The organism is Burkholderia sp. BCC0506 (genome assembly GCF_902833145.1).
Lineage (GTDB): Bacteria > Pseudomonadota > Gammaproteobacteria > Burkholderiales > Burkholderiaceae > Burkholderia.
This window is the reverse complement of the sequence record NZ_CADFEN010000017.1, coordinates 1-57,671: the sequence shown is the minus strand read 5'-3', so window position 1 is coordinate 57,671 and position 57,671 is coordinate 1. Positions and strand designations below refer to the sequence as shown.

43 protein-coding genes (1 of these 43 running past the window's edge) are annotated in these 57,671 nt (G+C 67.0%); 22 read left to right on the top strand and 21 right to left on the bottom strand.

What is annotated here, in order from left to right; genetic code table 11:
- From HWX62_RS30245 to HWX62_RS30230, 4 genes are all read left to right on the top strand, one after another.
- Positions 1–155: the final stretch of an MFS transporter gene (locus HWX62_RS30245; protein WP_175932754.1), read on the top strand. The gene continues 1,264 nt to the left of window position 1, outside the view; the window shows 155 of its 1,419 coding nt (coding positions 1,265–1,419); the start codon falls outside the window, past its left edge; it ends in the stop codon at positions 153–155.
- A gap of 391 nt (positions 156–546) precedes the next feature.
- On the top strand, positions 547–1,845 hold the full coding sequence (locus HWX62_RS30240; protein WP_175932755.1) for a hypothetical protein: 1,299 nt from the start codon (positions 547–549) through the stop codon (positions 1,843–1,845).
- Between the two features lie 160 nt (positions 1,846–2,005).
- Positions 2,006–3,118, top strand: a complete 1,113-nt coding sequence (locus HWX62_RS30235; RefSeq protein WP_175932756.1) for a porin — start codon at positions 2,006–2,008, stop codon at positions 3,116–3,118.
- A gap of 8 nt (positions 3,119–3,126) precedes the next feature.
- The gene (locus tag HWX62_RS30230; RefSeq protein WP_175932757.1) at positions 3,127–4,179 is read left to right on the top strand and encodes a nucleoside hydrolase; all 1,053 of its coding nucleotides are present in this window, start codon (positions 3,127–3,129) and stop codon (positions 4,177–4,179) included.
- A 29-nt stretch (positions 4,180–4,208) separates the two neighbouring features.
- On the opposite strand, the gene HWX62_RS30225 is transcribed toward HWX62_RS30230, so the two are convergent.
- Positions 4,209–5,120, bottom strand: a complete 912-nt coding sequence (locus HWX62_RS30225; protein WP_175932758.1) for a LysR family transcriptional regulator — start codon at positions 5,118–5,120, stop codon at positions 4,209–4,211.
- A gap of 94 nt (positions 5,121–5,214) precedes the next feature.
- Between HWX62_RS30225 and HWX62_RS30220 the strand changes: the two genes are divergently transcribed.
- Positions 5,215–6,564 (top strand): NCS2 family permease, encoded by a 1,350-nt coding sequence (locus HWX62_RS30220; RefSeq protein ID WP_175932759.1) that lies wholly within the window; start codon positions 5,215–5,217, stop codon positions 6,562–6,564.
- A gap of 44 nt (positions 6,565–6,608) precedes the next feature.
- Positions 6,609–7,709 (top strand): adenosine deaminase, encoded by a 1,101-nt coding sequence (add, locus tag HWX62_RS30215; protein ID WP_175932760.1) that lies wholly within the window; start codon positions 6,609–6,611, stop codon positions 7,707–7,709.
- Positions 7,710–7,743: 34 nt separating this feature from the next.
- On the opposite strand, the gene HWX62_RS30210 is transcribed toward add, so the two are convergent.
- Both HWX62_RS30210 and HWX62_RS30205 read right to left on the bottom strand, forming a co-directional pair.
- Complete coding sequence (locus HWX62_RS30210; protein WP_175932761.1) at positions 7,744–9,975, bottom strand: transglycosylase domain-containing protein; 2,232 nt, start codon at positions 9,973–9,975, stop codon at positions 7,744–7,746.
- A gap of 124 nt (positions 9,976–10,099) precedes the next feature.
- Positions 10,100–11,608, bottom strand: a complete 1,509-nt coding sequence (locus tag HWX62_RS30205; protein WP_175932762.1) for a PLP-dependent aminotransferase family protein — start codon at positions 11,606–11,608, stop codon at positions 10,100–10,102.
- Positions 11,609–11,729: 121 nt separating this feature from the next.
- On the opposite strand from HWX62_RS30205, the gene HWX62_RS30200 reads away from it, so the two are divergent.
- A complete protein-coding gene (locus HWX62_RS30200; RefSeq protein ID WP_175932763.1) occupies positions 11,730–12,368 on the top strand; it encodes an FMN-binding negative transcriptional regulator in 639 nt (212 codons plus the stop codon).
- A 53-nt stretch (positions 12,369–12,421) separates the two neighbouring features.
- On the opposite strand, the gene HWX62_RS30195 is transcribed toward HWX62_RS30200, so the two are convergent.
- A complete protein-coding gene (locus HWX62_RS30195) occupies positions 12,422–13,003 on the bottom strand; it encodes a thioredoxin family protein (RefSeq protein WP_175932764.1) in 582 nt (193 codons plus the stop codon).
- 233 nt (positions 13,004–13,236) lie between these two features.
- Between HWX62_RS30195 and HWX62_RS30190 the strand changes: the two genes are divergently transcribed.
- Together HWX62_RS30190 and HWX62_RS30185 are read left to right on the top strand one after the other, a co-directional pair.
- Positions 13,237–13,977: a response regulator gene (locus HWX62_RS30190; RefSeq protein ID WP_175932765.1), complete on the top strand. Its 741-nt coding sequence runs from the start codon at positions 13,237–13,239 to the stop codon at positions 13,975–13,977.
- Complete coding sequence (locus HWX62_RS30185) at positions 13,974–15,296, top strand: ATP-binding protein (protein WP_175932766.1); 1,323 nt, start codon at positions 13,974–13,976, stop codon at positions 15,294–15,296. Before HWX62_RS30190 ends, HWX62_RS30185 begins: the two co-directional genes overlap by 4 nt.
- 18 nt (positions 15,297–15,314) lie before the next feature.
- On the opposite strand, the gene HWX62_RS30180 is transcribed toward HWX62_RS30185, so the two are convergent.
- The 3 genes from HWX62_RS30180 to HWX62_RS30170 all read right to left on the bottom strand — a co-directional run bounded on the left by HWX62_RS30180 (position 15,315) and on the right by HWX62_RS30170 (position 17,328).
- Positions 15,315–16,049: a metallophosphoesterase family protein gene (locus HWX62_RS30180; RefSeq protein WP_175932767.1), complete on the bottom strand. Its 735-nt coding sequence runs from the start codon at positions 16,047–16,049 to the stop codon at positions 15,315–15,317.
- 97 nt (positions 16,050–16,146) lie between these two features.
- Complete coding sequence (locus HWX62_RS30175; protein WP_175932768.1) at positions 16,147–16,683, bottom strand: GNAT family protein; 537 nt, start codon at positions 16,681–16,683, stop codon at positions 16,147–16,149.
- 12 nt (positions 16,684–16,695) lie between these two features.
- Positions 16,696–17,328, bottom strand: coding sequence for a LysE family translocator (locus HWX62_RS30170; protein WP_175932769.1), 633 nt, complete (start codon positions 17,326–17,328; stop codon positions 16,696–16,698).
- 301 nt (positions 17,329–17,629) lie between these two features.
- Here HWX62_RS30170 and HWX62_RS30165 point away from each other — a divergent pair, with 301 nt between their 5' ends.
- Together HWX62_RS30165 and HWX62_RS30160 are read left to right on the top strand one after the other, a co-directional pair.
- Entirely contained in the window at positions 17,630–18,823 is a 1,194-nt protein-coding gene (locus HWX62_RS30165; RefSeq protein ID WP_175932770.1) for a porin, read from the top strand.
- 492 nt (positions 18,824–19,315) lie between these two features.
- The gene (locus HWX62_RS30160; protein WP_175932771.1) at positions 19,316–21,241 is read left to right on the top strand and encodes an SMP-30/gluconolactonase/LRE family protein; all 1,926 of its coding nucleotides are present in this window, start codon (positions 19,316–19,318) and stop codon (positions 21,239–21,241) included.
- 9 nt (positions 21,242–21,250) lie between these two features.
- Here the strand turns inward: HWX62_RS30160 and HWX62_RS30155 are convergent, their stop codons facing one another.
- The gene (locus HWX62_RS30155) at positions 21,251–23,419 is read right to left on the bottom strand and encodes a TonB-dependent siderophore receptor (protein ID WP_175932772.1); all 2,169 of its coding nucleotides are present in this window, start codon (positions 23,417–23,419) and stop codon (positions 21,251–21,253) included.
- Positions 23,420–23,820: 401 nt separating this feature from the next.
- Between HWX62_RS30155 and HWX62_RS30150 the strand changes: the two genes are divergently transcribed.
- A complete protein-coding gene (locus tag HWX62_RS30150; RefSeq protein WP_175932773.1) occupies positions 23,821–24,267 on the top strand; it encodes a hypothetical protein in 447 nt (148 codons plus the stop codon).
- A gap of 266 nt (positions 24,268–24,533) precedes the next feature.
- Here HWX62_RS30150 and HWX62_RS30145 read toward each other — a convergent pair whose 3' ends face one another.
- Together HWX62_RS30145 and HWX62_RS30140 are read right to left on the bottom strand one after the other, a co-directional pair.
- Positions 24,534–25,499 carry a PDR/VanB family oxidoreductase gene (locus HWX62_RS30145; protein ID WP_175932774.1) on the bottom strand — a complete coding sequence of 322 codons (966 nt, stop codon included), beginning with the start codon at positions 25,497–25,499 and terminating at the stop codon, positions 24,534–24,536.
- Positions 25,496–26,575 (bottom strand): aromatic ring-hydroxylating dioxygenase subunit alpha, encoded by a 1,080-nt coding sequence (locus tag HWX62_RS30140; RefSeq protein ID WP_175932775.1) that lies wholly within the window; start codon positions 26,573–26,575, stop codon positions 25,496–25,498. Before HWX62_RS30140 ends, HWX62_RS30145 begins: the two co-directional genes overlap by 4 nt.
- 200 nt (positions 26,576–26,775) lie before the next feature.
- Here HWX62_RS30140 and HWX62_RS30135 point away from each other — a divergent pair, with 200 nt between their 5' ends.
- Entirely contained in the window at positions 26,776–27,264 is a 489-nt protein-coding gene (locus tag HWX62_RS30135) for a MarR family winged helix-turn-helix transcriptional regulator (protein ID WP_175932776.1), read from the top strand.
- A 55-nt stretch (positions 27,265–27,319) separates the two neighbouring features.
- Here the strand turns inward: HWX62_RS30135 and HWX62_RS30130 are convergent, their stop codons facing one another.
- Complete coding sequence (locus HWX62_RS30130; RefSeq protein WP_175932777.1) at positions 27,320–28,066, bottom strand: TetR/AcrR family transcriptional regulator; 747 nt, start codon at positions 28,064–28,066, stop codon at positions 27,320–27,322.
- Positions 28,067–28,236: 170 nt separating this feature from the next.
- On the opposite strand from HWX62_RS30130, the gene HWX62_RS30125 reads away from it, so the two are divergent.
- The 6 genes from HWX62_RS30125 to HWX62_RS30100 all read left to right on the top strand — a co-directional run bounded on the left by HWX62_RS30125 (position 28,237) and on the right by HWX62_RS30100 (position 36,554).
- The gene (locus HWX62_RS30125) at positions 28,237–29,418 is read left to right on the top strand and encodes an isovaleryl-CoA dehydrogenase (RefSeq protein WP_175932778.1); all 1,182 of its coding nucleotides are present in this window, start codon (positions 28,237–28,239) and stop codon (positions 29,416–29,418) included.
- A 31-nt stretch (positions 29,419–29,449) separates the two neighbouring features.
- Positions 29,450–31,057 (top strand): carboxyl transferase domain-containing protein, encoded by a 1,608-nt coding sequence (locus HWX62_RS30120; RefSeq protein WP_175932779.1) that lies wholly within the window; start codon positions 29,450–29,452, stop codon positions 31,055–31,057.
- Positions 31,058–31,076: 19 nt separating this feature from the next.
- Positions 31,077–31,862, top strand: a complete 786-nt coding sequence (locus tag HWX62_RS30115; RefSeq protein ID WP_175932780.1) for an enoyl-CoA hydratase/isomerase family protein — start codon at positions 31,077–31,079, stop codon at positions 31,860–31,862.
- A gap of 36 nt (positions 31,863–31,898) precedes the next feature.
- Complete coding sequence (locus tag HWX62_RS30110; protein ID WP_175932781.1) at positions 31,899–33,899, top strand: acetyl/propionyl/methylcrotonyl-CoA carboxylase subunit alpha; 2,001 nt, start codon at positions 31,899–31,901, stop codon at positions 33,897–33,899.
- Between the two features lie 294 nt (positions 33,900–34,193).
- Positions 34,194–34,397 carry a hypothetical protein gene (locus tag HWX62_RS30105; RefSeq protein ID WP_175932782.1) on the top strand — a complete coding sequence of 68 codons (204 nt, stop codon included), beginning with the start codon at positions 34,194–34,196 and terminating at the stop codon, positions 34,395–34,397.
- A 42-nt stretch (positions 34,398–34,439) separates the two neighbouring features.
- On the top strand, positions 34,440–36,554 hold the full coding sequence (locus tag HWX62_RS30100; RefSeq protein WP_175932783.1) for a phospholipase C, phosphocholine-specific: 2,115 nt from the start codon (positions 34,440–34,442) through the stop codon (positions 36,552–36,554).
- A gap of 87 nt (positions 36,555–36,641) precedes the next feature.
- Here the strand turns inward: HWX62_RS30100 and HWX62_RS30095 are convergent, their stop codons facing one another.
- Entirely contained in the window at positions 36,642–37,961 is a 1,320-nt protein-coding gene (locus tag HWX62_RS30095; protein ID WP_175932784.1) for a galactosyl transferase GMA12/MNN10 domain protein, read from the bottom strand.
- Between the two features lie 405 nt (positions 37,962–38,366).
- Here HWX62_RS30095 and HWX62_RS30090 point away from each other — a divergent pair, with 405 nt between their 5' ends.
- The 3 genes from HWX62_RS30090 (at position 38,367) to HWX62_RS30080 (ending at position 41,564) form a co-directional block, all read left to right on the top strand.
- Entirely contained in the window at positions 38,367–39,509 is a 1,143-nt protein-coding gene (locus HWX62_RS30090; protein ID WP_175932785.1) for a DUF2827 domain-containing protein, read from the top strand.
- Positions 39,510–40,272: 763 nt separating this feature from the next.
- Positions 40,273–41,076, top strand: coding sequence for an EAL domain-containing protein (locus HWX62_RS30085; protein WP_175932786.1), 804 nt, complete (start codon positions 40,273–40,275; stop codon positions 41,074–41,076).
- A 71-nt stretch (positions 41,077–41,147) separates the two neighbouring features.
- On the top strand, positions 41,148–41,564 hold the full coding sequence (locus HWX62_RS30080) for a hypothetical protein (protein WP_175932787.1): 417 nt from the start codon (positions 41,148–41,150) through the stop codon (positions 41,562–41,564).
- A 24-nt stretch (positions 41,565–41,588) separates the two neighbouring features.
- On the opposite strand, the gene HWX62_RS30075 is transcribed toward HWX62_RS30080, so the two are convergent.
- The 9 genes from HWX62_RS30075 to HWX62_RS30035 all read right to left on the bottom strand — a co-directional run bounded on the left by HWX62_RS30075 (position 41,589) and on the right by HWX62_RS30035 (position 57,306).
- A complete protein-coding gene (locus tag HWX62_RS30075) occupies positions 41,589–42,725 on the bottom strand; it encodes a DUF2827 family protein (protein ID WP_175932788.1) in 1,137 nt (378 codons plus the stop codon).
- A gap of 28 nt (positions 42,726–42,753) precedes the next feature.
- Positions 42,754–43,221, bottom strand: coding sequence for a DUF4019 domain-containing protein (locus tag HWX62_RS30070; protein ID WP_175932789.1), 468 nt, complete (start codon positions 43,219–43,221; stop codon positions 42,754–42,756).
- Positions 43,222–43,247: 26 nt separating this feature from the next.
- Positions 43,248–44,402, bottom strand: a complete 1,155-nt coding sequence (locus HWX62_RS30065; protein WP_175932790.1) for a DUF2827 domain-containing protein — start codon at positions 44,400–44,402, stop codon at positions 43,248–43,250.
- Positions 44,403–44,416: 14 nt separating this feature from the next.
- Positions 44,417–45,562, bottom strand: a complete 1,146-nt coding sequence (locus tag HWX62_RS30060; protein WP_175932791.1) for a DUF2827 domain-containing protein — start codon at positions 45,560–45,562, stop codon at positions 44,417–44,419.
- A gap of 385 nt (positions 45,563–45,947) precedes the next feature.
- On the bottom strand, positions 45,948–46,616 hold the full coding sequence (locus HWX62_RS30055) for an OmpA family protein (RefSeq protein WP_175932792.1): 669 nt from the start codon (positions 46,614–46,616) through the stop codon (positions 45,948–45,950).
- A 122-nt stretch (positions 46,617–46,738) separates the two neighbouring features.
- Complete coding sequence (locus tag HWX62_RS30050) at positions 46,739–54,244, bottom strand: YadA-like family protein (protein WP_175985307.1); 7,506 nt, start codon at positions 54,242–54,244, stop codon at positions 46,739–46,741.
- A gap of 960 nt (positions 54,245–55,204) precedes the next feature.
- Positions 55,205–56,107, bottom strand: a complete 903-nt coding sequence (locus HWX62_RS30045; RefSeq protein ID WP_175932793.1) for a ferritin-like domain-containing protein — start codon at positions 56,105–56,107, stop codon at positions 55,205–55,207.
- Between the two features lie 95 nt (positions 56,108–56,202).
- A complete protein-coding gene (locus HWX62_RS30040; RefSeq protein ID WP_006480563.1) occupies positions 56,203–56,421 on the bottom strand; it encodes a hypothetical protein in 219 nt (72 codons plus the stop codon).
- A 234-nt stretch (positions 56,422–56,655) separates the two neighbouring features.
- Positions 56,656–57,306 (bottom strand): NAD(P)H-dependent oxidoreductase, encoded by a 651-nt coding sequence (locus HWX62_RS30035; protein ID WP_012339459.1) that lies wholly within the window; start codon positions 57,304–57,306, stop codon positions 56,656–56,658.
- Positions 57,307–57,671 lie beyond the last annotated feature (365 nt).

Here is a 57,671-nt window from a genome sequence, read left to right as displayed (position 1 = left end):
TCTTCTCGTCGTTCGTGATCGCGGCCGTGCTGCGGGGCTTCGGCACGTTCGGCGTGTTCGCGTTCATCGCGGGCGCGATGGTGATCGTGATGGCTGCGATCGGGTGGATGGGCCCACGCACGAAGGGCATTGCGCTGGAAACCATCTCGAAGTAGTCGGCCGATGCGCACGCGTGTCGTACAGTTGATGCGGCATGCGTGCGCTGTGGGCGGGTTTTGTTTCCGGATCGCCGGGTCGTCAAAATGTTTTGTGATGCGAATCAACCGGGCGGCACGCTCGACCGGATGAAACGCGCTAGCCTTCAGCCGTGCGCCGAAAACATCCAACGCGCAAGCGTGACACGCAACGAACACGCAAGCGGCAACGAGTTGAAACAAAGCGTGACGAAGCGCAATTCCGCCGTGAAATCGCGGTTTTCGTCGCTGCCGATTCGTGCATCGACGAGTAAAATGGGGGGCCTGACGACTCATTAGCCGCCATCGGAGCGCCCGCGTTGCAACAGCGAACGGCTCCGCCGCGAAGAGGCGTCGGCGCCGGGCGCACGCGATGCGCCGGACGTGTCGATGGCTTGCGCGGAAGATGCGCCGCTCGCACCAGCAGCATGCGGCGGCCGGATCGGCCGATGGCTTCGAACGTATGATTCTTGCCCATTTGGCGCGGCGCTTTGCGAAGCCGCGTTGCCTCAGCCGTGCAGTCGCCGCATACGTGTGGCTCGCTGCCGCGGTGTCGATTTCCGCTCTCGCCGAACGACCTGCCTTTGCCGCGTCAGAGGCTCCGTCGTCCGCTCTGCAATCCTCATCTGTTGCGTCGCCTGCGTCGGCGGCCTCTCGTACGCAGCCGGCTTCGTCCGCGCATGCAGGGTCGGGTGCATCCGCCGCCGCGCCGACATCCGCCGCATCACACGCGAATCACGGGGACTCCGCGAGCGCGGCATCGGGTGCGTCGGCCGCTTCCGCAGCATCGGTTGCCGCGCCTGCATCGGCCGCATCCGGCACACCCGCGAGCGAGGCCGAGCCGCCTCCGCCGACCCCGCCGCGCCGGCATCCGCCGCTGTCGGCCGAAGAGGCGCAAGACGCGACGGCGCGCGCGCTCGACATGCGCAAGCGTTTCACGCAGGAAGTCACGCGACGCCTGAACGTGCCGGCGAGCGAGCAGCGCGCGTACGGCGAGCGGCTCCAGAAAGCGCTCGCCGACGCCGATCTCGGCGATCTCGCCGGCGAATACGTCGCGATGGTCGACCGCGCGCCGAACGTGCAGGCGCTGTTCGTCTACTTTCGTGCGACACCGGCCAATGCGTGGCTGATGATCGGCGCATCGCCGGTCGGCACCGGGCTGCCGGGCCAGTACGACCATTTTCTGACGCCGCTCGGCGTGTTCCATCATTCGCCCGACACGATGGATTTCCGTGCGGAAGGCACGACGAACGAGAACGGCATTCGCGGCTACGGCCGCCGCGACATGCGCATCTACGACTTCGGCTGGGTGGACGGCGAGCGCGGCTGGGGCAAGGGCGGCGTGTCGCCGATGCGCTTCCAGATGCATGCGACCGACCCCGACCGGCTCGAAGCGCTGCTCGGCATCCGCCACTCGAAGGGCTGCGTGCGGATTCCCGCATCGCTGAACACGTTCCTCGACCGGCATGGCCTGCTCGACGACGACTACCAGGCACGCGTCGAGGCCGGCAAGTCGCTGTGGGTGCTGCGTCGCGATCGCGACATCACGCCGATCGCGGGCCGCTACCTGGTCGTGATCGACAGCGCCCGCAAGACCCGCCCGGCCTGGTCGCCGTTGCCGGGGCGCGGCGCGTGGTCGAAGCTGCCGAAGAGCGGCGACACGGCGGACTGAGCGCCGTTCGTCGAGCACGGCAGGCGTGGAGATGAGAATAAATCCGTTTTATCCAGATATAAGGAAAGCAAACTTTTATTATCCGATCCGGGTTCGTATAGTCGAATCCAGTTTCGCGGAACCCTGCCGCGCCTGGCCCACCACCGACCACACGACCCGCATGAAAACTCTCTACAAGCTCGCTCCGCTCGCGATGCTCGGCGCCTTCGCGACCCATGCCTGCGCGCAAAGCAGCATCACGCTGTACGGCCTGATCTCGGCCGGCGTCGGGTTCGCGACGAACCAGGGCGGCAAGAACGCGTGGCAGGCGCTGTCCGGCACCAACCAGAACCCGCGCTGGGGGCTGAAGGGCAAGGAGGATCTCGGGCAGGGACTGTCCGCGGTGTTCCAGCTCGAGAACGGCTTCAACGTGATGACGGGCACGGCCGCGCAGAACGGCCGCGAGTTCGGGCGCATGGCGTACGTCGGGCTGGCCGATCGCACCTATGGCTCGCTGACCTTCGGCCGCCAGTACGACGCGATCCACGACTACATCGGGCCGGTGATCATCGCAAGCAACGGCGTGAACATCGGCGACAACGACAACGGCTACAACGACATCCGCGTGCAGCACTCGGTGAAGTACGTGAGCCCCGTCTACTACGGGCTGAAATTCACCGCGCTGTACGGCTTCAGCAATGCGACCGGTTTCGCGAACAACAGCGCGTACAGCTTCGGGCTCGGCTATGAGCGCGGCCCGCTGCGCTGGAGCGCGGTCTATGCGCAGTACAACCATCCGTACAGCGCGACGAACCAGGACGGCGCGATCGCGAACGACTACGCGTCGCCGCTGCTGATCTTCAGCAAGAGCGCGCTGTCGCCGGCCGCGTACGCGAGCCGGCAGCGAATCGCCGGCACGGGCGGCTTCTACACGATCGGCCGCGCGCAGTTCGCGGCGATGTTCACCGACGTGCGCTACGATTACCTCGATCATTCGCATCTGCACTTGCAGAACCTGGGCGTGAACGTCGTCTACACGATGACGCCGCAGCTCTTTCTCGGCGCCGCGTATGCGTTCACGAACGGCAAGTACGACGTGATCGACAAGCGGCCGAAATGGCATCAGGTGAACCTGCAGGCCGATTACTTCCTGTCCAAACGCACCGACGTCGCGCTGACGGTGATCGCGCAGCAGGCGGCCGGCGACGCGGATCATGCGCAGATTTTCGCGTATGCGCGTTCGACCGGCACGCGCCAGATGATGGCGACGCTCGGCGTCCGGCACGTTTTCTGAGCCCGACCATGACTCATCCGATCGCATCCCGCCGCACCTTCCTGAAACTGTCCGCCGCGCTGGCCGGCACCGCGCTGCTGCCCGAAACCGGCGCATTCGCGGCCGACGGCGACGCCGCGCGCCGCACGGTGATCATCGATACCGATCCGGGGCAGGACGACGCCATCGCGATCCTGTTCGCGCTCGGCGCGCAGGACCGGCTCGACGTGCGCGCGCTGACGGCCGTGGCGGGCAACGTGCCGCTCGACCTGACCGAACGCAATGCGCGGATCGTCCGCGACTGGGCCGGCCGCACGAAGACGCTGCCGGTGTATGCCGGCTGCCCGCGCCCGCTCGTGCGCGATCTCGTGACGGCCGCGAACGTGCATGGCAAGACGGGGCTCGAAGGCGTCGAACTGCACGAGCCGCGCGCGCCGCTCGCCGCCGGTCACGCGGTGTCGTACCTCGTCGACACGCTGAGCCGCGCGGCGCCGGGCAGCGTGACGCTGTGCGCGCTCGGCCCGCTGACCAACCTCGCGACCGCGCTGGTCGAGGCGCCGCAGATTCGCGCCGCGCTGCGCGAGATCGTGCTGATGGGCGGCGCGTTCTTCGAGCGCGGCAACATTACGCCGGCCGCCGAGTTCAACATCTACGTCGATCCGCAGGCGGCGGAAGTCGTGTTCGGCAGCGGCGTGCCGATCGTCGTGCTGCCGCGCGACGTCGCGGTGAAGGCGCCGATCACGCCGGCGCGCGTCGCGCCGTTGCGCGCGCTCGGCAATCGCTGCGGCGCGATCGTCGCGGACATCATGGATGCCGAACTTGCATACAACAGGAAGCGGCGCGGGATCGACGACGCGCCGATGTACGACCCGACGGCCGTCGGTTATCTCGTCGATCCGACGCTGTTCGGCGGACGCAAGGTGAACGTGGCGGTCGAGACGACCGGGCAGTGGACGCTCGGCGAGACGATCGTCGACTGGAACGGGCGCAGCGGCCGTGCGGCGAACGCGACGTGGATCAACGAGGTCGACGCGGACCGCTTCTACGCGACGCTCGTCGAGCGCATCGCGAAGCTGCCCTGAGCGCGGGGGGCCGGGCGCGGCGAACGGAATCAGATGTGCTTCGCGATCCACTCGCGGCATGCCCGCACGTGCGGGCCGCGATCGTCGGCGGCGAGCGAGATCAGCGAGATCGCGCGCGTGACGCGCGGTTTGTCGACGCGCAGCGCGACGAGTTCGGGATCGTGCAGATGCATCGTATAGAGACTCGGCAGTACGGCGATCGCGAGGCCATTGCGCGCGAGCGCATAGAGCGGCTCCGTGTATTCCATCCGGTACGCGACGTTCAGGCGCAGCTTTTCGGCGCCGCCGGTGCGATGCAGCGATTCGCTGACGCTGCCGCGCACGAACACCGCGAGTTCGCGATCGACGAGCTTCGCCCACGTGACGCTCTTCGCGCGGGCCAGCGGATCGTCGTGCCGCACGACGATCACGATTTCGTCCTCGAACAGTTGCCGGTAGCGCAGCGTGCCGTCGTCGCCGTCGGGTTCGCGCACGCCGATGCCGAGATCCGCGACGCCGTCGCGCACCGCTTCGACGAGCGCGCTGTTCGGCAGGTCGGTGAGCGTGAAGCGCAGCGTCGGGTGCGTGCCGCGCAGTGTGTTGAGCGCGGGCAGCAGGCGGCCCGCGACCGACGGAATGAACGCGATGCGCACGGTCTGGATGCGTTCGCCGATGAGCCGCGTCATGTCGTCGAAGGTGCCGCGCGCCTGGTTCAGCAGGCGTTCGGCGAGCGGCAGCACGGCCTCGCCCGCCGTGGTCAGCGTGAGCCGGTGCGCGGTGCGTGCGAACAGGCGGCCGCCGAGCAGGAACTCGATCTGTCGGATCGACGCGGTGAGCGCGGGCTGCGTGAGCGACAGCGACTGCGCAGCCTGCGTGAAGCTGCGTGCATGCGCAAGGACGACGAAATGCTGGACCTGCCGCAACGTGAGTGCGGGCAACAGCGACGAGCGATCGGACGACATCGGAACGGGACGGGCGGGATGCGGTACGCGGCAGTATAAGACCGTGCTGCACGAACCGACACAGGACAATATTCGGAATCACGGGAGAACCACCATGTCAGCGACTGACACGATACCGGCGCGTGCGCCGGCCAACTGGCTCGAGCGCCGCTTCGCGCTCGCCGCGCGCGGCACCAGCGTGCGCACCGAGACGATCGCGGGCGTCACGTCGTTTCTCGCGGCCGCGTACCTGCTCGTCGTGATTCCGTCGCTGCTCGCGACGGGCGGGATGGAGCGCGGCGCGGCGACCACCGCGACGATCGTCGTGTTCGTGCTGTTCACCGCGCTGATGGGGCTGTATGCGAACCTGCCGTTCCTCGTCGGCCCGGGTATCGGCGGCTCGGTGATCATCGGCGTGACGCTCGCGACGACCGAGCACGTCGGCTGGCAGACGGGCCTCGGCATCGCGTGCGTGTCGGGCGTGCTGTTCTTCCTGCTGACGATACTCGGCGCACGCGGCGTCGTGGTGCGGCTGATTCCGGTGCAGATCAAGCTCGGGCTCGGCGCGTCGATCGGGCTGTTCGTCACGATGCTCGGGCTGCGCAATGCGGGGATGGTCGTCGCGAACGCGAAGACGAACGCGTTCGCGCTCGGCGATTTCTCGCGGCCGGGTGCGCTTGTCGCGCTGATCGGCCTCGCGGTGGCGATCGTGCTGCAGGCGCGCAAGGTGCCCGGCGCGATCCTGATCGCGATTCTCGTCGCGGCCGCGGCCGGCGTGCCGCTCGGCGTCACGCGCCTGCCCGCGTCGTTCGTGTCGCTGCCGCACGGCATCGCGCCGATCGCGTTCAAGCTCGATATCGGCAGCGCGTTGAGCCTGGCCGCCGCGCCGTACCTGTTCGCGTTCTTCGCGGCGGAGTTCTTCTCGACGCTCGGCACCGCGCTCGCGGTCGGTGCGAAGGCGAACCTGCTCGACGAACAGGGCAACCTGCCGAACATCAACCGGCCGTTTCTCGTCGATTCGCTCGCCGCGACGCTCGGGCCGGTGTTCGGCATTCCCGCGCTGACCGCGCTGATCGAATCGGCGGCCGGCGTCGAGGCGGGCGGTCGCAGCGGCCTGTCGTCGCTGGCTGCCGCCGTGCTGTTCGCCGCGATGCTGCTGTTCGTGCCGGTCGCACTCGCGATCCCGAAGGAGGCCACCGCGCCAGCGCTGATCCTGATCGGGCTGTCGATGTTCGCGACGATTCGCCATACGCATTTCGACGACTTCACCGATGCGCTGCCCGTGATGTCGATGGTGCTGCTCACGCTGATGTCGAACAGCTTCGGCACCGGCATTGCAGGCGGGCTGCTGTGCTACGTGCTCGTCAAGCTGCTGGCCGGCCGCTGGCGCGACGTGTCGTGGGGGCTCGTCGTGCTCGCGATTCCGCTCGGCTATTACTTCTGGACCGTCGTGAAGCCGCACTGAGAGACGGCTTCGCGACGCAATGGCACTACCGAAACGAGACTGACATGAAGGCAACACCAGGCAACGTCCCGGCCGCCCGCACGGGCATCGACATCACGCCGGCCCATCGGGCCTTCTTCCACGCGCTGCCGAAGGTCGAGCTGCATTGCCACCTGCTCGGCGCGGTGCGGCACGACACGTTCGTCGCGCTCGCGCAGCGCAGCGGCGCGCCGATCGAGCGCGCGGAGATCGACGCGTTCTATGCGCGCGGCGAGAAGCCGGTCGGCGTGCTGCACGTGCTGCGCGCGCTCGACAAGTATCTGCTGACGCAACCCGACGATCTGCGTCGGATCGCATACGAGTATCTGGAAGACGCGGCCGCGCACAACGTGCGGCATGCGGAATTCTTCTGGAATCCGACGGGAACGGTGCGTGTATCGGGTATCGCGTATACGGACGCGCAGGCGGCGATCGTGACGGCGATCCGCGATGCCGCGCGTGATTTCGGGATCGGCGCGCGCCTGATTCCGAGCATCGACCGCGAGCAGGACCCCGACGAAGCGGTGGCGATCGTCGAGTGGATGAAGGCGAATCGCGCGGACGAAGTCGCGGGGCTCGGCATCGACTATCGCGAGAACGACCGGCCGCCGGAACTGTTCTGGAAGGCGTACCGCAACGCGCGTGCGGCCGGCTTTCGCACGACCGCGCACGCGGGCGAGTTCGGGATGCCGTGGCGCAACGTCGAGACGGCCGTCGATCTGCTGCAGGTGGACCGCGTCGATCACGGCTATACGATCGTCGACAACCCCGAGCTGTGCGCGCGCTACGCGGAGCGCGGGATCGTGTTTACCGTCGTGCCGACGAATTCGTATTACCTGCGCACGCTGCCGCCGGAGCAATGGGCCGCGCTGCATCCGATGCGCAAGATGCCGGGCCTCGGATTGAAGATTCATCCGAACACCGACGATCCGACGCTGCACAAGGTCAACCCGAGCGAGGCGTGGGAGCTGATGTTCAGCCATTTCGGCTTCACCGTGGGCGAGTTGAAGCAATTCATGCTGAACGGGATCGACGGTGCATGGGTCGATGACGCGACGAGGGCCGCGTGGCGCGCGGCATGGGCGCCGGAGTTCGATGCGCTCGCCGCAACGCTTGCGGCGGGCTGAGCGCATTTCCTGGCGGAACCCGCCGCCGTCGCGCTCAGCGGAACAACCTGAGCCAGTCGAACAGCCCTGAATGCTGCGGCGCGCGCCGCTTCGGCGCCGGCGCGCTGCGCGGCCGGAAGTCAGGCGAGAACTGCACGTGCGGATCGATCGCTCGCGCGCGCAGCGCCGCGTCGTAAAACGAGCCGACGATCGGCAGCGCGCTGTGCGCGCCCGCGCCCCAGTAGTCGCTGCGCAGCGTCACGCTGCCGTCGTCGAAGCCGACCCACGCGCCGGCCACCAGTTGCGGATGCATCAGGATGAACCAGCCGTCCGTGTTGTCCTGCGTCGTGCCGGTCTTGCCCGCGACGTCGATGCGAATCCCGTAGCGCGAGCGGATGTCCGCGCCGGTTCCGTAATCGACGACGCCGCGCATCGCGTCGACGAGCGTCTGCGCGGCGGCCACCGGCAACGCACGCTCGGGCGGCGCGCTGCCGAACGCGGCGAGCACCTTGCCGTCGCGATCCTCGATACGCGTGATCATCTGCGGCGCCACGTACACGCCGCGGTTCGCGATCGTGCCGTACGCGGACACCATTTCCTTCAGCGTGACGGGGCTCGTGCCGAGCGCGAGCGACGGCACCGCGTCGAGCGGACTGTCGCGCACGCCCATCGCGCGGGCGAGCTGCGCAACCTTCGCGGCGCCTTCATGCTGCATGACCTGCGCGGTGATGCGATTGCGCGACAGCGCCAGCCCGTCGCGCAGCGTCATCGGTTCGCCGGTCGGCGGTTCCGCATCGGTCGGCCGCCACACGGCGCGGCCGTCCACCGGGATCGCGACGGGGCGGTCGACGAACGTGTCGCCCGGCCGCATGCCGTCCGCGAACGCGGCGCCATAGACGAACGGCTTGAACGTCGAGCCCGGCTGGCGCCGCGCCTGTACCACGTGATCGAACGGCTCGCTGCCGAAGTCGGGGCTGCCGACCCACGCGCGGATCGCGCCGTTGCGCGGATCGATCGCGACGAAGCCGGCCTGCACCTGCGTCTTGCGCTCGCACAGCACCCGCACGAATTCGCGGTTCGCGCCGAGCTGCTTGACCGCGACCACGTCGGCGAGCCCGGCGTCGCGCGCCTGGCGATACTCGGGCGTCTGCCGGATGAAGCCGCGGAACAGGTCGTTGCGCAGCCCGCAGCCGGCCGGCCCGCGCCATGCGCTGTCGGCGATCGCCTGCAGCCGTTCGGTCTGCCGCGTCAACGCCTGCGTGGCCATCTCCTGCAACCGCGCATCGAGCGTCGTGCGTACGACGAGCCCGTCCGAGTAGAGATCGTAGTTGTTGCGGTCGGCCCACGCGATCAGCCACTTGCGCAGTTGCACCGCGAAATGCGGCGCGAGGCCCGGCTGCGCGGTCTGCGGTTCGAAGTCGACGCGCAGCGGCTGGCGTTGCAGTTTCGCGAGCTGTTGCGGCGACAGCATGCCCGTCTGCGCCATGCGGCCGAGCACGATGTTGCGCCGCTGGACCGCGCGTTCCGGATTCAGCACCGGGTTGTAGTAGCTGTTGCCCTTCAACATACCGACGAGCGTCGCGCTTTCCGCGAGGTCGAGCTGGTCCGCCGACTTGCCGAAGTAGGTGCGCGCGGCCATTTCGACGCCGTACGCGTTGTACAGGAACGGCACGGTATTCAGGTAGGTTTCGAGAATCTCGTCCTTGCTGTACACAGCTTCGATCTTGAACGCGGTGATCAGCTCCTTCACCTTGCGCGTGAGCGTCGGCGCGCGGCCGACTTCGTCGGGATACAGGTTGCGCGCGAGCTGCTGCGTGATCGTCGAGCCGCCCTGGCGGTCGCCGGAGAACGTATGCAGGCCGGCGGCGAGCGTGCGGCGCCAGTCGATGCCGTGATGCGCGTAGAAGCGGTGATCCTCGGTCGCGATCAGCGCGTCGACCATGTGCGGCGAGATCTGCTTGAGCGGCACCCATTCGCGGTTCACGGGCCGGAATTCGGCGATCAGCCGGCCGTCGGCCGACAGCACGCGCGCCGGGCGGTCGATGCGCGCCTTGCGGATGTCGCCGATGCTCGGCGTGAACGGCACGAACGCGAGCAGGACCAGCAGGCCCAGCACCGGGATCGCGGCGAGCGTCAGCGCGACGCCGCGCCGGGTGGGATGGCGCAGTCGATGCAGCGCGCCGGCACCCAGCGCGCGAAGGCGTGCGCGGCTCGCGGCGGCGAGCGGCGCGACCCGGGCGCGGCAACGGAGCCACGCGTGTCGGAGAAACGGCACGAAGCGATTCAAGGCGGCAGGAGCGCGGAGGGAAGACGCGCGATCCTAGCAAACGGAACCCCGGTGCCGATGGCCGAAACGGCCGTTTGCTTGCAGGATTTACAGACGATTACGTTTGTTGCCCGCCGACAACCTTTTACCGCGCGCGGGCCCGCGATTCCACCGACGAAACCACGTCCGCGAGCCGCTGCGCGGCCGCTTCCATCTGCGCGCGGCCGAATCCGCCGAAGCCGAGCACGAGCCCCGGCCGGGCCGTGCCGGGCGCGAACATCGGCGACACCGCGCGCACCGCGACGCCGGCCTGGGCCGCGCGCGCGACCACGTCGAGATCGTCGATGCCTGCCGCGAGCCACAGCACGACGTGCATCCCCTGGTCGCCCGGCTGCACCCACGCGCGCTCGCGCGGCAGCCGCGCGCCGAGCGTGTCGATCAGCAGCGCGCGCTGTTCCGCATAGACGCCGCGCACGCGGCGGATGTGGCGGTCGAGATGGCCTTCGGCGATGAACGCGGCGAGCACGTGCTGGTCGGCGGTCGGCGCGTGGCGATCCATCAGCACGCGCGCGCCGCAGAACGCGGGCACGAGATCGTCGGGCGCGATCACGTAGCCCAGTCGCAGCGACGGAAACAGGATCTTGCTGAAGGTGCCGAGATAGATCACGCGATCGGGCGCGAGGCCCTGCAGCGACGGGAACGGATAGCCTTCGTAACGCAATTCGCTGTCGTAGTCGTCTTCGACGATCCATGCGCGATGCGTGCGGGCCCATGCCAGCAGCGCATTGCGCCGCGCCATGCTGAGCGGCATGCCGAGCGGGTACTGATGCGACGGCGTGACGAACGCGGCGCGCGCATCGGGCGCGACGCGAATGCCGGCGTCGACGTCGAGGCCGTCGGCGTCGACCGGCACGCGCACCATCGCGTCGCGCCGCCCGGTGCTTTCGAGCAGCGCGGTGATGCCGCGATAGGCCGGATTCTCGACCCACGCGCGGTCGTTTTCACCGAGCAGCACCTGGCTCGCGAGATGCAGCCCCTGCTGCGTGCCGCTCGTGATCACGACCTGGCCGGCATCGCAGCGCACCGAGCGAGACCGGCGCACGTAATCGGCGATCGCTTCGCGCAGCGGCAGCGCGCCTTGCGGGTCGGCATAGCCGGACGGTGCGCCGGGGCCGCGCGCGCGCAGGCGATTGCCGAGCCGGCGCCAGATGTCGTCGGGCGCGGTGAGGCCGAGCGGCACCGAGATCGCGAACGGCATCGCCGGCAGCGGGCTGAATTCGGTGGCAAGCCGCGCGAAGGCGGCGGCCGGTTCGGGCAGGGCGTCGCGTACCGGGCGTTGATGGCGGGTGGTTGGTTCGGGGTCGCCGACGGGTGGCGGTTCCGCGAGTGCGTGCGCGACCCGCGTACCCGCACCGCCGCGCGATTCGAGAAAGCCTTCCGCGATGAGCTGCGCATACGCATCGACGACGGTGCCGCGCGCCACCTGCAGCGACGCCGCCAGCAGCCGCGTGGAAGGCAGCGTGTCGCCGGGGCGGACGTCGCCGCGGCGCACCGCGTCGCGCAATGCCTGCGCGAGTTGCCGGCTCAGGTCGCCGGCCGCGCGGTCGAGCGCGCCGAGCGACGGGATTTCGACGATCCGGGCCGTTCTTGCCATGATTCTGGTCTGCTGAAATTGTTTCAAACCGGCTCTACAGAATAAACCAGTTTGAGACCACAATCGACGCATGACGGGCCACCCGCGCCCGATTCCCACCCCGTCCGTCCGTGGAGCCGACATGTACATCCCCGCCGATTACAACGAACCCAACCCCGACGCGCTGCGCGAGCTGATCGTGCAGCATCCGTTCGGCAGCCTGATCACGCACGGCAAGAGCGGGCTCGATGCGATCCACCTGCCGTTCGAGCTGATACGCGACGACGGCGGGCTCGGCGAACTGCATGCTCACGTCGCGCGCGCGAATCCGGTCTGGCAGGACGTCGCGGACGGCGACGAGGTGCTCGTGATCTTCCGCGCGGGCGACGCGTACATCTCGCCGACCTGGTATCCGAGCAAGCAGGCGACGCACCGGGCGGTGCCGACGTGGAACTACCGGGTCGTGCATGCGCACGGCCGCATCACGGTGCGCGACGACGAGAAGTTCGTGCGCGGCGTGGTCGCGCGGCTGACGCGCACGCACGAAGCGTCGCAACCCGTGCCGTGGAAGATGGGCGACGCGCCGCCGGACTACATGGACGCGATGCTGCAATCGATCGTCGGGCTGCAGATCGGGATCACGCAGCTCATCGGCAAGCGCAAGCTCGGGCAGAACAAGCCCGAGGCCGACATTCGCGGCGCGGGCGAGGCGCTGGTCGCGCACGGCAATCTCGCGATCGGCGAGGCGATGCTGGCGGAGGCCGACGCGAAGCGCACCTGAGCGCATGAGGGCCGCGGCGCGCGAGCGAATCTCGCGCCCGCGCCCCGTTCGGGTCACTGCGTGCGCGCCGCACCCTTCATGCCTTCCTCCGCCTGCGCAAGCGCTGCCCGAATCGCGGCCTCCGTCTTGTCGTACCCGCCTTCGCCATAACGCGTATAGACGATCTTGCCGTTCGCATCGATCAGGTACAGCGCGGGCCAGTACTGGTTGCCGTACGCGCGCCAGGTGTCGTAGCGGTTGTCCTGCGCGACCGGATACCGGATGTCGAAGCGCTTGATCGCATCGGCGACGTTCTTCGCGTCGCGTTCGAACGGATATTCCGGCGTGTGCACGCCGACCACGACGAGCCCCTGGTCGCGATACTTCCGGTACCAGTCGTTCACGTACGGAATCGTATGAATGCAGTTGATGCACGAGTACGTCCAGAAATCGACGAGCACGACCTTGCCGCGCAACTGGTCGAGCGTCAGCGGCGCGCTGTTGTGCCAGCGCTCGATGCCGGTGAAGCCGGGCGCGGCCATGCCGGCCGGCGATGCCTGCACGGCCGTGTCGTCGCGGGTGCCGGCGAAGGCGGCGAGCCCGGCCGTGGCGGCGAGGGCGATGACGAGGGCGGCGGTCTTGAGTCGGGGCAGCATGGCGTTCTCCTGATCTTTGCGGGCCGCGGCGCGAGGGCGGCGGCCGGCGGGTTTCGACAGGCCCCATTAGGCGGCGCCGACGTATCTGCGATGTGTCCGGCCGGCCGCGCGTGTGCAATGTTGTGTGTCGCCACGGCAGCGGGATACATTGGGATACAAACGCGTGCCCGCCGTGCGGTATAAAGGCGGACATCGCCCCGCACGAACCCCGACACCGATACCGGCAACGACTCATGGACAAGATCGACCACGTGCTGATCGTCGACGACGATCGCGCGATCCGCGAACTGATCGCGGACTACCTGGAGAAGAACGGCATGCGCGTGTCGCTGGCCGCGAACGGCCGCGAGATGCGCAACGTGCTGGACGACGGCGCGCCCGACCTGATCGTGCTCGACCTGATGCTGCCCGGCGAGGACGGCCTGACGCTGTGCCGCGACCTGCGTGCCGGCAAGTTCCGCACGGTACCGGTGCTGATGCTGACCGCACGCGGCGAGGAAACCGACCGCATCATCGGTCTCGAGATGGGCGCCGACGACTACCTGGCCAAGCCGTTCGCGGTGCGCGAGCTGCTCGCGCGGATCCGCTCGGTGCTGCGCCGCGCGCGCATGCTGCCGCCCGGCATGCAGGTGACGGAAACGGCCGCGCTGCTCGCGTTCGGCGAATGGCAGCTCGACACGACCGGGCGCCACCTGCTCGACGCGGACGGCACGCTGGTCGCGCTGAGCGGCGCCGAATACCGGCTGCTGCGCGTGTTCCTCGACAACCCGCAGCGCGTGCTGACGCGCGACCAGTTGCTCAACCTCACGCAAGGGCGTCAGTCCGATCCGTTCGACCGCTCGATCGACCTGCTGGTGAGCCGGCTGCGCCAGCGCTTGCGCGACGGCGCGCGCGAACCGCGCTACATCAAGACGCTGCGCAACGAGGGCTACGTGTTCTCGTCGGCCGTGACCGCCGTCGACGGTACGCCATGAGCGCGCGCACGCCGTGGCACTGGCCACGTTCGCTGTTCGCGCGGCTCGCGCTGATCCTGTGCGTGGGCCTCGCGCTCGCGCAGACGCTGTCGTTCTGGATCACCGTGACCGAGCGCGACCAGGCGACCACGAACCTGATGATGGGCTACATCGAGCGCGAGGTCGCAAGCTCGGTCGCGCTGCTCGACCATCTGCCGCCGGCCGAGCGGACGGCCTGGCTGCCGCGTCTCGCGCGGCGCAGCTATGCGTTCATCCTCGGGCCCGGCGAGACCGGCACGCCGCCGGAAGCGCGGCTGTCGGCGCGCGTCGAGCGCTCGATCTCGGACGGCATCGGCGGCGACTACCCGCTGACCGCGAATTCGATCCCCGGCGACCGCGAGCATCTGCAGGTGCACCTGCGGCTGACCGACGGCTCGCCGCTGACGATCGACATCCATCCGATGTCGACCGTGCCGCTGTCGGGCTGGCTGCCGGCCGTGCTCGTGGTGCAGCTCGCGGTGCTGGCCGCGTGCTGCTGGATCGCGGTGCGACTCGCGACGCGGCCGCTCAAGCAGCTCGCGCAGGCCGCCGACGCGCTGGGCCCCGACCTGAAGGGCGAGCGTCTGAGCGAGGAGGGGCCGTCGGAAGTCGCGCGCGCCGCGCGGGCCTTCAACGCGATGCAGGACCGCATCGCGCAATACATGGCCGAGCGCATGCAGATCCTCGCGTCGATTTCGCACGATCTGCAGACGCCGATCACGCGGATGCGGCTGCGCGTCGACGTGATGGACGACGACGCGCAGGGCGGAAAGCTGCGCCAGGACCTGCTCGAGATGGAGCATCTGGTGAAGGAGGGCGTCGCGTACGCGCGGACGCTGCACGGCACCGAGGAGGCCGCGCGCCGCATCGATCTCGACGCGCTGCTCGACAGCATCGTGTGCGACTACACGGATGCGGGGCAGGACGTCGCGCTGCACAGCCGCGCGCCGCTCGCGCTCGTCACGCGGCCGAAGGCGCTGCGCCGCATCGTCGGCAACCTGGTGGACAACGCGCTGAAGTTCGCGGGTGCGGCCGAGATCGACGTGCGGGCGGCGCCGGACGGCGGCGCGGTGATCGCCGTGCTCGACCGCGGGCCCGGGATCCCGGAGGATCAGCTCGACGCGGTGTTCGAGCCGTTCCGGCGCGTGGAGACCTCGCGCAATCGCGAGACGGGCGGCACGGGGCTCGGCCTCGCGATCGCGCGGCAGCTCGCGCTTGCGATGGGCGGCTCGCTCACGTTGCACAACCGGCCCGACGGCGGCGGGCTCGAAGCGAGGCTGACGCTGAGGAACGCGGGATGACGCGGCAGGGCGTGCGGGTCAGCAGCGGCCGGTGCGCAGCGCGACGGACCAGTCGTCGCGCCCGCGCGTGGCCGCGACGGCGGCGGCCGTGTGCCAGTCGTATTCGACCGCATGGAATTCGACGTTCCAGCCGGCCGCCGTACGCGACACCATCGCGTAACGCGCATGCGGCGAGCCGGTCTCGATCCGGTGCGGATGCGGCAGATCGTCCGCGTACGCCTGCAGCCCGACGCTGCCGGGATTGACGATCAGCCGGCCGTCGTCGAGCTTGGCGGTGCGCGGCACGTGCGTGTGGCCGCACAGGATCAGCGAGGCCGCCGTGTCGCCCGCGCGCTGCGCGACTTCGTCGGGCGTGGCCGCGCGGCAGCCGTCGGGCGTGACCGTTTCGAGGAAATAGACGAGGTCGCTCGCCGGCGTGCCGTGCACCATCAGCACGTCGCCGTCGAGCGTCAGGCGTTCGGGCAGCGCGGCGATCCACGTGCGGTGCTCGGCGCGCAGCGTGTCGTGCGCCCAGCGATCGGACAGCCCCATCGCGTCGCGTTCGAACGTCAGCAATTGCCGCTCGTGATTGCCCTTGATGGTCGGCAGGTCGAGCGCGATCAGGCGATCGGCCGTCTCGGCCGGATGGAGCGCCCCCGACACGATGTCGCCGAGATTGACGATCACGTCGGCGCCGCGGCGGCGCACGTCGTCGAGCACCGCGTCGAGCGCGGCGAGGTTGCCGTGGATGTCGGAGAGCGCGGCGATTTTCATGGCGGCAGGTCGATGAGGGGAACGGCGATTGTCGCCAATTCGGCGCGGGTCGTCCAATCGCGTCGCGGCGTCGGCGGCCGATGCCGCGGCGGGCACGTCAATCGGTCGCGAGCCGCGCGTACATCGCGAAATCGCCCGGCGTGCCGCGCACCATCTTGTAGGCGCGCAGCAGCCCTTCGTAGCGGTAGCCGCACTTCTGCAGCACGCGCGCGGAGCCCGCATTACTCGTCAGCACGACGGCCTGCATGCGCATGAAGCCGCCGTGCGCGAACGCCCACGCGGTGACGGCCTCGCACACCGCGCTCGCGATACCGCGCCCCCAGTGCGACGGCGCGAGGTCGTACGCGATCTCCGCCGAGCGGTTCACGGTGGACACCGTATGCAGCCCGATCGTCCCGGCGAGCGCGCCCGACGCGGTGTCGACGATCGCGAGACGCCGGATCGAATCCGGATCGGCCGATTCGATGTTGTCGAACAGCGGCAGCAGATCGTCGGGCGAGCGCAGGTTCCAGCTCGTGTGGCGAAAGACGTCGGGGTTCGACAGGTACACATACCACGCATCGAGGTCCGCGCGCTCGAGTTGCCGGAGCGACAGGCCGGGGAGGCCGGCGCGGGGCGGCTGGTCGATTTTCACCGGAGCGTGCCGCTACGCGGCATGGCGCCGGTACAGCGCCAGCGAGCCGGCGAGCGCGAGCAGCATCGCGCCGCACGTGCGTTCGAGCCACAGCGCGCCGGAGCGCTTCAGCAGCCGCACCGCGCGTGCGCCGAGCAGCGCGTAGCCGAACATCACCGCGCCGTCGAGCAGCGCGAACGTGACCGCGAGCGCGACGTACTGCGGCACGAGCGGCGCGGCCGGATCGAGGAACTGCGGCAGGAACGCGGAGAAGAACAGATAGCCCTTCGGGTTCGTCACCGCGGTCAGGAAGCTTTTCGCGAAGATCGACGCGTTGCGCCCGGAGGCCGTGCCGCGCTGTGCGACCGCGACGTCGAGCGATCCCTTCGACATCAGCAGCCGGATGCCGACATAGGCAAGGTAAGCCGCGCCGAGCCACTTCACGACCGAGAACCAGAACGCCGACGCCATCAGCAGCGCGCCGAGGCCGAGCGCGACCGCGACGATCAGCACGAAGTCGGACAGCATCGCACCGGCGAAACCGTAGGCCGCGCGGCGCACGCCGTAGCGCGAGCCGTTGGTCAGCGCGAGCAGTACGGTCGGGCCGGGTGTCGCGATGCCGACGAACGCGACGGCGGCGAAGATCAGCAGGGTCGTTTCATGCATGACGAGGCTCCCGATGGAAGATGCGCGTCCGATTATGGTGCGCGTCGCCCCGCGCTGTACAGGCGCGTCGGCCGCGCGCACGGCCGCGCCGCCGACTATCTCAATTTTGACAAGAAACTGTTGTCATTATTCCGCTTTGGAGCGGAACCGGTTCCAATTACCATACCGGCCGCAGCGGGCATGCCCGCCGCATCGTCGCGCGCGGACGTCGCCGGTCTCGCACCGCCGGCGGATGTCGGCGCCCGCGCGCGCTACTCGCAACAGCCAGAACAACGGGTTCAGCGCCCGGAGACACCAAACCATGAACAAGCAACTGATCGCAGCCCCGCTGCTGCTCTCGCTCGCGGGTATCGCCGCCGCGCAAAGTTCCGTCACGCTGTACGGCATCGTCGATGCGGGCGTGACCTATCGCAGCAACGAACGGGTCGGCTCGGCGGGCGCGTACACCGGCCATTCGAGCGTCGGGCTCACGACCGGCAACCTGTCCGGCAGCCGCTGGGGCATCAAGGGCTCCGAGGATCTCGGCGGCGGGATGCGCGCGCTGTTCGTCCTCGAGAACGGCTTCGACATCGCGAACGGCACGTCGGGCCAGGGCGGCCGCCAGTTCGGCCGGCAGGCGTTCGTCGGCGTCGGCAGCGACCGCTACGGCACGATCACGCTGGGCCGCCAGTACACGTCGCTCGACGATTTCGTGAGCCCGGTCGGCCCGTCGTCGTTCATCGGCGGCTTCGGCGCGCACCCGGGCGACATCGACGATCTCGACCAGACCGCGCGCGTCGACAGCTCGATCAAGTACACGAGCGCGAACTACTCGGGTTTCACGTTCGGCGCGCTGTACGGCTTCGGCGGCCAGCCGGGCAGCATGAAGCAGCGCAACACGTGGAGCGTCGGCGCCGCGTACGCGGCCGGGCCGCTGCGCGTGGGCGTCGGCTACGAGCGCTCGGACAACAGCAAGACGGGCGCGACCGACCCGACCGCGGGTAAGTGGCAGAGCACCGACGACGGCCTGTTCAATTCGTCGATCAACGAAGGCTATGCGAGCGCGCAGTCGCAGCAGGTGATCGCGACCGGCGCGACGTACGACTTCGGCCCGGCCGTCGTCGGCGTGAACTACAGCAACGTGCAGTACCGAAGCGGCGCGCAGTCGCTGTTCAGCGGCCACGCGACGTTCAACGTCGCCGGCGTGTTCACGCGCTGGAACGTGCAGCCGCAGACGCAGCTGTTCGCGGGCTACAGCTACACGCGCGGCAGCGACGTCGACGGCATCGACAACCGCGCGCAGTATCACAACGTCACGCTCGGCGCGGTCTACGATCTGTCGAAGCGCACCAGCGTGTACCTGCTCGGCGCGTACCAGCATGCATCGGGCACGACGCTCGACGCACTCGGCCGGCCGGTGGCCGCGACCGCGTCGGTGTCCGACAAGGCGAACGGTCACTCGTCCGATTCGCGTTCGCAGGCAATCGTGAGCCTCGGGCTGCGCCAGAAGTTCTGACGCGGTAGTCGTTGCGCGTGCAACGGGGCCCGCGGCCGATGCGGGCCTCGTCGCGCGCATGCTCCCATACCGTCGCCTCTCTTTTCTCCGCCGTATTCTTCCGTTTCCTCCCGCTTCTTCCTTCCCCGTGCGATATCGCAAAAGGCCGGTCGCGCCGGATAATATTTTTTCTCTTTCATTTCAATTTCAATTTGTAATAATGGAAATGCTTTCGATGGAATGAAAAAGCAATGCGGTCATGCAAGAAAAAATGACTCGGTCGCATTCGGAAAACCGGAACAAAATGCCGGGCAATGCGCCGAAGCCGCGAGGCTGTCAGGCCGTATTGGCATGGGTTGGCAGATTTTGCGATCGTTGACGAAAAAGCGCCGGACGGCAAAAGGCGTGGAGTGAATAATTCGGGGAACGGCGAATGCGAATTTTCCGGGATCACCAATATTTCATGCGCCGCGATTTACAGTGTCGACCATTGTTCGTCTTGGAGCACTATTCATGTCAATGAAACAAATCCGCGCGGCGTTGCTGGGAATGTGCATGGCGATGCTGGCGCCGGCAAGCCACGCACAGGCGCAATACTCGACCGACTGGCTCGCGAACACGTACGGCACGCTGGCCTCGCACGTCGGCAACGGCGCGCGCTCGATGTGGGTCGCGCCCGAAGGCGTGATCTACACGGCGTCGCGCTGGGACGAGAACGCGGGCGGCGTCGCGATCTACCAGAACGGCCAGCCGCTCGGCACGATCGGCATCCACGACGAATTCCAGGGCGGCGCGATCACCGGCAATTCGACGTCGCTGTTCGTCGCGCTCGGCTACAACCGCACGTTCGGCAGCGGCTCGGTGGGCCGCTACAACCGCAGCACGAACCAGCGCGACCTGCGCATTCCGGTCAGCACGTGGACGGGTATCCAGTATGCGGACGTGATCACGGGCCTCGCGACGGCCGGCAACCTGCTGTACGTGAGCGACTTCTACGGCAACCGCGTGCGCGTCTATACGACCGACGGCGTGTGGCAGCGCGACATCGGCGTCACCGGCCCCGGCGCGCTGGCGCTCGATGCGGCCGGCAACCTGTGGGTCGCGCGCAAGAGCGCGGGCGTCGTCGCGCAGTTCAGCCCGACCGGCACGGCGATGAACACGCTGCAGATGGCGGCCGGCGCGCGGCCGGCATCGCTGTACTTCGATGCGTCGTTGGGCCGGTTGATGGTGGGCGACGAAGGGCCCGACATGAACATCAAGGTGTATGGCGGCCTGCCGGGGCTGCCGGTGCAGATCGGCACGTTCGGCGTGCAGGGCGGCTATCTCGACACGACGACGGGCATCAAGGGGCAGGTCGGCGACAAGCGCTTCACGCGCGTCGCGGCGCTCGGCAAGGATGCGGCCGGCAACCTGTACGTGCTGAACAACGCGTGGGGCGGCGGCTGGGATCTCGGCCGCAACGGCAGCACCGATCTGCATGCGTACAGCCCGATCGGCACGCTGCAATGGAAGCTGCAGGCGCTGAACTTCGAGGGAATCGCCGCGCCCGATCCCGCGACCGACGGCACGTTGTTCTTCAGCGGCAACAATGTGTATACGGGCACCGCGGGCGGCACGTTCGTCGCGAACACGGTCGATCCGTTCACCTATCCGAAGGATCCGCGCCTCGACATGAACGACTATCAGCGCGGCCAGCACTTCGGCCAGCTCGTGACGGTCGGCGGCAACCGGATCCTCGTCGCGTCGGGCCAGAACCCGGGCAACTTCAACTTCTATTACTTCAACACCGCGAGCGGCTACATCGCGATTCCGGCCGGCTCGCTGCCCGGCAAGCCGTTCAACACGACGCTGCAGGTGACGGCCGGTTTCGACATCGACGGCAACGGCGACGTGTGGGCCGGACTGAACGGCTCCAACGTGATCACGCGCTACCCGATGACGGGCTTCGACGCGACCGGCAAGCCGTCATGGGGCAAGCCGGTGACGACGGCCGTGCCGAGCAGCGTGGCGCCTGTCACGCGCATCATCTACCAGGCCGACAGCGACACGATGATCCTCGCGCAGGGCCTCGCGGGCAACTGGGACTGGACCGCGATGAACGGGCACATCGAGGTCTATCACGGCTGGAAGAACGGCAACACGAGCGCGCCGAACCCGGTGATCAACCTGACGAGCGCGAACCCGAAATCGATCGCCGCCGCCGGCCACTACCTGTTCGTCGGCTATGTGCACACGGTGCCGAACATCGACATATTCGACCTGAACACCGGCGCGCTCGTCACGACGCTGACGAACTCGAACACGGCGGCGATGGACGTCGGCAACGACGTCGACTCGATGTACGGCGTGCGCGCGTACCTGCGCTCGACCGGCGAGTACGTGATCACGAAGGACAACTACAACGGGTCGAGCATCGTCGTGTATCGCTGGCGTCCGTGAGCGCGCCCGTCAGAACGACACCGTCGTCGTCAGCGTGACGAGCCGCGGCTCGCCGACCGCGACGATCAGGTTGTTGTTGCTCGACGGATAGTAGGTCTTGTCGAGCAGGTTCTTCACGTTGAGCTGCAAGCGGGTCGGAAACTTGCCGATCGTCGTTTCGTACGCCGCGAACGCGTCGACGGTCACGTAGCCGGGCAGCGTGAAGCTGTTCGCCGTGTCGCCGGCGCGCGCGCCGACGAGACGCGCGCCGCCGCCGAAGCGCCAGCGCCCCGGCAGGTTCGCGATGGCCGTGTCGACCACCGCGAACAAGCTTCCCGTGTGGCGCGCGACGTTGACGAGCGGCGTGTTGCTGTCGCGATCGTTCGCGTTCGTGTACGCATAGCTGCCGATCACGCTCAGGTGGCGCGTGATCTGGCCGGCGACGTCGAGCTCGATCCCGCGCGAGCGCGCGGTGCCGATCGTCGACGTGAGGTCGCCGACGGTGATCGCGACGTTGCGCTTGTCGATCTGGTACACGGCGAGCGTGCCCGTGATCGCGGGCTTCAGGCTGAACTTCAGCCCGGCCTCGAGCACGCGGCCGTATTCCGGCGCGAGCGGCGCCGCGACGTTCGACGCGACGTTCGGCTTGAACGAGCGGCTCACGTTCGCATAGGCGGTGAGCGCCGGCGTGAGCGCATACGCGAGCCCGAACTGCGGTAGCCAGACGCTGCCGCGCGAACGGTCGGCGAACACGAACGGCCGGCCCATCCCCGATTCCTGCTGCCAGTTTTCCCAGCGCAGCCCGCCCACCGCCGTGAGGCGGTCGGTGATCTTCACCGAATCCTGCACGATCGTCGAATACGCATGCACGACCGAGCGCGAATCGCTCTGCTTCGGGTTCGGCACGCCGCCCGGCGCGAGCAGGCCGTACACGGGATCGTAGAGATTGAAGCCCGTCGTGGCCTTGCCGCGGATCGTGTCGCCGCGAAAGCTGCGTTGCCGCTCGTATTCGCCGCCGACGTAGATCGCGTGATGCATCCCCGCGAGCGTCACGTTGCCGAGCAGGCCGAGCGTCGCGATCTGGTCGGAGTCGTTGCGTCCGAGGTTCGCATCGGACGAGCGCGTCAGCGCGCCGGTCCTGCCGTTGAACGCGGTGGCGCGGGTAATGAACTGGTCGTAGCGGTCGCGGCCCCAGCCGTAAGTCGCGCGTACGCGCCACGCATCGGTGAAGCGGTGCTCGATGCGCGTGCGCAGCGTTTCCTGGATGCCGCTGCTTTGCGACCACGCTTCCTCGTAGCGGCGATAGCGCAGCGCATCGTCCGGCCGGCCGTTCACGAGCACGGTGCCGCGGTCGAACGGCGTCGTGTAGTCGACGTACTGGTAGCTGACGTCGATCGACGTGTTCGCGTCGTGCCACGACAGCGCGGGCGCGATCAGCGCATCGCGTTCGCGGCCGAAGCTGCGCCAGTAGCGGCTCGTGTCGTATTCGCCGGTCAGCCGGAAGGCGAGCGTGCCGCCCGCGACCTGGCCCGGCTTGCCGAGCGGCCCGGTGAGATCGAACTGCGCGTTGCTGCCGCCGTGGTTCGTGCGCGACGCGGAGATCGAGCCGCCGAACGCGTCTTCCGGCTTGCGCGTGACGAGGTTGATCACGCCGCCCGGGTCCTGCATTCCGTACAGCAGCGAAGCCGGCCCCTTCAGCACTTCGACGCGATCGATCGTCGCGAGATAGCTGTGCAGCACCGGCGTGCGCACGCCGTCGACCAGCACCGAGCCGTCGTTGTTCGATCCGAAGCCGCGTTTGATGAACGCGTCGCGCGTGCCGCCGAGCGTGTTCGTTTGCGTGACGCCGCTGATGTTGCCGAGCACGTCGTCGAGCGAGCGCGCCTGCTGGTCCTGCATCACGCTGCTGCTGACCACCGCGACCGATTGCGGGATCTCCTTCAGCGCACGCTCGTCGCCGCCCGCGATGCGCGTCGTGCGCGGCTGATAGCCGATCGTCGGATCGACGGTGGCCGATGCGTTGACGCTGATCGCCGGGAGTTCGTGTTCGGCGGCCGGCGCAGCGGCGGATGCGGGCGCAACGGGTTCGGTGCCGGCCGCCTGCGCGCCGCTCGCGACGCAGAGGGTGAGCAGGGCAGGCAGACGTGTGCGCCACGGATGCGGGGTCCGGGCACGGCGGGGCGTTCGACGGGATGGCATGAATCGATGCGGGAAGAGGAATGCTAAGGATCGTGTTGCGGGCCGCGGCGTTGCGTTGCGACCAGGGTGCACATGATATATGTAATGAGAATCATTTGCAATTGTAATGAGTCGGCCGGCCACGCTCGGTGCCCGGTTGCCGGGCTGCCGGCCGTCTGCTACCGTAGCTGCCAAAATCAGACGCAGTGAAATTCCACGAGAGAGCCCGGGGGCCGCACCATGTCATCTTCCTGTCCCGTCGCGTTCGGCGCGACGCCACGCACCGCGCACGACCGCGCGAGCGATGAAGTGATCGCAGTCGCGTACCGCCATTCGAACGATTAAAGCAACGCAAGCGAATTCAACCGGCGTCGCGCCGGGCTTCGATCATTCCAACCATCACGCTAGACGGGAGACCACCCATGAAGAAGATTTCCACGCCGTTCGCGGCGGCCGCGCTTGCGGCCTGCGCGCTGCTGGCGGGCGTTCACCAGGCTGCTTGCGCGGCTTCGGGCGCCGAACCCGCGATCGACGCGCATTACGGCGCCGTGATCGAGGCCTACACGCAGGACATGGCCGCGGCGAAAGCGAAGTACGACGGCAAGCGCCTCGCGTTCGTCGGCGCCGTGATCCGGATGGGCGGCGACCCGGGCGGCACGTACTTCGGCGCGCTGACGGCGAGTGGCGAGCAGTTCGACACGCATTTCGACGTGGCCGACCAGGATGCACTGAAGCCGAAATTCCCCGGCGGCGACATCAAGCCGTTCGTCACGTCGTCAGCGTTCCGGTTCAGTTGCGTGAACGAAGGCTATATCGACGCACCGGTGCTGCCGGGGTTGAAGCTGTCGCATTGCCGGCTCGCCGATTGAGTCGAGCGATGGACGCGGCCCGCATGCGCGGGTGAAACGGGCTCGGGTGGCAGCGGCAGCGCTCGATCGCGGTCTCGTCCTCGTCGAAGGTCGCCGCGGATCGTTCGATGACCGTTCGCGCAACGCGTTCGATGTCGTGTTGCGGATGGCGGCGGTCCGGAAGTCGTGCGTCGTCGTTTCCGTCCCGGGTGCGATGCCGCGGAAGCCGCGCACAGGGAAGCTGACACGCGCCGGGCGAGCCGACCGCCGCGTGTCGGGTGGCCCGCCTACAGATCGAGGACCAGCAGGTCGCTGCGCGATCGCGAGCAGCACGGCATGAACTGGTCGCCGGCCGCCTTTTCGTCGTCGGTCAGATACGCATCGCGATGATCGGGCTCGCCTTCGAGCACGCGGGTCAGGCAGGTGCCGCACACGCCTTGCTCGCACGACGTCAGCACGTCGACGCCGTTCGCGGCCAGCGCCGCGATCACCGTGCATTCGGCCGGCACGTCGATCACCTTGCCGCTGCTCGCGAGCCGGACCTGGAACGCGCGATCGGCGCCGGACGACGCGACCGCGCCGCCGAAGAACTCGTAGTGCAGCCGCGCTTCGGCCCAGTCGCGTGCGCGCGCCGCGTTCAGCACCGCATCCATGAAGCCGCGCGGGCCGCAGACGTAGAGGTGCGTGCCGTCGGGCGCGCCGGCGAGCACGGCGGCCAGATCGAAGCGTTGCGCGGGATCGCCGTCGTCGACGTGGAAGCGGACGCGATCGCGGAAACCGGCTGCGTTGATCCGCTCGACGAAGGCCATGCGATCGGCCGAACGCGCGCAGTAATGCATGTCGAACGGCATGCCTGACGAGCACAGCCATTCCGCCATGCCGAGAATCGGCGTGACGCCGATCCCGCCGGCGAGCAGCAGGTGGTGCGGCGCATCGGGTGCGAGCGGGAACTGATTGCGCGGCATGCCGATCCGCACGGTATCGCCTTGCCGGACCGCGTCGTGCATCGCGCGCGATCCGCCTCGGCCGTCGGCCTCGCGCAGCACCGCGATCTGATAGCGATCGCGTTGTTCCGGGTGATTGCACAGCGAGTACTGACGTACGAGCCCGCCCGGCAGATGCACGTCGATATGGGCGCCGGCGTCGAAGCGCGGCAATGGCGAGCCGTCCTCGCTGACGAATTCGAAGCCGCAGATGTCGCGCGCTTCCTGCCACTTGCGGGCGACGCGCACCGTCAGGGGCGCCGCGCTCATGACGCCTCCCTGGCCTGCGCGACCGGCATCACGGGCCGCTGCGGGCTCGCCGCGCTTTCGGCGGCGAGCAGCCGGTCGATCACCTTGCGCGACAGCACGCCGCCGGCGTCGATGTTGAGCTTGAGGAGCGTGCGTTCGGGCCACTGCTCGAGATTGCGCTGCTGCCGCTCCAGCATTTCGAGATCCTCCGCGAAGATCTTCCCCTGGCCTTCGCGGATCTCGGCGGTCAGCGCGTCGTCGTCGGGCCGGAAATTGCGCGCCATCCCCCAGAAATACCAGATCGACGTGTCGGTCTCGGGCGTGATGAAGTCGACCACGATCGACGACGCCTTCTTGTTCGCCGGCGCATCGTAGCCGCCGTGGCCCGCATGCGCGACGCCCACCTCGATCATCACGTGGCTCGGCGGCGTGAAACGGCAGATCTGCCAGCGGTCGACCGGCACGTCGTCGGCGACGCCGTTGCCGCGCAGCGCCATCCGCCAGAACGGCGGCGGCATCACGTTCTCCATGAAGCGGCTCGTGACGACTTCGTCGCCATGGCTGGTGGTCTTCGGCGGCGCTTCGTCGATTTCCTTCTGGCCGATGCTCGTCGCATGCACGTAGGTCTCGTGCGTGAGGTCCATCAGGTTGTCGATCATCAGCCGGTAGTCGCAGCGGATGTGATACAGGCCGCCGCCGTGCGCCCAGGCCGGATCCTCGGCCCAGGCCAGCGCGGGCAGCTTGGCGGGATCGGCCTCGGACGCGTTGCCCGGCCAGACCCACACGAAGCCGTACCGCTCGACCGCCGGGAAGCTGCGAATCGACGGGAAACCGCCGACCCGCTGGCCCGGCATGCCTGCCGTTTTCCCGTTGCAACCCATTTCCAGCCCGTGATAGCCGCACACGAGCACGCCGTCGCGCACGAACCCGAGCGACAGCGGCGCGCCGCGGTGCGGGCAGAAATCCTCGAGCGCGGCGACCTGGCCGTCCGCCGCGCGATAAAGCACCATCGATTCGTTGCAGATCTTGCGACCCAGCGGCTTGCCGTCGATCTCGTCGGGCGTGCACGCGACATACCAAGCGTTCTTGAGAAACATGTGCGTCGTCTCCTTCAGGGCGGTGCCGCCGAGGCGCGGCCCGATCTTCATTCCGTGTACTGAATGAGATTCAGTGTACTCATCGGTAATGGCCGGGGCAAGGCGGACGGTATACTGGTTTTCCCGGGAAATGGCGCGACGCGGCGTCATGCCGTCGGCGCGCGCAACCGGTGCGCGCCGCCTATGTCATCGACTCATTCATGGAAAAAACGAATCCCGCCGACCTGCCGGCTTTCCCGCTCGATCTGTACGACGAGCCCGGGCATCTGATCCGGCGCGCGCACCAGATCGCGGTCGCGATGTTCTACGAGAAGCTGGGCCGGGACGTGACGCCCGTGCAGTACGCGGTACTGCGGATGCTGTACGAGAATCCGGGCCTCGATCAGGTGACGCTCGCGCAGCGGGTCGCGCTCGACACGTCGACCACCGCCGATCTCGCCGTCCGGCTCGAAGCGAAAGGATTGATCGTCCGCGAAGTGCTGCCGCGGCGTCAGCGGCGCTTGCTGTTGACGCCGGCGGGCGTCGAGCTGCTTACGCACGTGATGCCGTTGGTGCAGGAACTGCGCGCGGGCCTGTTCGACGGGATGGGCGAGGACGATTCGCAGGAACTGATGCGCCTGTTGCGCAAGTTCGTGCATTTGAACAACGAGCAGAGCCGCGCGCCGCTGCGGGTGAGCGAGGATTCGTAGCCGCGCGGCGCCCCGGGGCAATGGCGGCGCTGGCATGCGCGCGCCGTCCCGGCCGTTAGCCGCGCGATGCGTCGCCTTCCAGCCGCCGCACCGCTTCCGCGACTTCGTTCCGGAAGCGCACCAGCGCCGCCTGTTCGGGCGCCGGCGGCTGCATGGCCGCCCACAGCATGTCGATCAACTGCGTGGCCGTCGTTTCCGTGTCGAGCTTGCGGTGGCCGAGGATCGCATCCCACAGCACGTGCTCCATCGGCCCGAACACCATCGAGCGCAGCAAGCTCAGCGGCAGGTCCGCGCGAACCTGCCCGGCCGCCTGGCCGCGCGCGAGCACGTCCATCAGCGGCGCCGTGTAGCGGCGCTGCAGCGCGGTGAGCTCGTCGCTCAGCGCATGCTGCTTCGCGCGGCCTTCCGACAGCACCAGCGCGCACAGCCCCGTGCCGTTCACGAGCATCAGCCGCAGGTGGGTGCGCACGATGAACGCGAACTGCTGCTGCACCGACGCCTCCCGCGGCATCCCGTGTTCGAACGCGGCGATGATTTCGTCGTACCAGTCGGCGATCACGCGTGCGCACAGCTCGCGCTTGCCGCGGAAATAGCTGAACACCGTCGCCTCCGACACGCCGACGCGCTGCGCGATCTCGGCGGCCGTCGCATGCTCGTAACCCTTTTCGGCGAACACTTCACGGCCGGCGCGCAGGATGTCCTGCACGCGCTGCTGGGACTTGCGCCCGGCGGGTGCGCGCGGCGTGTCGGCGCGGTCGGCTTTGGCGGTGGCTGTCATGGTGTCGGCGGAAGCGGCTGTCATGCCCGCATCATATCTGAGTATCACTCAGAAAACTATTGACGGAGCACCCAGCGAGGCGCGAAACTGTGCAAAATTTCCGCTGTATTGGTCAATGAATCGGCGTATTCATTCGATTTGAGCGAAACTCAGGAATCGGTGGGTGCGACACACTTTCTGGAGACGGAGGAGACATGATCAACCTGCCCGGCGTGCAATTCATGCTCGGTGAAGACATCGAGATGCTGCGCGACGCCGTCGCGACGTTTGCGGCGAAGGAAATCACGCCGCGCGCGGCGGAGGTCGACCGCACCGACCAGTTCCCGATGGATCTGTGGAAGAAGTTCGGCGATCTCGGCGTGCTCGGCATGACCGTCTCCGAGGAATACGGCGGCGCGAACATGGGCTACACCGCGCACATGGTCGCGATGGAAGAGATCTCGCGCGCGTCGGCGTCGATCGGCCTGTCGTACGGCGCGCACTCGAACCTGTGCGTGAACCAGATCCACCGCAACGGCACCGACGCGCAAAAGCGGAAGTACCTGCCGAAGCTCGTGTCGGGCGAACATATCGGCGCGCTCGCGATGAGCGAGCCGAACGCCGGCTCCGACGTCGTCAGCATGAAGCTGCGCGCGGACAAGCGTGGCGACCGCTACGTGCTCAACGGCACGAAGATGTGGATCACCAACGGCCCCGATTGCGACACGCTCGTCGTCTACGCGAAGACGGATATCGAAGCCGGCCCGCGCGGGATCACCGCGTTCATCGTCGAGAAGGGGATGAAGGGCTTCTCGGTCGCGCAGAAGCTCGACAAGCTCGGCATGCGCGGCTCGCACACGGGCGAGCTCGTGTTCCAGGACGTCGAGGTGCCGGAGGAGAACATCCTCGGCCAGCTCAACGGCGGCGTGAAGGTGCTGATGAGCGGCCTCGACTACGAACGCGCGGTGCTGTCGGGCGGCCCGACGGGCATCATGGCCGCGTGTCTCGACGCCGTGGTGCCGTATATCCACGACCGCAAGCAGTTCGGGCAGGCGATCGGCGAATTCCAGCTGATCCAGGGCAAGGTCGCCGACATGTACACCACGTTCCAGGCGTGCCGCGCGTACCTGTACGCGGTGGGCCGCCATCTCGACTCGGCGGGCAGCGACCACATTCGCCAGGTGCGCAAGGACTGCGCGGGCGTGATCCTCTACACGGCCGAGAAGGCGACGTGGATGGCCGGCGAGGCGATCCAGATCCTCGGCGGCAACGGCTACATCAACGAATACCCGGTCGGCCGCCTGTGGCGCGATGCGAAGCTGTACGAGATCGGCGCCGGCACGAGCGAGATCCGCCGGATGCTGATCGGCCGCGAGCTGTTCGCGGAAACGATGTAACGCCCCACGTCACGCGAACGGAGCCCCGTCGATGCCGATCATCGAATCGAAACTGAACCCGCGTTCGGAAGACTTCCGCGCGAATGCCGCCGCGCTCGAGGCGGTCGTCGCCGACCTGCGCGCGAAGATCGAACAGCTCGCGCAGGGCGGCGGACAGGCCGCGCGCGACAAGCACCTCGCGCGCGGCAAGCTGCTGCCGCGCGATCGCATCGCGCAACTGCTCGATCCGGGCGCGCCGTTCCTCGAGTTCTCGCAGCTCGCCGCGAACGGCATGTACAACGACGACGCGCCGGGCGCGGGCGTGATCACCGGGATCGGCCGCATCGCCGGCCGCGAATGCGTGATCGTGTGCAACGACGCGACGGTCAAGGGCGGCACCTACTACCCGATCACCGTGAAGAAGCACGTGCGCGCGCAGGAAATCGCCGCGGAAAACCGGCTGCCGTGCGTGTACCTCGTCGATTCGGGCGGCGCGAACCTGCCGAATCAGGACGACGTGTTTCCCGATCGCGATCACTTCGGCCGCATCTTCTTCAACCAGGCGACGATGTCCGCCGCGGGCATCGCGCAGATCGCGGTCGTGATGGGCTCGTGCACGGCTGGCGGCGCCTACGTGCCGGCGATGAGCGACGAGTCGATCATCGTGAAGGACCAGGGCACGATTTTCCTGGGCGGCCCGCCGCTCGTGAAGGCCGCGACCGGCGAGGAAGTGAGCGCCGAGGATCTCGGCGGCGGCGACGTGCATACGCGCCTGTCCGGCGTGGCCGACCATCTCGCGCAGAACGACGCGCATGCGCTGTCGATCGCGCGCACCATCGTCAGTCACCTCGCGCCGAAGATCGCGCCGCCGGTCGAGCTGCGCGAGCCGAAGCCGCCGCGCTACGACGCGAAGAGCCTGTACGGCGTGATTCCGGTGGACACGCGCAAGCCGTTCGACGTGCGCGAGGTGATCGCGCGGATCGTCGACGATTCGGAATTCGACGAATTCAAGGCGCGCTTCGGCACGACGCTCGTCACCGGTTTCGCACACATCTGGGGCCATCCGGTCGGGATCGTCGCGAACAACGGCATCCTGTTCTCCGAATCGGCCGTGAAGGGCGCGCATTTCATCGAGCTGTGCTGCCAGCGCAAGATCCCGCTCGTATTCCTGCAGAACATCACGGGCTTCATGGTCGGGCGCAAGTACGAGAACGAAGGCATCGCGCGGCATGGCGCGAAGATGGTGACGGCCGTGTCCAATGCGAAGGTGCCGAAGTTCACGGTGATCATCGGCGGCTCGTTCGGCGCCGGCAACTACGGGATGTGCGGCCGCGCGTTCGGCCCGCGTTTCCTGTGGATGTGGCCGAATGCCCGCATCTCGGTGATGGGCGGCGAGCAGGCCGCGTCGGTGCTCGCGACCGTGCGCCGCGACGGCATCGAGGCGAAGGGCGGCGCATGGTCGCCGGAAGAAGAGGAGGCGTTCAAGCAGCCGATCCGCGATCAGTACGAGCGCCAGGGCCATCCGTATTACGCGAGTGCGCGGCTGTGGGACGACGGCGTGATCGATCCCGCGCAGACGCGCGACGTGCTCGGGCTCGGCCTCGCCGCGTCGATGAATGCGCCGATCGACGACACGCGCTTCGGCGTGTTCCGCATGTAACGCCCGGGAGGACAGACCGATGCGATACGAAACGATCAAGGTCGGCGAAGCCGGCCGCGTGGCGACCGTCACGCTCGCGCGTCCCGACGTGCGCAACGCGTTCAACGAGACGACGATCGCCGAGCTGACCACCGCGTTCGAATGGCTCGATGCGCACGAAGGCGTGCGCGCGGTCGTGCTCGCCGCGGAAGGCGCGGCATTCTGCGCGGGCGCGGACCTGAACTGGATGAAGAAGATGGCCGGTTACTCGGACGACGAGAACCGCGCCGATGCGCGCAAGCTCGCGCGCATGCTCGAAGCGATCCATCGCTGCGGCAAGCCCGTGATCGCCCGCGTGCATGGCGACGCGTATGCGGGCGGCGTGGGCCTCGTCGCGGCGGCCGACATCGCGATCGCCGCCGACGGCGTGAAGTTCTGCCTGTCGGAAGCGCGGCTCGGACTGATTCCCGCGACGATCGCACCGTACGTCGTGCGCGCGATGGGCGAGCGCGCGGCGCGCCGCTACTTCACGACGGCCGAGGTGTTCGACAGCGCGCGTGCGGCGTCGCTCGGCTTCATTCACGATGCGGTGCCGGCCGACGCGCTCGACGAAACGGTTGCGAAGCTCGCGGCGACGCTCGTCGCGAACGGCCCCGACGCGGTGAAGGCGTGCAAGCGGCTCGTCGCGGACGTGGCCGGCCGCGCGCTCGACGCGACGCTGATCGAGCAGACCGCCGACTGGATCGCGCGGACCCGCGCCGGCGCGGAAGCGCGCGAAGGGATCGCGGCCTTCCTCGAAAAGCGCACGCCGTCGTGGCGTGAATGATTGCGTGACCTCAACCTTCCGGACGACATCGAAGCCATGTTCGACAAGATTCTGATCGCCAACCGCGGCGAAATCGCGTGCCGCGTCGCCGCGACGTGCAAACGTCTCGGGATCGCGAGCGTCGCCGTCTATTCCGACGCGGATGCGAACGCGAAACACGTGGCCGCGTGCGACGAGGCCGTGCACATCGGCGGCGCGGCCGCCGCGGACAGCTACCTGCGCATCGAGCGCATCATCGACGCCGCGCGCGCGACCGGCGCGCAGGCGATTCACCCCGGCTACGGCTTTCTGTCGGAGAACGAAGATTTTGCGCACGCATGCGAAGCGGCCGGCATCGTGTTCATCGGGCCGCCGGTCGACGCGATCGCCGCGATGGGATCGAAGGCGGCCGCGAAGGCGCTGATGCACGCGGCCGCCGTGCCGCTCGTGCCCGGCTATCACGGCGACGACCAGGACGCGGCCCGGCTGCACCGCGAAGCCGACGCGATCGGCTACCCGGTACTGCTGAAGGCGAGCGCGGGCGGCGGCGGCAAGGGGATGCGCGTGGTCGAGCGCTCCGACGATTTCCCGGCGGCGCTCGCGTCGTGCCAGCGCGAAGCCGCGAGCAGCTTCGGCAACGACCGCGTGCTGATCGAGAAATACCTGACGCGCCCGCGCCACGTCGAGGTGCAGGTGTTCGGCGATACGCACGGCAATACCGTGTATCTGTTCGACCGCGACTGTTCGGTGCAGCGCCGTCACCAGAAGGTGCTCGAGGAAGCGCCGGCGCCGGGCCTGCACGAGGACGTGCGGCAGGCGATGGGCGAGGCGGCCGTCGCGGCCGCGCGCGCGGTGAATTACGTCGGCGCGGGCACCGTCGAGTTCATCATGACGGGCGACGCGTTCTACTTCATGGAAATGAATACGCGCCTGCAGGTCGAGCACCCGGTGACCGAGATGGTCACGGGGCTCGATCTCGTCGAATGGCAACTGCGGGTCGCGGCGGGCGAGCCGCTGCCGCTGAAGCAGGAAGCGCTGCGCGTGCGGGGGCATGCGATCGAAGCGCGCCTCTATGCGGAGAATCCGGCACGCGGCTTCCTGCCGTCCACCGGCACGCTGAAGCACCTGCGGCTGCCGGAAGGCGTCGAATTCTCGATCGGCGCGCCGGTGCGCGTCGATAGCGGCGTGCGCGAAGGCGATGCGATCACGCCGTTCTACGATCCGATGATCGCGAAGCTGATCGTCCACGGCGCGGACCGCGCGGAAGCGCTGGGCCTGATGCTGCGTGCGCTGCGCGCGTGCGAGGTGGTCGGCCTGCATACGAACGCCGCGTTCCTGCAGCGGATCGTCGCATGCGCGCCGTTCGCGATCGCCGATCTCGATACGGGGCTGATCGAGCGCAACCACGATGCGCTGTTCGCGCCGCAACAACCGCCGCGCGCGACGCTGGCGCTCGCATGCGCGGCGCTGCTTGCACGCGAACGCGATGCGGCCGCACAGGAAGGGGCGTCGCCGTGGCGTTCGCTGCCGGACTGGCGGCTGAACGGCGGCTATCGCCGCACGCTCGAATGGCACGCGGTCGATCGCGAGGCGGACGTGACGGTCACGTACGAGGACGACGGCGCCGGCACACGCATCGCCGCGGGCGATGCCGCCGCGCAACCGTTCGCATGGGCGCGTGGCGCCACGCCGCTCGATTTCGACGTGACGCTGGGCGGCGTGCGCGGCACCGGCCGTGTGTATGCGGACGGCGACACGTTCCATGTGTTTACGCAGGGCGCGGCCGAGACGTTCGAATGGCGCAACCTGCTCGCGCATGCGGGCGACGCGGAGCAGGGCGGCGGCCGCCTGACCGCACCGATGCCCGGCAAGGTGATCGCGGTGCTGGTCGAGCCGGGCCAGAAGGTCGAAGCCGGCACGCCGCTGATCGTGATGGAAGCGATGAAGATGGAGCACACGATCGGCGCGCCGGGCGCGGGCGTCGTCGCGGAAGTGCTGTACGGCGTCGGCGACCAGGTCGCGGACGGCGCGCAGTTGTTGGTGATGGCGGAAGGCTGAGCGTTGCATACGTGAGGGCCGGCTGCCGCGACGGCCGGCCCGCAAGAAAGCGCTTCGTAATGTGCCGTCGTCGCGACAGCACGGCCTGGATACGCTCGATCTGCGCAAATCTTTCGAACCTCTTACTATTTTCGCTGACGCCGCCACATCCCCGCGTGCCCCGCGCGGCGCGCACCCGATTTCCCCCGTCGCTCGACACCGTCGTGTAACAAGTCGAACATAGCATCTCGGCGTCGATATGACCGGCGCGGGGTTCGCGTCCGCGTCACGTCATCATCCTCACGGAGAACCGTTATGCGAACGTCGGCCCTACGGCCTTTCGCGGTCGTCGGTCTGATCGCGCTGACCGCCGTCCTCGGCGCCTGCAACGACGACCTGAGCGCATCCGCCGCGCCCGTCGCGCAGCAGAAGGCCGCGTGCGGCGGCGCCGTGGTCGCCACCGCGCAGATGCGCTGCCCGCCGGGTTTCACCGCGCCTGCTTCGTCGCCCGCTTCCTGATACCGGCCGTTTCCACCAGAAATCCCATCAAGAGCAACCAGCATGGCCATCCATTCGCGACGCGATTTTCTGAAGTTCTCGGCCGGCCTCGCCGGCGCGACGGCCGCCACCGCACTGCTGCCGGAATCGATCCGCAAGGCGCTGGCGATCGAGCCGAACACCGTGACGGGCACGATCCAGGACGTGCAGCACATCGTCGTGTTCATGCAGGAGAACCGCTCGTTCGATCACTATCTCGGACACCTGAGCGGCGTGCGCGGCTACAACGACCGCTTCCCGGTCACGCTGCCAAGCGGCAAGCCGGTGTGGTTCCAGCCGCGCCAGGAGGACCCGTCGAGCGTGATCGCACCGTTTCGCTACGACACGACCAATCCGGGCGTCAACGCGCAATGTATCGGCGGCCTGCCGCATACGTGGGCGACGACGCACGGCGCGATCGACAACGGCCGCGCGGACCAGTGGGCCGTGCAGAAGTCGAACATGACGATGGGCTATCACGTTCGCGACGACATCCCGTTCCATTACGCGCTCGCGGATGCGTTCACGGTGTGCGACAACTACTTCTGCTCGATCCCCGGCAACACGCACCCGAACCGCATGTACCTGATGACGGGCATGGTCGATCCGCTCGGCACGGGCGGCGGCCCGTTGCTCGACAACACCGACTACATCGACAACCAGTTCGACAAGATCAAGTTGCCGCCTTTCAACTGGACGACCTACCCGGAACGGCTCGAAAAAGCCGGCATCTCGTGGCAGATCTATCAGCAGGGCACCGGCTTCGACAACTTCACCGGCAACTACGGCACGAACATGCTCGCGTGCTTCAACAACTTCGTGAACGCGCCGGCCGGTTCGTCGCTGCAGACGCGCGGGATGAGCACGCGCCCGATCACGCAGCTGAAGGCCGACGTGCAGGCGAATGCGCTGCCGCAGGTGTCGTGGCTGCTGCCGCCGGCTGCGTATTCGGAGCATCCGAAGTTCACGCCGCTGTACGGCGCGTACTACCTGTCGACGATCCTCGATGCGCTGACGTCCAATCCGGACGTGTGGAGCAAGACGGTCCTGCTGATCATGTACGACGAGAACGACGGCTTCTTCGACCATGTCGTGCCGCCGTCGGCGCCGACATTGCCGGGCTCCGGCATGAGCACCGTGGACGTGTCGCTCGAACGGCACGACGTCGTGACCGCGACGCAGGCCGGCACCTATACGGCCGACAACCTGCCGTACGGCCTCGGCCCGCGCGTGCCGATGTTCGTCGTGTCGCCGTGGTCGAAGGGCGGTTTCGTCTGCTCGCAGGTATTCGATCACACGTCGGTGCTGCAATTCATCGAGAAGCGCTTCGGCGTGATCGAGACCAACATCTCGCCGTGGCGCCGTGCGATCTGCGGCGACCTGACGTCGGCGCTCGACTTCTCGAAACCGGACGCGACGCTGCCGACCCTGCCGAGTACGCAGGCGTATGTCGCGCAGGCGGATCTGCAATGCTCGCGGGCGTCGTCGCAGACCGCGCCGGCCAGCACCGCGCAGCAGGTCGTGACCGCGCAGGAGCCCGGCACGCGGCCGGCGCGCGCGCTGCCGTACGAACTGCATGTGACCGGCCAGCTCCAGGCACAAGGCTACGCGCTGACGTTCGCGAATACCGGCACGCAGGGCGCGCACTTCTGGGTCTATACGGGCGACCCGACCGCGATGCCGCGCCGCTATACGGTCGAAGCCGGCAAGCAGCTGACCGATACGTGGGCGCTCGATGCGAACGGCAACTATCTGGTGAGCGTGTGGGGGCCGAACGGCTATTTCCGGCGCTTCGCGGGTTCGGCGGCTGCCGATGCCGCCGCCAAGCCTGAAATCACGCCGTGCTACGACACCGCGAACGGCGACGTGTACGTGACGATCGCCAATGCGGGCACCGGCCCGCTCACGGTCACCGCGACCGATGTCGCGTATGGCGGTGCGGCGCGCACGCTGACGGTTCCGGCCGGGCAGCGCATCGACGCGCACTGGGACCTGTCGTGCAGCAGCCACTGGTACGACCTGCAGTTCGCGGTGGCGGGCAATGCCGGCTGGGTGCGCCGCATCGCGGGGCACGTCGAGACCGGCAAGCCGAGCATCACCGACCCGGCCGCCGTCGCGCCGACGATCACGGCGATCTGAAAACGGCAACCGAAGCGACGACGCGCCGGCCGATGGAATCCGGCCGGCGCGTCCTCTTTGCAGATCGATGACGCCGCGGCGCTGGCGTCAGGGCAGGAGCCCGTCGTCGTGCGCCATCATCAGCGCGCGCATCGCGGGCCACATGCCGTAGTAATGCACGATGTAGCTGTCCGCGCGGCGAAACAGCCAGGGCGTGTTGAGGCTGACGAGATCGGCCACGCCTTCGCCTTGCAACTGCCCGTCGCGCTCCATCGCGCGAATGAAATGCAGCTGGTCGCCGTCGCTGGCATAGACGCTCGAGCGATCGTGCAGCGCGGCGATCGTCGCCATCAGGTCGCGCAGCATCGCATCGTTGCGTGCCGTGCGGCGAAACGCCATCACGCCCGAATTGAAGGCCCACTGGCCGATGTCTTGCGCGAGCAGCCAGTCGCGCCCCTCGAGCAGCGGCTCCAGCGGTTGCTGTTGGTTTGCGATCAGCACGTCGGCATCGAGCCATACGACCCATTCATGGTGCTGCAGGTAGGCGTGCAGCAGCCACGGCTTGAACCAGTTGCCCGTGGCGTTCAGCCCGATTTCGGCGGGAATGTCGCGATGCACGTAGAGCGTGTAGCCGTGCGCGTCGCAGTAGCGCCGGAAATTCCGCTCGGCGACACGTGCATAGCTGCCGATGTTCGGTGTGTACAGCATCATCAACGCAATCGGCCGGCCGGGGTTGTATGTGCTGCGCTCGCCAGCTTCGTCCGGCGCGGCGGCATCGTGGTCGAACGAGAACAGCGGCCGGCCGGCGGCGCGGCAGCGATCGACGTACGCGACGAGCGTGTCGCGAAAGCGCGGGGTCGCGCCTTTGCGTTCGGGATCGTGCGGCGTGTCGTCGAGGCTGATCGCGAACGTCGGCTCGCGGCTCCACATCGGATCGAGGTCGGGGCCGGCCGGCATCACCGCGTACAGCCCGTCGATCGGCGTCATGTACGGATGCGTATCGAGATCCGCGAACAGCGCGGCTTCCGACGTCAGCCGCGGCTCGCTGCCGAGCTTGCAGCGCTGCACGACCCGCATCGCGATCGCGCGCACGTCGGGCGTGTTGCGCCAGATCTGCACGTCGACTTGCGGCAGCGGCGACGCGAACGCGTCGACCAGCAGCATGTCTCGTCCCGTCATCAGGCGATCAAGCGCGACGGGCTCGATGATCGCCGCGTCTTCGCCGAGTAGCAGCACGAGTTCGCCGGGTTGCGCGCCGCGCAGCACGTGAAGCAGCGATTCGTAGCGATGCAGCGCGCGCAACGGCAGCGCCTGCGGCATGCCGGATGCGTCGACGATCTCGTGACGATAACCGTGCACCTGCGCGTACCGGCGATGGTTCTCGAGGCTCGCGGGCGCATGCTGGCTGAAGTGACTGAGGACGATCATCGCGCGCCCCGGACGACAGGACGCGCGCACACGATCTGCACGGTGTTCTTCAGCCCGGCGCTCCGGCCGGACATGCCGTTCCGCGAACGCCGCCCGAGCGCGTCGTGGCTTGACTGGAAGACTGGCGCGGCATCGTGTTCCATTCTGTGTGCCTTGGTCTTGATCGTGGTGCGGCGGGCTCGCGTGTTGCCCGCCCGAATGCCCGGAGCGAACCGGCCGCCGGGCGGCACGAGTATCGCATAACGGTCGGGCGGATTGGCCTGGCCGGGCCGGCCGCTGACGCTCCCTGACAATGTGCGGGCGGCGCTCCGCTAGAATGCCGGATTGCCGCCGCTTGACGCGGCCGGCGCATCGCGCGCTACACTGCGCGATGCCATCCCCGTTCAACCTTCCCTCCCGCCGACGATGACGTCTCCTGTCCTGACCGGCCTGCGCATCGGTATCACGATCGGATTGCGTGCGCCCGACGAAAGCCTGTGGATCAACGGCATCAAGCAGAACGCGCTGTTCCTCGCGAAGCTGCTGATGGCGTCGCCGCACGGCTACCGCGTGACGCTGGTCAACACGACCGACGTACCGCTCACCGACGCCCTGCCGTGGGATCGCAGCGTGTACGACACGCGCGCATTCGCCGACATGAAGGATGCGCTCGACGTGGTGATCGAGCTCGGCGGGCAGGTCAACGCCGAGCAGACGGCCTATCTGAAAGCGCGCGGCGCGAAGCTCGTCAGCTACTGCTGCGGCGTCGAGTACATCGCGGCGATGGAGTCGATACTGTTCGGCCGCCGGCTGTGGGATTCGCTGTTCATCAACCGCGGCTACGACGAGGTGTGGGCGATTCCGCAGATCGCGCCGTCGTCGCTGCCGTTCCTGCAGTCGCTGCGCCGCTGTCCGGGGCGCGTCGTGCCGTTCGTATGGGATCCGATGTTCCTGACCGAACGCGCGCGCTCGCTGCCCGAGCACGGCGAATACCGGCCGCGCAGCGAGCCCGGCAAGCGGCTCGCGGTGATGGAGCCGAACCACGACGTCGTGAAGTTCTGCGTGTATCCGATGCTGATCATCGACGAAGCGTATCGCCGCGACCCGGATGCGATCTGCTTCACGCACGTGACGAACGCCGATCGCCTCGCGCACGACAGCCCCGAGTTCGTGATGCTGATGAACTACCTGGACATCGTGCGGGCGGGCAAGGCGAGCTTCGTCGGGCGCTTCGAAACGCCGCTGTTCCTGGCCGACCTGACCGATATCGTCGTGTCGCACCAATGGTCGAACCCGCTGAACTATTTCTATTTCGACGTGTGCTGGCAGGGCTATCCGCTCGTGCACAACGCGAGCCTCGTGCCCGATCTCGGCTACTACTACCCGGACAACGACGTGCAGCAGGGCGCCGATGCGCTGCTGCGCGCGCTGCATACGCACGACGACGACTGGCAAGCGTATACGCGGCGCCAGCGCGAGATCCTCGGCCGTTACACGTCGGCGAATCCGGCGCTCGTCGCCGAGTACGACGCGCTGCTCGCGAACCTGATCGGCGCGACGGGAGTATAAAGCCGGTTTTCCGCGGCGCCGGCCACCATCGGGTTTGTCCCGCCCTCATGTCTGACGAAATAATGCCGTTAAAAAAGAAACCGCCGAACCCGATGAGTTCGACGGTTTTCGAAGGCACGAAATTGACGGCTCCGAGGGAAGTCCGTCGAAAACAAGTTTATAGGTTAACAACTCATTAAGATTGTTAAATATGGTTCAATCTATAATCTTCATATAATTGAAGTTGATATTATTGGATAAGCGGCGATTGATTCTGCTTTAAAATTTCATAATATCGTTTGAAACCTGAAAATTGAATGCTGCGATGATCGAATGACGCGCGGCACCTGGTTTCCGGCAGGAGACGGCACGTGCGGAGCCCGATGTCTCGAACCGGCATCTCGGGCACGGATGGTGCGCCATGCCATGGTATTTATCTGATCAATGGACGGTGCCCCGATTCGCACGACGATAAATCCGGGAAAAACCATTCGGATCAAACTGTTTGGATGAAAAAGATAAGCGGCTCGGATTTTGGTTTCTGTAATTCGTGTTGTGTAACCTGTCGCACTGTCGGCGTCGTGCGCGCGTGGTGTATTCCAGGTAAGCGAATATCGTAAAAATATCGAATTTGACGGCGCTGAAGCGAACAATACGCTCCCCGGAAAAAATCGACATGGCAGGTTTGGCCGGGTAGGCGGCGGAGCGCGTCGAGGTCGGCTCGTTCCGCTTATGTGTTGAGGTCGAGCCGCGATCGGCGGCTCGCCATTTGCCGGAGCGCCGGATGAATGCGGTCGAAACTCGCCAGGAGGCGAACCGGAAATCGAATCGCGATGAAATCGATCTTGTGTTCGGCACGCAGGACGATCATCCCGACCTTGTGTCGGTACGCAGTTTCGTCGAAAGCCGGCTCGGATTTGTGCACGAGCCCGTGTGCCGCGCCGATTTGTCGGGCGGCGTGCTGTATCAGGAACGCCTGGCGCGGCTGCGGTGGGGCGAACGCGATGCGCTGCCGCCGCTCGCCTTCCTGCCGCGCCTCGAAGCGCTCGGGCTGATGCGCTGGTTCGACCGGCTGGTGGTCGGTCGCGCGATCGACGCGCTGCGCGCCGATCCGGGCGCCGTGTACGGGTGCAACGTCGCGGCGGCAAGCGCGGTGCTCGACGATACGTGGCTGGCGATTTTCAGGCGCCTCGAGCGCGAGCCGTCGGTGGCGGCGCGGCTGGTGATCGAGATCACGGAGACGGGGCCGCTGAACCCCGTCGCGGGCCGGTCGTTCGTGAACCGCTTCCGGCAGGCCGGGTGCCGAATCGCGATCGACGATTTCGGCGTCGGTTTCAGCGCGTTGAACAATCTGGTGGTCGGCAATCCCGACATCGTGAAGCTCGACCGGTCGGTCCTGTCGTTGATCAAGCGCAACGCGATCGGGCGTTACCAGTTTCGCCGGCTGATCGCGTTTGCGCATGAAGGGGCGCGGCACGTCGTCGTCGAAGGTGTGGAAAGCGAGGCCGACCGGCAGATCATCATGGATGCCGGTGTGGCATGGGCGCAGGGCATCCGCTTTTCATGGCGGTCGCCGGCCGCCGCGTGAGCGTGGAAGCGGGCAGGGCGGCGCGCGGGAGGCGCGCCGGGAGCGAGACGAATCGAAAAAGGGGCGAGGGCATGGCGGAGACGAAAGCCGGAAGCGGAACGGGCACGCAGGCAACCGAGGTGCACGACCTGGTCGCGCTCGCCGAGCTGGCCGACATGCTCGGGCAACTGGGCGCCGAATCGACCGATGCGCCGACCGACGTCGCACCCTATCTCGACGGCCTGACGATCGTCGCGCGCCGCATTCAGCGAATGAGCCCGCTCGACGCGGGCGGTCGCGAACTCGCGGCGCGGCACTACTACGCGGGCGTCATCGCCGGCGCATGCGGCGACGAGTCGGCGATCGCGCGCGGCGTATCCGACAGCCTCGTCAGGCAATCGGGCGGTGCCGGCCGGCCGGCGGCCCGTTGTTTCGCGGTGCTCGTGCGCATCGGGCGACGGCATGGCCGTACGTTCGCCGCGCAACGCGGCGATCGGGTACTGGTGTAACGCGACCGGCGCGAGCGAAGGCGGTCAGCCGAGCGGGCGGCCGGCGAACAGGTGCTGGATCTGCGTGGAATAGGCGCGCACGTTGTGCTCGGCGAGCGTGTCGACCTGGTGCAGGCAGCGCCGGGCGGCCGCCGCGTAATCGTCGAGCCGCGCGTCATGCGTCTGCGCGGCGGTCGCGATCGCGCGCGCCGCATCGAAGATCTCGAAGTCCGGATAGTAGTAGCCCACGTCGCGCAGGAACGGCGAGTTGTGCACGAGCGGGTAGTTGCCGTACAGCGCGTCGTACAGCAGGTAGTTCAGGCCGTTTTCCCAGTGATGCGACACGACGATGTCGGTGTGATGCGCGGCCCACGCGACGAACGGCGCGCGCACGTCGGCGGTGGCCTTGCCGTCGCGCACCATTTCGAGGCCGAGCGCGAGATGCTTGAAGGCGACGTTTTCCTTCTTGTCGAACGTGTTGGTCATGTACACGTGCTCGACGAGCTCCGGATGATCGACGTAGCACGCGTTCGCGGCGAGCATCGGCACGATCGCGCTCTTCACGACGTTCAGGTTCGGCTCGAAGAACGCGATGCGCTTGGCCGGCCCGTGGTTGCGATAGCCGAAGCGCGCCTTCAGTTCGGGATCGGCATCGAGGCTGCGTTCGATGAAATACGGCGACCAGATATGCGGCAGCTCGATCACCGGCGCGCGGTACACGGCCTGGAAATACGCGGCGCAGGTATGCATGTGCTGCGGATTGGTCCAGATCTCGTCGAACTGCACGCGGTGCGGGTTCGGCCGCCAGTCGTTCTGCCCGAAGTTGATCGTCTCGACCGCGATCACGTAGTCGTTGCCGAAGCGGTACGACACGCACTTGCCGCCGCGCCGGCGCACGACCTCCGTATGCGACGGGTCGATGAACGCGTTCATCTCGATCAGCAGGTCGGTCTGGTGAACGACGGCCGACAGCGGCCGCAGCGCGTCGCCGAACGCGTCCATCATCAGCGCCTGCGGATACTCGGTGATGCCGTCGTCGTGCGCGAGCCAGACCTCGCCGATCAGCGGCGACTGCTTCAGCAGCATGTACAGATACACGCAGTGCTGGTTCGCGCCGTTGTACCAGATCGATTGCGTCGCGTCGCGTTGCACGTTCATCGTTATCGCGACATTGAGTTTCATCGGTTGCTCCGGGCGGATGGTGCGCGGCTTACGGCGTGTAGTTCTGCGACTGGCGCGGCACGTAGCCGGTGAGGTGCCAGCGGCCGTCGTCATCGAGGCGAAAGCTCAGCTTTTCGTAAGCGGTCGCGCCGCTCGCGAGCGTCGTCGCGTAGTCGACGTTCGCATACAGGCCGTCGGGCATCGACGACGAGTTCGTGTAGCGGATCCGCGTGATCTGCGCCCAGCCGCGATGGCTGACCGCACCGATCGACTGGCGTGCCTGCTGCATCTGCGCCGCGAACTGGTCCTGCTTGATGCGCGCCTTCACGAACGGCGCGGCGTCGGCCCATACGGCGCCGTACTGGCCGGCGTCGAGCTGCTTGAACACCGCATCGGAGTCGCGCAGCAGCGTGTCGGCCGATTCGCCGGCGGCTTGCGCGTGCGCGCCGATCGCGAGCGATGCGGCGGCGCAGCCGATCAGCCATTTTGCGCGGGTGAAGGATGTACGTGCGTTCATTGTCTGGGTCCGGAAAGGGCGGCGCGTCACGCGTCGCGATAGAGGGCGGCGATCGCGTCCGTATAGGCCGCGACGTTCTCGGGGTTGTAGATGCTGACCGAATCGAGCACGTGCTTCGACTGCTCGCGGTATGCGTCGAGGTTCGCGTCGTGTTCGGCGAACGCCTGCAACAGCGCGCGCCCGCCTGCCTGGCAGTCGAAGTCCGGATAGAAATACCCCGCCTTGCCGAGGAACGGCGAGTTGTGGATCAGCGGATAGTCGCCGTACAGCAGCTCGTAATACAGGTAGTTCTGCGCGTTCTCCCACGTGTGCGACACCACCGCGTCGCCGTACGCGGCCATGAACTCGTACACCGCATAGCGGCTTTCGAACGTCGTGATCCCGTGGTTCACGATGTCGAGGCTCTTCGCGAAGTGGATGAACGTCGTGTGATCCTTCAGGTGGATCGTGTTGCACACGCGCACGAATTCGAGGAATGCCGGGTTCGCGCGATATGCCTCTTCCGTGATCAGCATCGGAATGATGCTCGTCTTCACCATGCAGATGTTCGGCTCGAACATCGTCACGCGCCAGCGCGGCTTGCCGGGCTGATAGCCGAACGACAAACCGTCGCCGAGCGTCGCGCGCGCCTTGTCGAACAGCATCGGATGCCAGATGTGCGGGACGATCGTGACCGGCGCGCGCAGGCCCGTCTGGTAGTAGTGCAGGCACGAGCGCTCGAACTCGGGAATCGTCCACACCGCGTCGTACGGCGCACCGGAGAACAGGAAGCCCGACGGCTTGTCGAACATCGCGCGTTCGATGTCGATCACGTAGTCGTTGCCGACCCGCATCGTGACGACCTTGCCGCCGCGCTCGCGGAACGCGCGCAGGTAGTCCGCGCCGAACTGCGCGCTCATTTCGATCAGCACGTCGCAGCGCTCGAGCGCTTCGTCCATCGACAGCAGCGGCACGTTCCACTCGCCGAGCATCATCTGCGGATCGGCGACCTGCTCGCCGCCGTTCACCATCACGGCATCCGCGACGAGCGGCGACTGGCGCAGCAGGAGAATCAGCAGCAGGCAGTTCTGGAAAATGCCGTTTTCCCACAGCGACTGGCCGGCGCCGCGCACGAACAGCGACACGCCGACGACGAGACGCTTGCCCTCGCCGGGCGCTTGACGGGCATTGGAGTCCGACATGCGTAGGCTCCGGTTCAGGCGACCAGACGCGAGACGAACGCGTCGAGGTTCGCGGGGTTGTCGATCGAGACCGACTGCAGCAGCCGGCCGGCTTTCGCGCGGTAGTCGTCGAGGCGTTCGTCGTGATGCAGCCACGCTTCGAGCAGCGCGCGGCCGCCGGCGGCCGAGTCGAAGTCCGGGTAGTAATAGCCGGCGTCGCCGATCAGCGTCGAGTTGTGGATCAGCGGATAGCCGCCGTACAGCACGTCGTAATACAGGTAGTTCTGCCCGTTCTCCCAGTGATGCGACACGACCGCATCCGCGTGACGCGCCATGAAGCCCGGCAGGTCGAGTCGCGGTTCGAACGTCGCCTTGTGCTGGCGCACGAGATCGAGGCTGTTCGCGAAGTGCACGAAGGTCGGATGCGCCTTCATGTGCATCGAGTTGACGACGAACATGTGTTGCACCGCATCAGGCCGCGCGCGGTAGAGCTCGTCGCATGCGAGCATCGGGTAGTGGCAGGACTTGGCGACCGAGATGTTCGGTTCGAGCGTCGCGAGCTTCCACGGCCGCGGGCCGGGCCGATAGCCGAACGTCGCGCCTTCTTCGGCGAGCGCGGCCACGCGGCGTTCGAGGAAGTACGGCGACCAGATGTGCGGCATCAGGTGGACGGGCGCGCGCAGGATCGTGCGCAGCATCGGCGCGGCGGTCTTGTCGTATTGCGGCAGCAGCCACACTTCGTCGAACGGTGCGCCGTTGAACACGTGCCCCGACGGTTTCCCGAATATCGGCGTTTCGCCCAGGCCCGCATACACGTGCCCGCAGAAGAAGGCGGCGATCTTCTTGCCGAGCGCCTTCATGTGCCGCAGCCATTCGACCGGCAACTGCGCGCCCATTTCGATCACGACGTCGAGTTCGTGCGTGACGTCGGCGGGTTTCACGAGCGGGATGTCGAGGCCGTCGAGCTCGAGGCCGGCCGGCAGTGCGGCGGCGTCGCCGCCGTTCAGGAAATAGACGGGGCCGACGCGATCCGAGCGCTTGAGCATCATCGCGAGGAACGCGATGTTCTGGTGAATGCCGTTTTCCCAGATCGCCTGGCCGTCGCGCGCAAACAGCGAGATGCCGACCGCCGGCCGTTGCTTGCGGGTGCCGCCCGCGGCGGCTTCATTGATGTCCGTCACCGGTTGGTTTTCCTCTGCGGCGTCGTGCGTCCGGGCATCGCGTCGAGCGTCTGGCCGGCAGCGGCGCGCCGTGGATCGTCATGGTTGGATTCGCGCCGGTGCGCCGCGGTACGCGAATCGGGCGACGGGATTCGCGCGGGCGGCAGCCGGATTCCGGCGTGTCGCCGGGCGCGCCTGGCACGGCGCGCATCGGGCAGGCTGCCCCGGCGACTGTCTGCGGCGATTGTGGCATGGAAACCGCCGGTTTTGGCAGGCCGTGACGAACTTTGACATAGCCGCCGGCCAACGCGAACGGGCGCCGGCGAAGCGGCGCCCGTTCGCCCGGCGGCATCCCGGCGCGGGCGGCCTGCCGGATCGCGCGGCCGCGTCGGCGGCCGCAGGCGGCTCACTGCTGCAGCCGGATTTCGACGCGGCGGTTGCTGGCGCGGCCTTCCGGCGTCGCGTTGGAGGCGACCGGATCGGCCTTGCCGCGGCCCGAGACCGTCATCGAGTCGGTCTTCAGCCCGTGCGCCTTCAGATAGGCGGCGACCGATTCGGCGCGGCGCTTCGACAGCGCGAGGTTGTAGTCGTCGCTGCCCACCGAGTCGGTGAAGCCGGTGACCGTCACCTGCGAGTACGTGCGGTCGGCACGCTCGCTCAGCAGCCGGTCCAGCGATTCGCGCGCGGTCGGCGCGAGCGTCGCGTGGTCGGTGGCGAACAGCGCGTCGCCCGACAGGTTCACGCGTTCGACGACGGCGGCCGCGGGTGCGGGCGTGGCGGCCGAAGCCGCTTCGGCCGGCGCGGCGCCGCACTGGAAGACCAGCGTGGCCGGATCGGATTGGTCGCGCAGCGCGCGGGCCGAATCCACGGCGCGCACGGGCTCTTCGCCGCAGATCTTGCGAGCAGCCTTCATGCAGGTCTGCGGGCCCGACAGCAGGCCGTGGCAGTCCACCTGGAAGGTGCGCACGCCGTCGCGCGGCTGCAGTTCGGAGGCGCTGAAGGTCGGGCCGGATGCGGTCGAGCACGCGGCGAGGGCCGTTGCGGAAAGCGCGAGCGCAAGAGCGAGTTTGTTCACGGTGACGTCCTTAAAGCTTGGGTTGACCGACACCCGCCACGCATCGCGCGAGCAGGCTCGTCGTGCCGTCGCGGCCGCGGGCCGGCCGGCTGGCGAGCCGGTCGGCCGGGCGGCGCGACGCGTTACTTCCACTGATACAGCATGCCGGCGCCGATCACCTTCTGACCGCCGCTGAAACCGCCGTTGATCGACGCCTTCAGGTTCTCCGTGATGCGCGCCTGCATGTTGACCGCCATCGCCTTCTGGCCGAGGAAGGTCGACGTACCGATACCCATCCCGAAGTTGGCGTCGCGATCGAGCTGCGGGATCGACGCCATCGCGCCGACGGCCGCGATACCCTGCTTCGCCATCTGGTCGGTCTGCTGCAGTTGCGAACCCAGCGAGTTGATCTGCGCCTGCTGGCCCGACAGTGCCGTCGACAACGTCGTCTGCACCTGCGTCAGCTGGTTCACGTTCACCGCGTCGGTGCCTTGCGTACCCGGCGCGACGTTCGTGATCTGGCGCTGCTGCTGGTCGCTGCCGACCGACACCACGTTCGAGCGGCCGCCGTCGTTCGAGCCCGCGCCGATCGCCACCGAGTTCGAGCCGGCGGTGACGGTCGGGACGTCGGTGCCCTTGCCGTTCATGTCGGCCGCGATGCCGTTGTTGTTCGCCGCACGCGTCGTGTTGTTGTTGAGCGTCGTCGACAACTGGTTCAACTGGTTGTTGATGTTCGTCACGCCGGTCGACAGCGATGCCACGTTGCTGTTCGTCGTGCTCAGGCCGGTGGACAGCGAACCGATGCCCGTCGAAGTCGACGTGGACAGCGAGTTGACGTTGCTGTTCACCGTGCTGAGGCCCGTCGACAGCGAGTTGATCGCGGTCGAGGTCGACGTGGACAGCGACGCCACGTTGCTGTTCGTCGTGCTGAGGCCGGTCGACAGCGAGTTGATGCCGGTCGACAGCGACGCGACGTTCGACGCGGTGGACGTCGACAGCGAGGTGATCGCGTTGTTCGTCGCGTTCAGCTGGCTGCCGTTGATCGCGTCCGTGCTCGAGGCCGAGATCCGGCCCGCGGCGACGTTCGTGATCTGGCGTTCCTGGCCCGGGGCACCGACGCTCACCACGCCGACCGGCGAGCCGCCCGCGAAGGAGTACGTGACGCCGCCGATCGTGGCGCTCGAGGTGCCGACGGCTGCCGCCGTGACCGAGTTCGCGCCGAGTGCGATCGAGTTCGCGACGTTCGCTTGCGCGTTCGTGCCGAAGGCGAGCGCGTCGGCGGCCGTGGCCTGGGCGGCCGAGCCGTAGGCCTGGGCGCCGGTGGCGCTGGCCGTGGCCTGGTTGCCCAGCGCGATCGTGTTGTCCGCGGTGGCCTGGTTCGCGCTGCCGAGGGCGAGCGCGCTGGCGCCGTTCGCGGTGTTCGCGTTGCCGAGCGCCACTGCGCCGTTGCCGGTCGCCGTGTTGTTTGCGCCCGTCGCGACCGCGCCGTCGCCGGACGCCGTGTTGCCGGAGCCGATCGATACCGCCTTGCCGCCCGTTGCCGATGCGTTCTGGCCGATCGCGACCGCGCCTGCCGTCTGCGCGTTCGAGCCGTCGCCGACTGCCACGCTGCTGGCGCCGGCCGCGCTGGCGTTCACGCCGGCGGCGAGGGCGTTGGTGCCCGTGGCGCCGTCGTTCGCGTAGTTGGCTTGCTGCACGCCGTTGTCGTTGACGCTGTAGTAGTGCGTCTTCGCGGCTTCGATCGCGGTCGACGTGGAGGTCGACAGCGACGACACCGAGCTGTTCGTGCTGCTCAGGCCGGTAGACAGCGAGCCGATGCCGGTCGACGTCGAGGTCGACAGCGACAGGATCGTGCTGTTCGTGCTGCTCAGGCCGGTGGACAGCGAGTTCAGGCCGGTCGAGGTCGAAGTCGACAGCGACGTGATCGAGCTGTTGGCCGACGACAGGCCCGTCGACGTGGAGGTCGACAGGGAGGTGATCGAGCTGTTGGCGGACGACAGGCCGGTCGACGTGGAGGTCGACAGCGACGACACCGAGCTGTTCGTGCTGCTCAGGCCGGTGGACAACGAGTTGATGCCGGTCGAGGTCGACGTGGACAGCGACGTGATCGAGCTGTTGGCCGAGGACAGGCCGGTCGACGTCGAAGTCGACAGCGAGGTGATCGAGCTGTTGGCTGAGGACAGCCCCGTCGACGTCGAAGTCGACAGGGACGACACCGAGCTGTTGGTCGAGCTCAGGCCGGTCGACAGCGAGCTGATACCGGTCGACGTCGAGGTGGACAACGACGTGATCGAGCTGTTGGCCGACGACAGGCCGGTCGAGGTCGAAGTCGACAGAGACGTGATGGAGCTATTAGCCGACGACAGGCCGGTCGACGTCGAGGTGGACAGCGAGGTGATCGAGCTGTTAGCCGACGAGAGGCCAGTCGAGGTCGAGGTCGACAGCGACGTGATGGAGCTGTTAGCCGACGAGAGGCCGGTCGAGGTCGAGGTCGAGAGCGACGTGATCGAGCTGTTAGCCGAGGACAGACCCGTCGAGGTCGAGGTCGACAGGGACGTGATCGAGCTGTTAGCCGACGAGAGGCCAGTCGAGGTCGAGGTCGACAGGGACGTGATGGAGCTGTTGGCCGACGACAGGCCGGTCGAGGTCGAGGTCGAAAGCGAGGTGATCGAGCTGTTAGCCGACGACAAGCCGGTCGAAGTCGAGGTCGACAGAGACGTGATCGAGCTGTTGGCGGACGACAGGCCGGTTGAGGTCGAGGTCGACAGAGACGTGATGGAGCTGTTAGCCGACGACAGGCCGGTCGAAGTCGAAGTCGAGAGCGACGTCACCGAGCTATCGGTCGAGCTGAGACCGGTCGACAGCGAATTGATACTCGTCGAGGTCGAGGTCGACAGGGACGTGATCGAGCTGTTAGCCGACGACAGGCCCGTCGAGGTCGAAGTCGAGAGCGACGTCACCGAGCTATCGGTCGAGCTGAGACCGGTCGACAGCGAATTGATACCCGTCGAGGTCGAGGTCGACAGGGACGTGATGGAGCTGTTGGCCGACGACAGACCGGTCGAGGTCGAGGTCGACAGCGACGTGATGGAGCTGTTAGCCGACGACAGACCCGTCGAGGTCGAAGTCGAGAGCGACGTCACCGAGCTATCGGTCGAGCTGAGACCGGTCGACAGCGAATTGATACCCGTCGAGGTCGAGGTCGACAGGGACGTGATCGAGCTGTTAGCCGACGACAGGCCCGTCGAGGTCGAGGTCGAGAGCGACGTGATCGAGCTGTTAGCCGACGACAGGCCCGTCGAGGTCGAGGTCGAGAGCGACGTGATCGAGCTGTTAGCCGACGACAGGCCGGTCGAAGTCGAGGTCGACAGCGACGTGATGGAGCTGTTGGCCGACGACAGACCGGTCGAGGTCGAGGTCGAGAGCGACGTGATGGAGCTGTTAGCCGACGACAGACCCGTCGAGGTCGAAGTCGAGAGCGACGTCACCGAGCTATCGGTCGAGCTGAGACCGGTCGACAGCGAATTGATACCCGTCGAGGTCGAGGTCGACAGCGAGGTGATCGAGCTGTTGGCCGAAGACAGGCCCGTCGAAGTCGAGGTCGACAGCGAAGTGATCGAGCTGTTGGCCGACGACAGACCGGTCGAAGTCGAGGTCGACAAGGACGTGATCGAGCTGTTAGCCGACGACAGGCCCGTCGAGGTCGAGGTCGAGAGCGAAGTGATCGAGCTGTTAGCCGACGACAGACCGGTCGAAGTCGAGGTCGAGAGCGAAGTGATCGAGCTGTTAGCCGACGACAGGCCGGTCGAAGTCGAGGTCGACAGCGACGTGATGGAGCTGTTAGCCGACGACAGACCCGTCGAGGTCGAGGTCGACAGCGACGTGATGGAGCTGTTAGCCGACGAGAGGCCCGTCGACGTCGAAGTCGACAGAGACGTGATCGAGCTGTTGGCCGACGACAAGCCAGTCGAGGTCGAAGTCGAGAGCGAGGTGATCGAGCTGTTGGCCGACGACAGGCCGGTCGAAGTCGAGGTCGACAGGGACGTGATCGAGCTGTTGGCCGACGACAAGCCAGTCGAGGTCGAAGTCGAGAGCGAGGTGATCGAGCTGTTGGCCGACGACAGGCCGGTCGAAGTCGAGGTCGACAGGGACGTGATCGAGCTGTTAGCCGACGACAGGCCGGTCGAGGTCGAGGTCGACAGGGACGTGATCGAGCTGTTAGCCGACGACAGACCGGTCGAAGTCGAGGTCGACAGGGACGTGATCGAGCTGTTGGCCGACGACAAGCCAGTCGAGGTCGAAGTCGAGAGCGAGGTGATCGAGCTGTTGGCCGACGACAGGCCGGTCGAAGTCGAGGTCGACAGGGACGTGATCGAGCTGTTGGCCGACGACAGGCCCGTCGAAGTCGAGGTCGACAGCGACGTGATGGAGCTGTTGGCCGACGACAAACCGGTCGAAGTCGAGGTCGACAGGGACGTGATCGAGCTGTTAGCCGACGACAGACCGGTCGAAGTCGAGGTCGACAGCGAGGTGATGGAGCTGTTCGCCGACGACAGACCGGTCGAGGTCGACGTCGACAGGGACGTGATCGAGCTGTTGGCCGACGACAGGCCCGTCGAAGTCGAGGTCGACAGCGAGGTGATGGAGCTGTTCGCCGACGACAGGCCCGTCGAAGTCGAAGTCGACAGAGACGTGATGGAGCTGTTGGCCGACGACAGGCCCGTCGAAGTCGAAGTCGACAGAGACGTGATGGAGCTGTTAGCCGACGACAAGCCAGTCGAAGTCGAGGTCGAGAGCGACGTGATGGAGCTGTTAGCCGACGACAGACCCGTCGAAGTCGACGTCGACAGCGACGAAATGGCGCTGGTCGCGGTACCGACTTGTTGGGCGACGGAATACAGCTGGCTGCCGTTGATCGCGTCGGTACTGGTCTGGGTCACTTGGCCGGCAGCGACGTTGGTGATCTGCCGTTCCTTGTTGAGGTCACCGACGCTGACGGTGCCGACCGGCGTGGCGCCAGCGAATCCGCCGAACGTCACGCCGTTGACGGTCGCGCTGCTCGTGGGATTGGCCGGGGCGGTCACCGAGTTCGCGCCGAGCGCGACGGAGTTGTTCGTGCCGGCGACGGCGCCGGTGCCGATGGCGACGGCGTCGGTGCCCGTCGCGGTGCTGTCGGGGCCGGTCGAGTTCGCGTGGAAATACTTGATGCCCTGGCTGTTGATGTTGTCGATCGCCGAGCCGACGCTGTTGGCGGTCGAGGTCGTGCCGTTCGCGTTGTACGTGGTGTACGACGGGGCCGAGACCTTGCCGGTCGTCGGGTCGTACGTCGACCCGCCGCCAAGTGCCGACGCGGTGCTGCTACCGAGGTTGTCCGTCTTCGTCGAGACCGTGCTGATTCCGGTCGACAGCGAGTTGATGCCGGTCGAGGTCGACGTAGACAGCGATGTGATCGAGCTATTGGCCGACGACAGGCCGGTCGAGGTCGAAGTCGACAGCGACGCAACCGAGCTGTTGGTCGAGCTCAGTCCGGTGGACAGCGAGTTGATGCCGGTCGAGGTCGACGTGGACAGCGACGTGATCGAGCTATTGGCCGACGAGAGGCCGGTCGACGTGGAGGTCGAAAGCGACGCAACCGAGCTGTTAGCCGAGCTCAGGCCGGTGGACAGCGAGTTGATGCCGGTCGAGGTCGACGTAGACAGCGACGTGATCGAGCTGTTGGCCGACGAGAGGCCGGTCGAGGTCGAAGTCGAAAGCGACGCAACCGAGCTGTTAGCCGAGCTCAGGCCGGTGGACAGCGAGTTGATGCCGGTCGAAGTCGACGTGGACAGCGACGTGATCGAGCTGTTGGCCGACGAGAGGCCGGTCGACGTGGAGGTCGAAAGCGACGCAACCGAGCTGTTGGTCGAGCTCAGTCCGGTGGACAGCGAGTTGATGCCGGTCGAAGTCGACGTAGACAGCGACGTGATCGAGCTATTGGCCGACGACAGGCCGGTCGACGTCGAGGACGAAAGCGACGTCACCGAGCTGTTAGCCGAGCTGAGACCGGTGGAGAGCGAGTTGATGCCGGTCGAAGTCGAGGTCGACAGCGAAGTGATGGAACTGTTGGCCGACGAGAGCCCCGTCGACGTGGAAGACGAAAGCGACGTGACCGAGCTGTTTGCCGAGCTGAGGCCGGTGGACAGCGAGTTGATGCCCGTCGAAGTCGACGTCGACAGCGAAGTGATCGAGCTGTTGGCCGACGACAGGCCCGTCGACGTGGAAGACGAGAGCGACGTAACCGAGCTGTTTGCCGAGCTGAGGCCGGTGGACAGCGAATTGATGCCGGTCGAAGTCGACGTCGAAAGCGACGAGATCGAGCTGTTAGCCGACGACAAACCCGTCGAAGTCGAGGTCGACAGGCTCGTGATGCTCGACGTCGTCGTGCTTGCCACGGCGTAGAGCTGGCTGCCGTTGATCGCGTCGGTGCTGGTGCTGTTAACGAGGCCCGCCGCGACGTTCTGAATGCGGCGCTCCGCGTTCGGCTGGCCGACGCTGACTACACCACCTGCCGAGCCGGCGCCGGCGTAGTTGCCGAATGTCTGACCACCGATGGTCGTGCTGCTGACCGCCGTGGTGCCAGCGGTCGTCGTCGACAGCGCACTTGTCGTAACGGAGTTGTAGCCGAGGGCGACCGAGTTCGCGACATTGGCGGTCGACGCGACGCCGATCGCTACGGCGTTCGAGGCCGATGCGACGGAGTTCTGCGCGAACGCGACCGAACCCGCCCCCGACGCTGTCGAGTTCGCACCGAAGGCGGTCGCATAACTGTTCGATGCCACGGCGGCGGAACCCACGGCCACGGCCCCGGCACTACCGCTGGCCGTCGAGCCGTTGCCGAGTGCAACCGCGTCTGAGCCGCTGGCGATTGCGGTTGCCGCAAAGCTGCCGACGTTGCCCATCGCGATTGCGCCGGTGCCCGTCGACGTCGCGGAATTGCCGATTGCGACCGAGCCGTTCGTACCTGTGGCCGTGGACCCACGGCCGATTGCAACGGAGGTATTGATCGCGTTGGTGTTGGTGCCGAGCGCGACCGAATCGGTGCCGCTGGCCGATGCGTTGGAGCCCAGCGCGGTTGCGCCGCTCGCGGAAGCATTCGAGAACCGACCCAGTGCGATCGAATTGGTACCCGACGCAACCGCACCACCCGTGCCCGAACTGTTGCCGCCACCGATCGCGATCGAGCTGCTGCCCGATGCCGTGGTGTCGTTGCCCACCGCGGTTGCGCCCGTGTTCAGCGCTTTCGCACCGGAGCCGATACCGATCGCGCTTGCGCCGGTCGCCGTCGTGGCCTGGCCGAACGCCTGCGAATAATTGCCCGATGCCGTCGCGTTTGCGCCGATCGCAATTGACGTCGCACCGCTGGCCGTCGTTGTGCTGCCGTTGTTGCCCCCGATGGCGATCGCCTGAGCGCCCGTAGCGGAGACGCCACCCCCGCTATTGCCAGCCACATACTGCGCATGCGCGACGCTTGCCCCCGCGACGAGAACGGCGGTTGCCACGGCCTTCACGACAGCCGACTTGTTCGGCTTGCCCCGTGCCGAATCGTGTTCCGATGCCGCGACCCAGGCGCCAAGCGCTTCGTTCCAGATCGAGCGGTATGTGCGGTTCATGTCCTGCTACCTCCAAATGTGCACGCCACACACCGGTCTCTTTGGTTAGAGGATTACTCCGTGCGCTCGCGCGAATCTCAAAATTGATGGGCGGAGTTTATTGGAGGTGGATTTTAGAGATTGACAAACAGTGATAAATGAAGTGTTTTTAAAGTTAAAGAATGGTTAATGCGACGTGTTTTGATGCATTGGAGAAGAATGAATTTGAAAGATGTAAGAATGTGTCGTGTATGGTTTGAATTTCTCTTGGGTCATCTAAATTTTCATATAAAAATCAATGGCTTGAGCGTCTGGTGTGCGGTAGACAACACATCGCACAGGCTCAAAAGTAAGACAAATGAAATAGCAAACGTTTGCGCGTCGCAGAATTCTTTCGTGTTTGTAATGTTTTTTGGTGCGCTGAGGAATAACGTTTTTATCTGATTGTTAATCTGTTAATTTGTCACGTTGGTCGAATTTGTTTTTATATTTATTGCTTATCAAATAATTAAATTTATCCGATACGAAGCCCATCTGACTGTGCTGATGTGCGCATCGTGTCCGGCGCAGACGCCCGTATGACGGGCGTTCTGGGTCGCCCGACCGGCCGAGGGTGTAAAAAAGTGCTACGGCGCCCCAAATGAAACAATCCGTGGGAATTTATCGAATTTGTCCTATTGACTATCACGCCTGAATTGGAGTTAAGGCGGAATCGACGCGCATGCGGGAGCCCGGGCGGGCGCGCTCGCGGCGGGCGTTTCGCGGGGTGTCGACAGTGCGTCGAAGACGGCCTGTCAGCGTCGAGTCGGAGGGCTCGAAATGTCAGATCCGGGATGCGGCAATTTGTCCGCGATGCCGGCGACGGCTCGACGTGTCGAATAAAAAGAGGGAGAGATCGGATGTGTCGGGCACGCCACATTCGACCCATGGGTATGGACCGAACCGGGTGCTTGCCGCCCGACCCGCGGCAAGTACCCGGCCTTACTTCTTCATGAACCGCAGCGCGAACCGCGCCATTCGCGGCACGAACATCGGGCGCAGCAGCCGCTTGTCGTAACCGGCCATCCGACGGTCGTTCTCCGCGAGGCACAGCTCGATCAGCTCGCGCGGGTTCAGCGCATCGCCGATGTCCGCGGTGCTCGTTGCCGGGAAGTTCGCGTCGTGCGCGACGCCATCGGCGTCAATGCCGCGCGCAATGCCGATGCGTTCGCGGATCAGGTGCACCCATACGGCCGCGACGCGTACGAAGAACCACGGCCGGCGCCACCACGGCAGGTTGCGCCAGTGCCACGCGAACCAGTTCACGAAGAACAGGATGTGGCGGCCTTCTTCCTGGATCACCGGTTCGAAGGTTTCGACGAGTTCGGGCGGGAAATAGCCGGAGCGCTGCGCGGAACGGAACAGGCCGAACGCGAAGAAGCTGTCGATGCACTCGCTGAAGCCCGTGACCATCCATGCCCATTCGGCATGCTTCGGCGCCGGGTAGGCCGGCTCCGGCGCGAGCGCGATGCCGTACGCCTCGACGAGCTTCGACAACACGACCTTGTGGCGGGCTTCCTCGCCGCCGTCCATCTCGAGCGCGCGGCGCAGCAGCGGATCGTCGACCGTCGCGGCGTAGGTCGCCACGCGGATCGACGCGCGGCCTTCGGTTTGCACGGCGATGTCCCAGATCGGCAGTGACGTGAGCCGCCTGAGTTCGGCCGGCTGGAGCGCCGGCCAGTCGATCACGGCCGGTTTGTACGGGTTGTGTGTGTCGAGCAGCATCCGACAGAACATCTGCTTGTGCGCGTCGGAACCGATCCGGACCGGACCTTGCCGCTCGAAGGTCCAGTTGCGCATCGCGTGATCTGCGGCTGCATGCTCTTCCTGCAGCGTGTCGGTCATGGCTATTGTTGTGCGATTACGGATCGAAAGATTCTTGCACAGCTTCCGTCATCGCGTATTTTCGAGTGGCCATGGGCACGCCGGCCCCGCGCGCGTCACGCGTTCGTGTCGACCCAGAGGCGGCCCCAGCGCGATGCGTAGGCGAGGGCGTGCTCTTCCTCGAAGAAGAAATCGATCGCGTCGAACGACACGGAGCGCGGCGACGGGCCGCCGCTCGCGCGTTCGATCGTCAGGTTGGCGGCGAACAGCCCGTTCGGCAACCGGGCGGCAGCGGGAGCGACTTCGTAGCCCTTGTAGCGGATCGTACGGTTCATGGCGTGCGCGGAAAAAGTTCGGACTTTCAGCGTACGCAAAGCCGCCGGTTGCGTGAACCAATCTTTCGGCCAATGCAAATGACGCGGCGGGCTGAATCGTTATCGGGGCGGTACGCGGGAATCGTGCTTTCGGCAGGCGTGGCGGCACGCCCGGCACCGCGCCACGCGTCGGAGGAGGCGGCGCACGCCCTCGTCGAATCCTGTCGAGCGAGGGCGTGCGGCGGAATGCGGGGGTTACTGGTTGGCGACCTTCAGCACGGGGGCGAGCGCGTCGACGGATGCCGCATGCGAGGCCGCACGATGCGACGCGAACGCGAGCGCGAATTCGGCCGCTTGCGTGCCGACCGTCTCGAGTTGCGCGACGACCTTCGGATCCGAGCAGCTGTCGGCGCTTTCGAAGCGCGTTTCCAGCGTGTTGACCGTTGCGCCGAACGGCGTCGGCCAGCCGCGCAGCGCATGGACGATCGAGCGCAGCGACGTGAGTACGGTGCCGGCCGCCTGCCAGCCGTAGGCGGTGACGATCAGGCCGACCGCGCGGCCGTCGAGATACGGGCGTTCGTCCGCGCGCAGTTCCTCGAGCGTGTCGAGTGCGTTCTTCACGAGGCCGGACACGCCGCCGTGATAGCCGGGCGTCGCGATGATGATCGCGTCGGCCTGGCGCACGGCGTCGATCAGCTCGCGCTGCGCATCGGTCAGCGTCTTGTGTTCGGGGGCGTAGTGCGGCAGCGTATGCAGGAACGGGCCGTCGAACAGGCGCGTGCGCGCGCCGGCGGCCTGCGCGCCGCGCAGTGCGAACGACAGCGCGCGTTCGGTCGACGACGCGGCTCGGGTGGTACCACCGATGCCGACGACGAACGGGCGGCGATGTTGATCGAATGCAGTCAAGAGGCGCTCCTCGGAAATGGCTTGCCCGGCTAAGCACAGGCTTAAAACCAGATGGTAACGACCCCGTCGCCACTCTGAAAACGACTTTTCGTTCTATCGATATACCACGCGGCAGGGGGCGACCGTGTGCGCTGCCCCGCAGATCGATAGCAGAAATGCTTGGTTGGGACGGTGCGCTATGGTCGATAAGATGGGCTCGTCTCCTCCATGATGTCTCTACTGACATGGGTTGGCCCCGCCGCGCGGATGCAGGCGGGGCTTTTTTTCGGTTCATCGAGGATTACCGGGGAACGCGGCGCGAATCTTGAGGAAGAAGTATTCGTCGTCGCGGTACCCGTAAGCTCGACGCTTGATGACCTTGATGG

Bases quoted from the DNA above. Each gene is read 5' to 3' on its own strand.
- HWX62_RS30240 (WP_175932755.1), top strand. From the start codon at position 547: ATGCGCCGGACGTGTCGATGGCTTGCGCGGAAGATGCGCCGCTCGCAC.
- HWX62_RS30235 (WP_175932756.1), top strand. From the start codon at position 2,006: ATGAAAACTCTCTACAAGCTCGCTCCGCTCGCGATGCTCGGCGCCTTC.
- HWX62_RS30230 (WP_175932757.1), top strand. From the start codon at position 3,127: ATGACTCATCCGATCGCATCCCGCCGCACCTTCCTGAAACTGTCCGCC.
- HWX62_RS30225 (WP_175932758.1), bottom strand. From the start codon at position 5,120: ATGTCGTCCGATCGCTCGTCGCTGTTGCCCGCACTCACGTTGCGGCAG.
- HWX62_RS30220 (WP_175932759.1), top strand. From the start codon at position 5,215: ATGTCAGCGACTGACACGATACCGGCGCGTGCGCCGGCCAACTGGCTC.
- add (WP_175932760.1), top strand. From the start codon at position 6,609: ATGAAGGCAACACCAGGCAACGTCCCGGCCGCCCGCACGGGCATCGAC.
- HWX62_RS30205 (WP_175932762.1), bottom strand. From the start codon at position 11,608: ATGGCAAGAACGGCCCGGATCGTCGAAATCCCGTCGCTCGGCGCGCTC.
- HWX62_RS30200 (WP_175932763.1), top strand. From the start codon at position 11,730: ATGTACATCCCCGCCGATTACAACGAACCCAACCCCGACGCGCTGCGC.
- HWX62_RS30195 (WP_175932764.1), bottom strand. From the start codon at position 13,003: ATGCTGCCCCGACTCAAGACCGCCGCCCTCGTCATCGCCCTCGCCGCC.
- HWX62_RS30190 (WP_175932765.1), top strand. From the start codon at position 13,237: ATGGACAAGATCGACCACGTGCTGATCGTCGACGACGATCGCGCGATC.
- HWX62_RS30185 (WP_175932766.1), top strand. From the start codon at position 13,974: ATGAGCGCGCGCACGCCGTGGCACTGGCCACGTTCGCTGTTCGCGCGG.
- HWX62_RS30180 (WP_175932767.1), bottom strand. From the start codon at position 16,049: ATGAAAATCGCCGCGCTCTCCGACATCCACGGCAACCTCGCCGCGCTC.
- HWX62_RS30170 (WP_175932769.1), bottom strand. From the start codon at position 17,328: ATGCATGAAACGACCCTGCTGATCTTCGCCGCCGTCGCGTTCGTCGGC.
- HWX62_RS30165 (WP_175932770.1), top strand. From the start codon at position 17,630: ATGAACAAGCAACTGATCGCAGCCCCGCTGCTGCTCTCGCTCGCGGGT.
- HWX62_RS30160 (WP_175932771.1), top strand. From the start codon at position 19,316: ATGTCAATGAAACAAATCCGCGCGGCGTTGCTGGGAATGTGCATGGCG.
- HWX62_RS30155 (WP_175932772.1), bottom strand. From the start codon at position 23,419: ATGCCATCCCGTCGAACGCCCCGCCGTGCCCGGACCCCGCATCCGTGG.
- HWX62_RS30150 (WP_175932773.1), top strand. From the start codon at position 23,821: ATGAAGAAGATTTCCACGCCGTTCGCGGCGGCCGCGCTTGCGGCCTGC.
- HWX62_RS30145 (WP_175932774.1), bottom strand. From the start codon at position 25,499: ATGAGCGCGGCGCCCCTGACGGTGCGCGTCGCCCGCAAGTGGCAGGAA.
- HWX62_RS30140 (WP_175932775.1), bottom strand. From the start codon at position 26,575: ATGTTTCTCAAGAACGCTTGGTATGTCGCGTGCACGCCCGACGAGATC.
- HWX62_RS30135 (WP_175932776.1), top strand. From the start codon at position 26,776: ATGGAAAAAACGAATCCCGCCGACCTGCCGGCTTTCCCGCTCGATCTG.
- HWX62_RS30130 (WP_175932777.1), bottom strand. From the start codon at position 28,066: ATGACAGCCGCTTCCGCCGACACCATGACAGCCACCGCCAAAGCCGAC.
- HWX62_RS30125 (WP_175932778.1), top strand. From the start codon at position 28,237: ATGATCAACCTGCCCGGCGTGCAATTCATGCTCGGTGAAGACATCGAG.
- HWX62_RS30120 (WP_175932779.1), top strand. From the start codon at position 29,450: ATGCCGATCATCGAATCGAAACTGAACCCGCGTTCGGAAGACTTCCGC.
- HWX62_RS30115 (WP_175932780.1), top strand. From the start codon at position 31,077: ATGCGATACGAAACGATCAAGGTCGGCGAAGCCGGCCGCGTGGCGACC.
- HWX62_RS30110 (WP_175932781.1), top strand. From the start codon at position 31,899: ATGTTCGACAAGATTCTGATCGCCAACCGCGGCGAAATCGCGTGCCGC.
- HWX62_RS30105 (WP_175932782.1), top strand. From the start codon at position 34,194: ATGCGAACGTCGGCCCTACGGCCTTTCGCGGTCGTCGGTCTGATCGCG.
- HWX62_RS30100 (WP_175932783.1), top strand. From the start codon at position 34,440: ATGGCCATCCATTCGCGACGCGATTTTCTGAAGTTCTCGGCCGGCCTC.
- HWX62_RS30095 (WP_175932784.1), bottom strand. From the start codon at position 37,961: ATGATCGTCCTCAGTCACTTCAGCCAGCATGCGCCCGCGAGCCTCGAG.
- HWX62_RS30090 (WP_175932785.1), top strand. From the start codon at position 38,367: ATGACGTCTCCTGTCCTGACCGGCCTGCGCATCGGTATCACGATCGGA.
- HWX62_RS30085 (WP_175932786.1), top strand. From the start codon at position 40,273: ATGAATGCGGTCGAAACTCGCCAGGAGGCGAACCGGAAATCGAATCGC.
- HWX62_RS30080 (WP_175932787.1), top strand. From the start codon at position 41,148: ATGGCGGAGACGAAAGCCGGAAGCGGAACGGGCACGCAGGCAACCGAG.
- HWX62_RS30075 (WP_175932788.1), bottom strand. From the start codon at position 42,725: ATGAAACTCAATGTCGCGATAACGATGAACGTGCAACGCGACGCGACG.
- HWX62_RS30070 (WP_175932789.1), bottom strand. From the start codon at position 43,221: ATGAACGCACGTACATCCTTCACCCGCGCAAAATGGCTGATCGGCTGC.
- HWX62_RS30065 (WP_175932790.1), bottom strand. From the start codon at position 44,402: ATGTCGGACTCCAATGCCCGTCAAGCGCCCGGCGAGGGCAAGCGTCTC.
- HWX62_RS30050 (WP_175985307.1), bottom strand. From the start codon at position 54,244: ATGAACCGCACATACCGCTCGATCTGGAACGAAGCGCTTGGCGCCTGG.
- HWX62_RS30045 (WP_175932793.1), bottom strand. From the start codon at position 56,107: ATGACCGACACGCTGCAGGAAGAGCATGCAGCCGCAGATCACGCGATG.
- HWX62_RS30040 (WP_006480563.1), bottom strand. From the start codon at position 56,421: ATGAACCGTACGATCCGCTACAAGGGCTACGAAGTCGCTCCCGCTGCC.